This window comes from Roseateles sp. (genome assembly GCF_036486225.1).
Taxonomy (GTDB): Bacteria; Pseudomonadota; Gammaproteobacteria; order Burkholderiales; family Burkholderiaceae_C; genus Roseateles.
Genome location: NZ_DASVNZ010000162.1, coordinates 1 through 46,839, shown reverse-complemented (window position 1 = coordinate 46,839; position 46,839 = coordinate 1). Strand labels below are relative to the sequence as shown.

General features: G+C 68.5%; 43 protein-coding genes. 28 read left to right on the top strand and 15 right to left on the bottom strand.

Annotated features, from left to right (window positions below):
- Window positions 1-83: 83 nt before the first annotated feature.
- The 3 genes from minE to minC are packed head-to-tail and all read right to left on the bottom strand — an operon-like array spanning window position 84 to window position 2,169.
- Complete coding sequence (gene minE / locus VF536_RS11405) at window positions 84-347, bottom strand: cell division topological specificity factor MinE (protein WP_088403459.1); 264 nt, start codon at window positions 345-347, stop codon at window positions 84-86.
- A gap of 17 nt (window positions 348-364) precedes the next feature.
- Entirely contained in the window at window positions 365-1,177 is an 813-nt protein-coding gene (minD, locus tag VF536_RS11400) for a septum site-determining protein MinD (protein WP_297526444.1), read from the bottom strand.
- A 47-nt stretch (window positions 1,178-1,224) separates the two neighbouring features.
- Entirely contained in the window at window positions 1,225-2,169 is a 945-nt protein-coding gene (gene minC, locus VF536_RS11395) for a septum site-determining protein MinC (RefSeq protein ID WP_331614963.1), read from the bottom strand.
- A 987-nt stretch (window positions 2,170-3,156) separates the two neighbouring features.
- Between minC and VF536_RS11390 the strand changes: the two genes are divergently transcribed.
- The 4 genes from VF536_RS11390 to VF536_RS11375 all read left to right on the top strand — a co-directional run bounded on the left by VF536_RS11390 (window position 3,157) and on the right by VF536_RS11375 (window position 7,449).
- Window positions 3,157-4,149: a bile acid:sodium symporter family protein gene (locus tag VF536_RS11390; protein ID WP_331614962.1), complete on the top strand. Its 993-nt coding sequence runs from the start codon at window positions 3,157-3,159 to the stop codon at window positions 4,147-4,149.
- 54 nt (window positions 4,150-4,203) lie between these two features.
- Window positions 4,204-6,249 carry a methionine--tRNA ligase gene (metG, locus tag VF536_RS11385; RefSeq protein WP_331614961.1) on the top strand — a complete coding sequence of 682 codons (2,046 nt, stop codon included), beginning with the start codon at window positions 4,204-4,206 and terminating at the stop codon, window positions 6,247-6,249.
- Between the two features lie 70 nt (window positions 6,250-6,319).
- Window positions 6,320-6,523, top strand: a complete 204-nt coding sequence (locus tag VF536_RS11380; RefSeq protein WP_331614960.1) for a DUF3460 family protein — start codon at window positions 6,320-6,322, stop codon at window positions 6,521-6,523.
- An 83-nt stretch (window positions 6,524-6,606) separates the two neighbouring features.
- Window positions 6,607-7,449 (top strand): ScpA family protein, encoded by an 843-nt coding sequence (locus tag VF536_RS11375; protein WP_331614964.1) that lies wholly within the window; start codon window positions 6,607-6,609, stop codon window positions 7,447-7,449.
- 78 nt (window positions 7,450-7,527) lie between these two features.
- Here the strand turns inward: VF536_RS11375 and VF536_RS11370 are convergent, their stop codons facing one another.
- From VF536_RS11370 to VF536_RS11360, 3 genes are all read right to left on the bottom strand, one after another.
- The gene (locus tag VF536_RS11370; protein ID WP_331614959.1) at window positions 7,528-8,268 is read right to left on the bottom strand and encodes a response regulator transcription factor; all 741 of its coding nucleotides are present in this window, start codon (window positions 8,266-8,268) and stop codon (window positions 7,528-7,530) included.
- 331 nt (window positions 8,269-8,599) lie between these two features.
- Window positions 8,600-9,052, bottom strand: coding sequence for a MaoC family dehydratase (locus VF536_RS11365; protein WP_331614958.1), 453 nt, complete (start codon window positions 9,050-9,052; stop codon window positions 8,600-8,602).
- Between the two features lie 63 nt (window positions 9,053-9,115).
- On the bottom strand, window positions 9,116-9,766 hold the full coding sequence (locus VF536_RS11360; protein ID WP_331614957.1) for a ParA family protein: 651 nt from the start codon (window positions 9,764-9,766) through the stop codon (window positions 9,116-9,118).
- Between the two features lie 61 nt (window positions 9,767-9,827).
- Between VF536_RS11360 and VF536_RS11355 the strand changes: the two genes are divergently transcribed.
- The 3 genes from VF536_RS11355 to VF536_RS11345 are packed head-to-tail and all read left to right on the top strand — an operon-like array spanning window position 9,828 to window position 12,875.
- Entirely contained in the window at window positions 9,828-10,448 is a 621-nt protein-coding gene (locus VF536_RS11355; protein WP_331614956.1) for an NAD(P)H-dependent oxidoreductase, read from the top strand.
- Window positions 10,448-12,409: a glutathione-regulated potassium-efflux system protein KefC gene (kefC, locus tag VF536_RS11350; RefSeq protein WP_331614955.1), complete on the top strand. Its 1,962-nt coding sequence runs from the start codon at window positions 10,448-10,450 to the stop codon at window positions 12,407-12,409. The genes VF536_RS11355 and kefC overlap by 1 nt, the downstream gene beginning before the upstream one ends.
- 25 nt (window positions 12,410-12,434) lie before the next feature.
- A complete protein-coding gene (locus VF536_RS11345) occupies window positions 12,435-12,875 on the top strand; it encodes a DUF1841 family protein (RefSeq protein ID WP_331614954.1) in 441 nt (146 codons plus the stop codon).
- Window positions 12,876-12,929: 54 nt separating this feature from the next.
- On the opposite strand, the gene VF536_RS11340 is transcribed toward VF536_RS11345, so the two are convergent.
- From VF536_RS11340 to flgA, 3 genes are all read right to left on the bottom strand, one after another.
- On the bottom strand, window positions 12,930-13,319 hold the full coding sequence (locus tag VF536_RS11340; RefSeq protein WP_297526466.1) for a hypothetical protein: 390 nt from the start codon (window positions 13,317-13,319) through the stop codon (window positions 12,930-12,932).
- 37 nt (window positions 13,320-13,356) lie between these two features.
- Complete coding sequence (gene flgM / locus VF536_RS11335) at window positions 13,357-13,680, bottom strand: flagellar biosynthesis anti-sigma factor FlgM (protein WP_331614953.1); 324 nt, start codon at window positions 13,678-13,680, stop codon at window positions 13,357-13,359.
- Between the two features lie 120 nt (window positions 13,681-13,800).
- Window positions 13,801-14,625: a flagellar basal body P-ring formation chaperone FlgA gene (gene flgA / locus VF536_RS11330; RefSeq protein WP_331614952.1), complete on the bottom strand. Its 825-nt coding sequence runs from the start codon at window positions 14,623-14,625 to the stop codon at window positions 13,801-13,803.
- A 161-nt stretch (window positions 14,626-14,786) separates the two neighbouring features.
- Between flgA and flgB the strand changes: the two genes are divergently transcribed.
- The 14 genes from flgB (at window position 14,787) to lptD (ending at window position 30,461) form a co-directional block, all read left to right on the top strand.
- Complete coding sequence (gene flgB / locus VF536_RS11325) at window positions 14,787-15,176, top strand: flagellar basal body rod protein FlgB (protein WP_297526472.1); 390 nt, start codon at window positions 14,787-14,789, stop codon at window positions 15,174-15,176.
- Between the two features lie 26 nt (window positions 15,177-15,202).
- Window positions 15,203-15,619 carry a flagellar basal body rod protein FlgC gene (flgC, locus tag VF536_RS11320; protein WP_297526474.1) on the top strand — a complete coding sequence of 139 codons (417 nt, stop codon included), beginning with the start codon at window positions 15,203-15,205 and terminating at the stop codon, window positions 15,617-15,619.
- Between the two features lie 39 nt (window positions 15,620-15,658).
- Window positions 15,659-16,318, top strand: a complete 660-nt coding sequence (locus tag VF536_RS11315) for a flagellar hook assembly protein FlgD (protein ID WP_331614951.1) — start codon at window positions 15,659-15,661, stop codon at window positions 16,316-16,318.
- A gap of 74 nt (window positions 16,319-16,392) precedes the next feature.
- Entirely contained in the window at window positions 16,393-17,796 is a 1,404-nt protein-coding gene (gene flgE / locus VF536_RS11310) for a flagellar hook protein FlgE (RefSeq protein ID WP_331614950.1), read from the top strand.
- Window positions 17,797-17,848: 52 nt separating this feature from the next.
- Window positions 17,849-18,577, top strand: a complete 729-nt coding sequence (gene flgF / locus VF536_RS11305) for a flagellar basal-body rod protein FlgF (RefSeq protein WP_331614949.1) — start codon at window positions 17,849-17,851, stop codon at window positions 18,575-18,577.
- A 59-nt stretch (window positions 18,578-18,636) separates the two neighbouring features.
- Entirely contained in the window at window positions 18,637-19,419 is a 783-nt protein-coding gene (gene flgG / locus VF536_RS11300) for a flagellar basal-body rod protein FlgG (protein WP_331614948.1), read from the top strand.
- A 94-nt stretch (window positions 19,420-19,513) separates the two neighbouring features.
- Window positions 19,514-20,242, top strand: coding sequence for a flagellar basal body L-ring protein FlgH (locus tag VF536_RS11295; protein ID WP_331614947.1), 729 nt, complete (start codon window positions 19,514-19,516; stop codon window positions 20,240-20,242).
- Window positions 20,243-20,287: 45 nt separating this feature from the next.
- Window positions 20,288-21,433, top strand: coding sequence for a flagellar basal body P-ring protein FlgI (locus tag VF536_RS11290; protein WP_331614946.1), 1,146 nt, complete (start codon window positions 20,288-20,290; stop codon window positions 21,431-21,433).
- 1 nt (window position 21,434) lies between these two features.
- Window positions 21,435-22,334: a flagellar assembly peptidoglycan hydrolase FlgJ gene (gene flgJ / locus VF536_RS11285; RefSeq protein ID WP_331614945.1), complete on the top strand. Its 900-nt coding sequence runs from the start codon at window positions 21,435-21,437 to the stop codon at window positions 22,332-22,334.
- 53 nt (window positions 22,335-22,387) lie between these two features.
- Complete coding sequence (gene flgK / locus VF536_RS11280) at window positions 22,388-24,364, top strand: flagellar hook-associated protein FlgK (protein ID WP_331614944.1); 1,977 nt, start codon at window positions 22,388-22,390, stop codon at window positions 24,362-24,364.
- A 35-nt stretch (window positions 24,365-24,399) separates the two neighbouring features.
- Window positions 24,400-25,647, top strand: coding sequence for a flagellar hook-associated protein FlgL (flgL, locus tag VF536_RS11275; RefSeq protein WP_331614943.1), 1,248 nt, complete (start codon window positions 24,400-24,402; stop codon window positions 25,645-25,647).
- A gap of 13 nt (window positions 25,648-25,660) precedes the next feature.
- Complete coding sequence (locus VF536_RS11270) at window positions 25,661-26,806, top strand: EAL and HDOD domain-containing protein (protein WP_331614942.1); 1,146 nt, start codon at window positions 25,661-25,663, stop codon at window positions 26,804-26,806.
- A 216-nt stretch (window positions 26,807-27,022) separates the two neighbouring features.
- Window positions 27,023-29,548, top strand: coding sequence for a sensor histidine kinase (locus tag VF536_RS11265; RefSeq protein ID WP_331614941.1), 2,526 nt, complete (start codon window positions 27,023-27,025; stop codon window positions 29,546-29,548).
- A 139-nt stretch (window positions 29,549-29,687) separates the two neighbouring features.
- On the top strand, window positions 29,688-30,461 hold the full coding sequence (lptD, locus tag VF536_RS11260; RefSeq protein WP_331614940.1) for an LPS assembly protein LptD: 774 nt from the start codon (window positions 29,688-29,690) through the stop codon (window positions 30,459-30,461).
- A 10-nt stretch (window positions 30,462-30,471) separates the two neighbouring features.
- Here the strand turns inward: lptD and VF536_RS11255 are convergent, their stop codons facing one another.
- Together VF536_RS11255 and VF536_RS11250 are read right to left on the bottom strand one after the other, a co-directional pair.
- Window positions 30,472-31,833, bottom strand: a complete 1,362-nt coding sequence (locus VF536_RS11255; protein WP_331614939.1) for a HAMP domain-containing sensor histidine kinase — start codon at window positions 31,831-31,833, stop codon at window positions 30,472-30,474.
- A 10-nt stretch (window positions 31,834-31,843) separates the two neighbouring features.
- Entirely contained in the window at window positions 31,844-32,521 is a 678-nt protein-coding gene (locus VF536_RS11250; RefSeq protein WP_331614938.1) for a response regulator transcription factor, read from the bottom strand.
- Between the two features lie 382 nt (window positions 32,522-32,903).
- Here VF536_RS11250 and VF536_RS11245 point away from each other — a divergent pair, with 382 nt between their 5' ends.
- Complete coding sequence (locus VF536_RS11245; protein ID WP_331614937.1) at window positions 32,904-33,530, top strand: response regulator; 627 nt, start codon at window positions 32,904-32,906, stop codon at window positions 33,528-33,530.
- 87 nt (window positions 33,531-33,617) lie between these two features.
- Here the strand turns inward: VF536_RS11245 and VF536_RS11240 are convergent, their stop codons facing one another.
- Entirely contained in the window at window positions 33,618-35,390 is a 1,773-nt protein-coding gene (locus VF536_RS11240; RefSeq protein WP_331614936.1) for a sensor histidine kinase, read from the bottom strand.
- Between the two features lie 232 nt (window positions 35,391-35,622).
- Here VF536_RS11240 and VF536_RS11235 point away from each other — a divergent pair, with 232 nt between their 5' ends.
- Genes VF536_RS11235 through VF536_RS11220 form a run of 4 tightly spaced genes read left to right on the top strand, consistent with a single transcriptional unit; the run spans window position 35,623 to window position 40,818 of the window.
- Window positions 35,623-36,030, top strand: coding sequence for an Hpt domain-containing protein (locus tag VF536_RS11235; protein ID WP_331614935.1), 408 nt, complete (start codon window positions 35,623-35,625; stop codon window positions 36,028-36,030).
- A complete protein-coding gene (locus VF536_RS11230) occupies window positions 36,027-38,234 on the top strand; it encodes a putative bifunctional diguanylate cyclase/phosphodiesterase (RefSeq protein ID WP_331614934.1) in 2,208 nt (735 codons plus the stop codon). The genes VF536_RS11235 and VF536_RS11230 overlap by 4 nt, the downstream gene beginning before the upstream one ends.
- A 58-nt stretch (window positions 38,235-38,292) precedes the next feature.
- A complete protein-coding gene (locus VF536_RS11225) occupies window positions 38,293-40,170 on the top strand; it encodes a GGDEF domain-containing protein (RefSeq protein WP_331614933.1) in 1,878 nt (625 codons plus the stop codon).
- Between the two features lie 57 nt (window positions 40,171-40,227).
- Entirely contained in the window at window positions 40,228-40,818 is a 591-nt protein-coding gene (locus tag VF536_RS11220; RefSeq protein WP_331614932.1) for a hypothetical protein, read from the top strand.
- Window positions 40,819-40,830: 12 nt separating this feature from the next.
- Here the strand turns inward: VF536_RS11220 and VF536_RS11215 are convergent, their stop codons facing one another.
- Both VF536_RS11215 and VF536_RS11210 read right to left on the bottom strand, forming a co-directional pair.
- A complete protein-coding gene (locus VF536_RS11215) occupies window positions 40,831-41,346 on the bottom strand; it encodes a DUF1697 domain-containing protein (protein ID WP_331614931.1) in 516 nt (171 codons plus the stop codon).
- A gap of 76 nt (window positions 41,347-41,422) precedes the next feature.
- On the bottom strand, window positions 41,423-42,667 hold the full coding sequence (locus VF536_RS11210; RefSeq protein WP_331614930.1) for a DUF445 domain-containing protein: 1,245 nt from the start codon (window positions 42,665-42,667) through the stop codon (window positions 41,423-41,425).
- A 302-nt stretch (window positions 42,668-42,969) separates the two neighbouring features.
- Here VF536_RS11210 and VF536_RS11205 point away from each other — a divergent pair, with 302 nt between their 5' ends.
- Window positions 42,970-45,159, top strand: coding sequence for a TonB-dependent siderophore receptor (locus VF536_RS11205; RefSeq protein ID WP_331614929.1), 2,190 nt, complete (start codon window positions 42,970-42,972; stop codon window positions 45,157-45,159).
- A 70-nt stretch (window positions 45,160-45,229) separates the two neighbouring features.
- Here the strand turns inward: VF536_RS11205 and VF536_RS11200 are convergent, their stop codons facing one another.
- On the bottom strand, window positions 45,230-45,877 hold the full coding sequence (locus tag VF536_RS11200; protein WP_331614928.1) for a hypothetical protein: 648 nt from the start codon (window positions 45,875-45,877) through the stop codon (window positions 45,230-45,232).
- 122 nt (window positions 45,878-45,999) lie between these two features.
- Here VF536_RS11200 and VF536_RS11195 point away from each other — a divergent pair, with 122 nt between their 5' ends.
- On the top strand, window positions 46,000-46,626 hold the full coding sequence (locus VF536_RS11195) for a hypothetical protein (RefSeq protein WP_331614927.1): 627 nt from the start codon (window positions 46,000-46,002) through the stop codon (window positions 46,624-46,626).
- Window positions 46,627-46,839: the final 213 nt, after the last annotated feature.

The following is a 46,839-nucleotide window of genomic DNA, read 5'->3' as shown; positions in this document are numbered from 1 at the left end:
CCTCGCGGCCGGCCCCCCGGCGCCCGCAGCCTCCGGATCGAGGACTACTCAGAGGCGGAGTGCGGGGAGTGGGTGCGGTGGGGTCAGAGCTTGCGGCCTTCCGGCAACTCGATCTTGACCTCCAGGACTTCGAGGTCGTCCTGGCGTTCCATGTGGACCTTGATGTCGTCCGGGTTGATGGAGACGTACTTCGAGATGACCGCGAGCAGCTCGCGCTGCAGTTGCGGCAGGTAGTCGGGGCTCGCGCCACGACCGTTGCGTTCATGGGCGAGGATCAGCTGCAGGCGCTCCTTGGCGACGCTGGCGGTGCTTTTCTTCTCGCCCAGGAAGAAGGACATGAATCCCATGGTCTCTCCCTCGGGTGTCAGCGGCTGAACAGACGCTTGAAGAAGCCCGGCTTCACGGCCTCGACGAAACGCATCGGCTTGTCCTCGCCCAGGAAGCGGGCGATGACGTCGGCGTAGGCCTCGGCAACATCCGTTCCCTTCATGTGGATCGCCGGCAGACCCTGGTTGGACGCCTGCAGCACCACTTCGCTTTCCGGGATCACGCCGATCAGCGGCGTGCGCAGGATCTCGTGGATGTCCTCGAGCGACAGCATCTGTCCGCCCTCGACCCGGTTGGGGTTGTAGCGCGTGATCAGCAGGTGCTCCTTGACGGGCTCCTTGCCTTCGATCGCGCGTTTGGTCTTGCTGTTGAGCATGCCCAGGATGCGGTCGCTGTCGCGCACCGAGGAGACCTCGGGGTTGGTCACGACCAGCGCCTCGTCGGCGTAGTGCATGGCCATCAGCGCGCCCGTCTCGATGCCGGCCGGCGAGTCGCAGACGATGAAGTCGAACTCCATCGCCTTGAGTTCTTCCAGCACACGCTCGACGCCTTCCTGCTTCAGCGCGTCCTTGTCGCGCGTCTGCGAGGCGGCCAGGATGAACAGCTTGTCCAGCTGCTTGTCCTTGATCAGCGCCTGGCTGAGCTTGATCTCGTCGTTGATGACGTTGATCAGGTCGTACACGACGCGGCGCTCGCAGCCCATGATCAGGTCGAGGTTGCGCAGGCCGACGTCGAAGTCGATGACCGCGGTCTTGTAGCCGCGCATCGCGAGGCCGGTGGCAAAGCTGGCACTGGTGGTGGTCTTGCCGACGCCGCCCTTGCCGGAAGTCACCACAACGATCTTGGTCATGGGGCTAGGTCCTTTTTCAGAGTGTCTGGTTGGGAGGATCCGCGGGCTCAGACGCCCAGCGGCTCCATCAGCAGTTTTTCGCCGTCCAGGCGGACCTGCGCGGCCTTGCCGCGCACGTTGTCCGGCAGCGGGTTTTCGCTGGTGCGGTAGATGCCGGCGATGGCGATCAGCTCGGCCTCGAGCTGCTGCGCGAAGATGCGCGCGTCCGTGTTGCCGCGCGCGCCCGCGATCGCCTTGCCGCGCAGCGGCGCGTAGACATGGATGCTGCCGTCGGCGATGACTTCGGCGCCGTGGTTCACCGCCGCCAGCACCACGAGGTCGGCGCCCTTGGCGTAGACCTGCTGGCCGGAGCGCAGCGGCTTGTCGACGTAGACGGTCTTGGCCTCCGTCGGCACCGGCACTTCCACCGGACGCTCGACGATGACTTCCTTGATGACCTGCTGGACGACCTTTTCGACGCGCGGTTCGCGCGGTTCACGTGCATCGCGTTCGGCACGCACCGGCTGGTCGGGCGCCTCGGCCAGACCCAGTTCGGCCGCCTGCGCGAGTTCCGCCGCGTTCGCGCCGATCACGCCCACCGGCTGCAGCCGGTGACGACGCAGCAGCGGCAGCACGGCGGCGATGTCCACGCGGGCAACGGGTTCGAGGGTGTCGACGACGGCGGGCGCCTCGGCTTCCAGGCTCAATTGGCCCTGACCGTCGGCGGGCGGAATCGGTTCCCCGCCCTGCCCCGTCGACCCGGCCCCATCCGCGGCATCGTCCGCCGACACGGCCGCCGGCAGCTGACTCAGGTCCAGCAGCAGCGGATCGTGGTGGAACGCGTCGGGCGTCTCGCCCAGCTTGGCCTGGAGCTCCGCGTCGAGCGCGGCCGGATCGGCCGTCTTCAGGACGAAAGCGAGCAGGCTCAGCGAGGCGCTCTTCAGTTCAAAAAGTTCCGGCGTCTTGCCGGCGGACGATCGCCCGGATGAATTGCCCGCCACTGCCTGCGTCATGAAAGAAATGAGGAATGCGTTTGCAAAGTCGCGGATTTTAGCGGTGCGCGAAGGCCTCCCTTTAGGGGCCTGCCCAGCCCGCGCGCCCCCGAAAGCCATCAGGCCCCTGTCGCGGGCTTGTCATGTCGCGCCCGCGCATCGTCATGAACCGGTCGCGGATCGCTCGTGGATCGGTCGAGGATTGCCTCATTTTCGAGCAAACCACCGGAATACCGCTCGTGACAAGCACTTGCAAGCGTGATCGCCAGGTGACACACATGCTTGTCCACAGGAGCGGGGGATAGATCCTCCGTCCGGAGGGAAGACAGCGCTACCGTCCGGTCGCCTCTTCCGGTGTCATCGGAGGGTTGTCAACCCAAAATTCGAGGATGCGGGGCTTGACTTATCCCCATTCAGCCGCTCCACCGGTCTCCCGCACCCCGCTGCTGCATCGCAGCTGCTCGTTTTCCCGGGACGCCGCCAAGTCATTGATTCATATAGCGCGATTTCGCTTGCCCGGAAATGAGGCACGGAACCTCGGGGGTCCGTCGATCAAGGGTTTAGAGCAATCCCCGGCAGGTTTCCCACACAGTTATCCACAGTCTCGGTGGATAGCTTTCCGGGGTCTTTGAAATCAAGCATTTAGCGTCACTCCTTGAACCGCCGGACGAGGTCATCTACCTCTTCAGCGGGATGCCGGAGGGTGTCTGAGCCATGCCACGAACCCGTTGCAGACCCGTCGTCCGTTACAAATACGGTCAGATCTGCCGATCGCCGGTTCGCCCAAGCGTGCGTATGTCGTCATGAACGCACCAGCACGCGTCACGAATCCGACATCCGGGGCGACCAGCGTTTCCCCGGACGGAGAAATCAAGGCGCGGCAAGGCCAATGACAGGTGGGCAAGTCACGGGCCCGATAGAGTTCCGGCCTCGTCCCTGTTTCTCCTGTTTTTCCTGTTTCTCCCGATGGTTGTGACGTGCCGGCCCCGCGCCGGCGAAAGGTTGGCGATGGGTATCCGGTCCTGGTTCCGCAAGGAATGGTTTCTGCTGGCGCTGGTTGGCGCGGTGGCGCTGGCCAGTTTCTGGCCCGACCTCGGCCGCAGCGGCGGCCTGCTGCGGCTGGAGGTGGTCAGCAACTGGGGCGTGGCGCTGGTGTTCTTCCTGACCGGGCTGGGACTGTCCGCCGCCGCGCTGCGCGACGGCGCGCTCAAGTGGAAGGTCCACGTGCTGGTGCAGCTCAGCACCTACGCGCTCTTCCCGCTGCTGTGGTGGGGCTTCAGCGCCCTGTTCGGCCGCTGGCTGCCGCAAGACCTGGCCCTGGGCTTCGCCTACCTCTGCGCGCTGCCGTCGACGATCTCGTCGTCGGTCGCGATGACGGTGCTGGCCAAGGGCAACGTGCCGGCCGCGATCTTCAACGCCAGCGTCTCCAGTCTGCTGGGCATCGTGCTGACGCCGCTGCTGGTCGCGCTGATGGCCGGCACCAGCGGCGCCACCCTGCCCTTCGGCGAGGCGGTCTGGAAACTCACCCAGCTGCTGCTGCTTCCGCTCGTGGCCGGCCAGCTGCTGCGCCCGCTGCTGCTGGGCTTCTACACGCGCTACAAGTCGCGCATCACGCTGATCGACCGCTGGGTGATCATCCTGCTGGTGCTGTCGGCCTTCAGCGACTCGGTGGCCTCGGGCCTGTGGCGCGACCACGGCGCGGAGCTGCTGGTCAAGGCCGCCCTGGGCGCGGCGCTGTTCCTGGCCGCGGTGATCGTGCTGAGCCGCCTGGCGTCACGCGCGATGGGCCTGTCGGTCGAGGACGAGATCGCCGCGGTGTTCTGCGGCTCGAAGAAGACGCTGGCCTCCGGCGTGCCGATGGCCAAGCTGCTGTTCGGCGCGCATCCGGCGGTCGGCGTGATCGTCCTGCCGATCATGTTCTATCACCAGCTGCAGCTGATCCTGTGCTCGTGGCTGGCCCAGCGTTACGCGGCGCGCCCGGCGCCGGTTTCCGGCGCCTAAAATGGTCGGTTCCCCGGGAGTTCCCCGGGGCCCCCCGCAGCCCTGAAAAGCGCCATGACCCGCAAGCTCTTCGTCACCACCGCCCTCCCGTACGCCAATGCGAATTTCCACATTGGCCACATCATGGAGTACACCCAGGCCGACATCTGGGTGCGCTTCCAGCGGATGCAGGGCAGCGAAGTGCACTTCGTCTGTGCCGACGACGCCCACGGCGCGCCGATCATGATCGCGGCCGAGAAGGCCGGGAAGAGCCCGCAGCAGTTCGTCGCCGACATCGCGTCGGGCCGCCAGCAGTACCTGGACGGCTTCCACATCAGCTTCGACAACTGGCACTCCACCGACGGCGCGGAGAACCACGAGCTGTCCAAGGAGATCTACCGCTCGCTGCGCGCCAACGAGCTGATCTCGGTGAAGACCATCGAGCAGTTCTTCGATCCGCAGAAATCGATGTTCCTGCCCGACCGCTTCATCAAGGGCGAGTGCCCGAAGTGCGGCGCGAAGGACCAGTACGGCGACTCCTGCGAGGTCTGCGGCGCGGTCTACACGCCGACCGAGCTGAAGAACCCGTTCTCGGTGCTGACCGGCGCGACGCCGGTGATGAAGAGCTCGGAGCACTACTTCTTCAAGCTGTCCGACCCGCGCTGCGTCGAGTTCCTCGAGCAGTGGACGCAGGCGCCCGGCCGCCTGCAGCCGGAAGTGCTCAACAAGATCAAGGAGTGGTTCACCAAGGACGAGGACGGCAACGGCGGCCTGGGCGACTGGGACATCAGCCGCGACGCGCCCTACTTCGGGATCGAGATCCCCGACGCGCCGGGCAAGTACTTCTACGTCTGGCTGGACGCGCCGATCGGCTACCTCGCCTCGCTGAAGAACTACTTCGGCAAGACCGGCCGCGACTTCGACGCGTTCGTGAAGGACGAGTCCACCGAGCAGATCCATTTCATCGGCAAGGACATCACCTACTTCCACACCCTGTTCTGGCCGGCGATGCTGCACTTCAGCGGCCGCAAGACGCCCAACCACGTGTTCGTGCACGGCTTCCTGACCGTCAACGGCGGCGAGAAGATGTCCAAGAGCCGCGGCACCGGCCTGGATCCGCTGAAGTACCTGTCACTGGGCATGAACCCGGAGTGGCTGCGCTACTACCTCGCCGCCAAGCTCAACAGCAGGGTCGAGGACGTCGACTTCAACCCCGAGGACTTCGTCGCCCGCGTCAACTCGGACCTGGTCGGCAAGTACATCAACATCGCCAGCCGCGCGGCGGGTTTCCTGTCCAAGCGTTTCGGCGGCCAGCTGTCGGCCGACGTGGGCGTCGAGGGCCGCGCGCTGCTGGACGGCCTGCGCGCGCACAAGGGAACGATCGTCGAGCTGTACGAGACCCGGGAGTTCGGCAAGGCGCTGCGCGAGATCATGCTGCTGGCCGACCGCGTCAACGAGTACGTGGACCAGAACAAGCCCTGGGACCTGGCCAAGCTCGAAGGCAAGGACCAGGTGCTGCAGGACGTCTGCACCGTCTGCATCGAGGCCTTCCGCCTGCTGTCGATCTACCTGAAGCCGGTGCTGCCGGCGCTGGTCGCGAAGGTCGAGGCCTTCCTGCAGGTCGCGCCGATGACCTTCGTCGACGCCGACCGCGCGTTGGGCGCGCACAAGATCGGCGGCTACGAGCACCTGATGCAGCGCGTCGATCCGAAGCTGCTGGAAGCGCTGTTCGAACCGCCCGCGCCGCCCAAGGTCGTGCCTGGCGGCGAGGAGCTCGCGCCCGAGATCAAGATCGACGACTTCGCCAAGGTCGACCTGCGCATCGCCAAGATCGTGAAGGCCGAACTGGTCGACGGCTCGGACAAGCTGTTGCGCCTGACGCTGGACGTCGGCGAAGGCCGCCTGCGCAACGTGTTCAGCGGCATCCGCAGCGCCTATCGGCCGGAGCAGCTCGAGGGCAAGCTCACCGTGATGGTCGCCAACCTCGCGCCGCGCAAGATGAAATTCGGCATCTCCGAAGGCATGGTGCTGGCCGCCAGCCACGCGGACGAGAAGGCGAACCCGGGCATCTTCGTGCTCGAACCCTTCCCCGGCGCCCAACCCGGCATGCGTGTGCGCTGAGCCCAGGCTCCGCCGACACCGACCGCCTAGAATCCACCCCAGTTTTCGAACATTCGATCAAGAGACGACCATGCCGCTGTTCTGGAAGAAATACGAATCCGAAGCCACGCAGTTCATCAACGAGCTGAAGGCCAAGAAGCCGACGCTGGAAGCCGAACAGCGCGCCGGCCGCGCCCTGCTGTGGGACCGCGAGCAGGACCGCCAGGCGCAGGCCGGCTACAACGACGCGCGCGTGTCGCAGCAGGCCTACGTCTACCAGACCAAGTCCGAGTGATCTGACGCCGCCGGTCCTGCCGACCTCGCCGCCCGCCCGTCGTTCCCTGCGTGAGCAACGCTGACGACCATCGCGACACCGCCCTGACGCTGCCGGATCCTCCGGCGGATCAGGGCGGCGACGCTTCCACGCCTGAAGCGGTCGACCATGTCGCCGTGGCTCGGCTGTACGGCGAACCGCTGTTCGCCATGCCGCAGGACCTCTACATCCCGCCGGATGCGCTGGAGGTGTTCCTGGAGGCGTTCCAGGGGCCGCTGGACCTGCTGCTGTACCTGATCCGCAAGCAGAACTTCAACATCCTCGACATCCCGCTGGCCGAGGTGACGCGGCAGTACCTGAGCTACGTCGAGCAGCTGCGCAAGCACAACCTCGAGCTGGCCAGCGAGTACCTGCTGATGGCCGCGATGTTGATCGAGATCAAGTCGCGGATGCTGCTGCCGCCCAAGAAGACCGACGACGGCGGCGAGCCCGAAGATCCGCGCGCGGAACTGGTCCGCCGGCTGCTGGAGTATGAGCAGATGAAGCAGGCCGCGATGCGGCTGGACCAGATGCCGGTGCTGGGGCGCGACTTCCTGCGGGCGCAGATCCACATCGAGCAGTCGCTGGCGCCGCGGTTGCCGGATGTCCACGTCGACGACCTGCGCGCCGCCTGGTCGGACCTGATGCGCCGCGCCAAGCTCAACCAGCACCACAAGATCTCGCGCGAGCATCTGTCGGTGCGCGAGTACATGTCGCACCTGCTGCGCCGGCTGCAGGGGCAGCGTTTCGTGGAATTCGAAGACCTGTTCGAGCTGGACAAGGGCACGCAGGTGGTCGTCGTGTCCTTCATCGCGATGCTCGAGCTGGCGCGGGAGCGCCTGGTCGAGATCACGCAGGCGGAAGCCTTTGCGCCGATCTACGTGCGGCTGGCCTACTCGCCCACCTGAGCGTCGACCATGCGAAACGCCGGGGCGAGCCCGGCGTTGTTCCTTGAGCGCGGGCGCAAGCCCTGGCTTCAGCGATCGTCAGCGGAAGGTGGTGAACGCGGCGTTCGGTTGCCGCTGGACCATCTGACCGACGGCCAGCACAGCCTGTGTGCGCGAGCTGACGCCCAGCGCCTTCAGCACCGCGGCGACGTGGTCCTTGATCGTCTCGACCGACACGCCCAGTTCGCGGGCGATGATCTTGTTCGGTTTGCCTTGCAGCAGGAGCGCCAGCACGTCGGTCTGGCGCGGCGTCAGTTGCAGGCTTTCGAGCCCGGCCGTGGTCTGGTAGCCGGCCTGGCTGGCCAGCGCCTGGACCTGATGCAGCTTGGCGCCGTTCGGCGTGGTCTCGGCGATGGCGACCGGTTCCGGTTCCGGCGGCGCGTCCGAGCCCAGCGACATCGGCGGCACGTAGATCCCGCCCGACATCACCAGCTTCAGCGCCTGCGCCAGCACGTCGTTGCCGGTGCGCTTGGGGATGAAGCCCATCGCGCCCTGGTCGATCGCGCGGATCACGTCACTGGCGCGGTCGGAGGCGGAGATCACCACCACCGGCAGCGACGGGTACTGCGCGCGGAATTCTTCCAGCACGTCGAACCCGCTGGCGTCGCCCAGGTTCAGGTCCAGCAGCACCAGATCGAAGTCCTGGCGCGATTTCAGCGTATCGCGCGCCTGAGCCGCGCTGTCGGCGCCCAGCACCTGCACATCTTCTCCCAGACCTTGAATCACAGTCTGCAGCGCGGCCAGGATCAGCGGGTGGTCGTCGATCAGCAAAACCCTCACGGGCGTCTCTCCTTGGATGGTCGGACTGCGACGAGGGGAGCCTCCCCACCGGCCATACCGAATAACTTTCAAACGAAGTCAAGATCATAGGCGGCCACTTCGGGGCGGGCACTCCCCCTTACGGTGGCATCAGAAACAGTAGAAAGTTCTATTGGCAAACTGAGAATTTTGTATTCGCACATCGAGGTATCGGCGTGTGAGGGCCGTCCGTCGAGTGTGTCGACGGATAGATCGCGCGTCGAAAATGATCAAAACGACAGCGTCGGGCGATCGTCGCCCAGGCTCTTCGGCGTCGCCGGTGCGACAGCGGAAGTCGATCAGCGCAGGCCGGTCAGCGGTACTGTCGCGTCAGCGATTCGGCGATGCAGACCGGCTTCCCGCCGGCTTCGCGCTCGACGGTGACCTCGACCATCATCTGCACGCCGCCGTCGACCAGATCCAGGCGCTTGAGCACGAAGCGCCCGCGCAGCCGGCTGCCGACCGGCACCGGCGCCGGGAACCGCACACGGTCCAGGCCGTAGTTGATGCCCATGCGGACCTCCCTCACCCGGAAGGCGGTCTCGTAGAAACGCGGCAGCAGGCTGAGCGTCAGGAAACCGTGCGCGATGGTCGCGCCGAACGGACCTTCGGCGGCGCGCGCCGGGTCGGTGTGGATCCATTGCTGGTCCTCGGTCGCGTCGGCGAAGGCCTGGATCCGCGCCTGATCCACGGCGATCCAGTCGGACACGCCGATCTCCTCCCCCACGAGGGGCGTCAGGTCTTCCAGCTTCTCGAACATCCGCATCCCGGTCTCCTGTCGTTCTGAGGTCTTCAGCGCCGGCAGGCCCCGGGGTGAGTGGGCAAGGGGTCAGTCCTTGCCCGCCTTCACCGGCCGGTCCAGCCAGTCGCAGAGTCGTTGCCACTGTTCCAGATCGCGGGCCACGCGTCCCGGGGCGATGTCCCAGAGCGTCAGCCCGCGCGCGGCCAGCTGCACGTAGTTCTGGGTGTCGCGCAACTCGGCCAGCAGCGGCAGGCCGAGCTGCTCGATGAACTGGTGCAGCTGCTGCTGCGACAGCGTGCCCTCTCGCACCCGCATCGCCACCAGGACGATGTCGGGCCCGCCGGACTTGCCACGATCCTGGGATGCATCTTGCAGCTCCCGGACGAAGTCGTATGTCGCCTGGATGTCAAAGAGGCTGGGCTGCAGCGGGATGACCACGCGGTCCGCCACCTTGAGCGCCTGCGCCAGCTTCTTGCCGTGCAGGCCGGCGGGGGTGTCGAGCACCGCGTGCGACACACCCTTGGGCGTGCGCAGCTGCTCGACCGAGGCCAGTTCCCAGCCGCGGATCGCCGGCAGCGCCGCGGGCCGCTGCCCGAGCCAGCGCGCCGAGGACTGCTGCCGGTCGATGTCGCCCAGCATGACGGCGCGCCCGCGATGGGCCAGGAATCCCGCGATGTTGCTCGCGAGCGTGCTCTTGCCGACCCCGCCCTTGGGGTTGGCGACCAGGATCACCGGCATGGCCTCTCCTCTCCTCGATGAGGTGCGCAGCATGTTATGCGATGCCGCAAAATCGGCCGCCATGAGCGCCCCCTCCTCCATCCTCATCCTGGCCGCGCATCCGGACCTGGCCCATTCCCGCGTCACGCGGGCGATGCTGTCCGCCGCGCACGGCCTGCCCAACGTCCGCGTGCGCGACCTCTACGCGCTCTACCCGGACTACTCGATCGACACGCACGCCGAGCAGGAGGCGCTGCGCGACGCCGAGATGCTGGTCTGGCTGCATCCGATGCACTGGTACGGCATGCCCGCGCTGATGAAGCTGTGGGTGGACGAAGTGCTGAGCGTCGGTTTCGCCTACGGCCAGACCGGTCACGCGCTGCACGGCAAGGAGCTGTGGCTGGTGACCTCCGCCGGAGGGAGCGAACACTCGTACAGCGCGGAGGGCTACAACCGCCATCCGGTCGGCGACTTCCTGCTGCCCTACGCGCAGACGGCCGCGCTGTGCGGCATGCGCTTCCTGCCGCCGCTCATCCTGCACGGCGCGCAGAAGGCGTCGGCCGAGCAGGTCCAGGCCCATGTCCAGGCCTTCGTCGAGGGCCTGCGCATGCTGCCCGAATGGTGCGAGCACCAGCCCGAGCCGGACCAGGAAACGGTCCCCGACGACGAGCGCCCGGTGCGCGAGGAAGGAGCGCCGGTCTGATGGATGTCTCCACTCCGATGAACGCGGCGTCCGCCGCGATGGCCGCCGCCTCCGCCGCGGTGACGGCGACGGAAGCCGCGGCGCACGGCGCCCATGGCAACTGGCTGCTCACGCCACTGGTCCTGCTGGCGGCGGCGGTGCTCGCGGTGCCGCTGGCGCGCGGGCTGAAGCTGGGATCCATCCTGGGCTACCTCGTCGCGGGCGTGCTGCTCGGCCCGCAGGTGCTGGGGCTGATCAGCCAGCCGGCGACGGTGCTGGAGGTCGGCGAATTCGGCGTCGTGCTGATGATGTTCCTGGTCGGCCTGGAACTCGAGCCCAAGCGGCTGTGGGCGATGCGCCGGCCGATCTTCGGCTGGGGCTCGGCGCAGATGCTGGGCTGCGCGGCGCTGCTGCTCATCCCCTCGTTCTTCCTCGACGCCGACTGGCATGCCGCGGTCATCGCGGCGCTGGGGCTGGCGATGTCGTCGACGGCGGTGGCGCTGGCCACGCTCAGCGAGAAGAACCTCGGCAACACGCGCGCGGGCCAGAGCGTCATCAGCGTCGCGCTGCTGCAGGACATCGCCGCGATCCCGGTGCTGGCGCTGGTGCCCATCCTGGCCAGCCAGGGCCGGCCCGCGGCGGGGCACTCCGGCTACCGCATCTGGCTGGCGCTGGGAGCGCTGGTGCTGATCGTCCTCGGCGGCCGGCTGCTGCTGCGACCGCTGCTGCGCTGGATCGCGCGCAGCGGCACGCCGGAGATCTTCACCGCCGCCTCGCTGCTGCTGGTGCTGGCGGCGGCGATGCTGATGCAGAAGGTCGGGCTCTCGATGGCGCTGGGCGCCTTCGCGGCCGGCGTGCTGCTCGCCGAGAGCGAGTACCGCCGCGCGCTCGAGGCCGACCTGGAGCCGTTCAAGGGACTGCTGCTCGGCATGTTCTTCATCGCCGTGGGCATGGGTCTGGACCTGACGGTGCTGTGGCAGAAGCCGTTGGCTGTGCTCGGCCTGCTGGCCGCGCTGTGGCTGTGCAAGGGCCTGGTGCTGGCAGTGCTGGGCCGTGCGATGGGCCTGCCCAGGCCGGAGCGCGCGGTGTTCGTCATCCTGCTGGCGCAGGGCGGCGAGTTCGGCTTCGTCGTCTTCCAGCTCGCCGAGCAGGCGACGCTGCTGGACGCCTCGCAGCGCTCGGTGCTGGTGGCGGCGGTCGCGCTGTCGCTGGCGCTCACGCCGGCATTGCTGGCCTGGGCGCAGCGGCGTGCCGGCCAGATCGAACGCAAGTCTCCGCACGAGCTCACCGAGCAGCAGGAGTCCACCGTGATCATCGCGGGCTTCGGGCGCTACGGGCAGATCATCGGACGGATGCTCTTCGCCAACGGCATCCCGGCGACGGTGCTGGACCACGACGCCGACACCGTGGAATCGCTGCGGCGCTTCGGCTGGCGGGTGTTCTGGGGCGACGCGACGCGGCTGGAACTGCTGCGCACCGCCGGCGCGCAGCACGCGCAGGTACTGGTGCTGGCGGTCGACGACTTCAACCACAGCGTGAAGATCGCGGAGATCGCGCGCCAGCACTTCCCGCACCTGACCATCGTCGCGCGGGCCCGCAACGTCCAGCACTACTACGCGCTGCGCGAGCTGGGCGTCGAGCTGATCGAACGCGAGACGCTGGACTCCGCGCTGATGAGCGCCCGCAGCGTGCTCCAGCAACTGGGCTGGGAGCCGCACGCGGCGCGGCAGATGGCGTGGCGCTTCCGCCGTCACACCGTGGAGCAGACCGAAGAACTGCGTCCTCACCGCGGCGACCTGGACACGCTGATCGCGATGTCCAAGCGCGGTCGCGAGCAGCTGGAGGAGCGGCTGGCGGCGGAGCGCAAGGCGCTGGCCGAGGGCAAGGTCCGCAACCCCTGGCAGGAGCCGCATCTGGCGCCGGGCGCCTCCCCGGGCGCCGCGCCGGGGACGTCCGAGCATCCCCTGCCGGACAAGGCCTGACGAGGCCGGCGACAATCGGCCGCTTATGTTTGCCCCTTCCCAACTCGAGGTCCGGCGCTTCTTCTGCCAGACCTTCCGCAAGTACCGCGACAAGCTGCCGCTGACGCCGATGGAGGCGATCGCCTCGGACTGGATCGAGCAGCATCCGGAGTACCACGACGAACTCGCCGACGAGGACGCCGCGCTCGCGGCGGTCTACACGGTCGAGGACGGCCGCACGAATCCGTTCCTGCACCTGTCCATGCACCTGAGCCTGATGGAGCAGCACCAGATCGACCAGCCGACCGGCGTGCGCCAGGCGCTGGACCTGCTGGCGGCCCGCCGCCAGTCGCTGCACGAGGCTCACCATGAGGCGATGGAGTGCCTGGGCGAGATGATCTGGACCTCGCAGCGCAGCGGCCTGCCGCCGGACGGCCACGTGTACCTGGACTGCCTGCGTCGCAAGGCCACGCGGACGCCGACCTGAAAAGCAAAAGGCCACGCACTGCGTGGCCTTCATCATTGGAGAGGGGACCCGGGCTCAGGCCTGGATCGCTCCACCCAGACCCGACTTGCGCTCGCTCTTGCCGGAAGCGCCGTACAGGCCGCTCGGCTCGCCGGGCATCAGCACGTCGATGGCGCGGTCCAGCGCCGCGGTGGCGCGGGCCAGCGATTCGCGCTGGGCGGCGACACGGCCGCCGGCCTGCATCAGGCGGGTCCGCAGCCCCTGCGGCACGGTGCCGGTACGGGCGGCCGCGCTGAACTGCTCGATCGCCCGGGCCAAGGCCGCGTGCAGCGACGCCGCGTGCAGCTCGATCGCCTGCGAGTCGCGTCGATGCAGCGCGTCACCGAGCAGGTTCAGGCAGCTTTCGACGTCCTGGAGCGGCTGCTCCAGGTCGACGGGGGTCGTGGTCAGAGGCGTGGCGGTCATGGGCATCACCGGGAAAGCTGGGGTCGTGGGTCGCAACTCAGTGCGACTGCTGGGTGCGGCCCAGCATCTCGGACGCGTTGGCGATCAGCTTGTCGGCGATCGCGTCGGCGTTGATCTTGAACTCGCCCTTCTCGATCGCGCTGGCGATGCGGGCGACCTTCTCGGCGTCGAAGCTGCCGTCGTCCGAACCGGTGCCCGAGATCAAGCTGCTCGCGGTGCTCGACAGCTCGACCTTGGATCCCTCGTTCGAGGGGGCCGCGGCGCCGCCCTTGGCGGTCTTGGCGCCGCCCTCGGTCGCGCCGGCAGCAGTGCCGCCGACTTTCGAGTAGGCGTTGATGTCAGCGTTGTTACCGATCTTCATGGTGTTTCTCCATGGGCCCGAGAACTTCCGGAACCCTTCCATTAGCGGGTTTATCGACCCGCCTGGACAGAACTTGAGGGCCGCGCTTCACAAATTAGACAGGTCTCTCGGTGAAGGGCATCACAGTACCACCTCCACCCGTCGTTCACCGATCGTACGCCCGGTGGCCATGCGGCCATTGTCGAAGCGTACCCGGACATCCTGGCCTTCCAGCCCGACGCCCATCGCCTGGCCTTCGCCGGCGATCGCATAACCATCGCCGGTCGCCATCACCTGCACCCGGTCGCCCGGCTGCACCCATTGGCGCAGTTTCAGGTCGACGGAGCGCAGTGCCTGGCCGGCCGCAACCGGTTTGGCGAGGTGGCGTCCGAGCCAGCCATCCGCTTGTGTATAGATGGCGCCGGCCTCCCCGGCAATATCTACTTCGGCCAGCCGGAAGTGTTCTTGAGTCAGGACCGTGCCGGTCGGCAGGTCGGCGGCAGCGACGAAGGCCTGGCCGTAGACCTTGATCGTCAGCGGCAGCGTCACATTCCACTTGGTCACGCCGGCGACGCAGCGCAGTCCCAGGCGGCTGCGACCCCACATCCTGGTGCCGGGCGGCAGGTAAGGCTGGATCTGCGCGCAGGGCGCCAGGCGCAGACGCGGATCCAGCTTGCCGATCTCGATCTCCACACGCGCCTGGTTGGGCGCCACCTGGCGGGCCCCGGCCATCGCCAGCGTCTGCAGGCGATCTTCCAGCGTCGCGTCCAGCGCGGCGAGGCCTGAGCTGCCAGGTTCGCTAATAGAAATATTGGGCGCCACGGCGACCTGCACCGGCGCCGCGGTCTGTGCGTCGGCCTCGTCCACCAGCCCGAACATCAGCCACACGGACATCAGCGCCCCCGCCAGCAGGGCGGGCAGCGCCTGCGCGTGGCGGGCATGGGTGGAGGGGCAGCTTTGCGGCATGGGTCGGAACTGTACGGATCCGGGGCTCGCCGGTGGCTTCGAAATGCGCCGGGATCACCCGTCTTATCGCGCTCATGTTTTCGGACCTGCTGAACACAATGCTCGAACGTGACAGAACCGGGCCGTCCCGACGCGCCCCGACCGTCCGAAGGAGAAACGACATGCTGAACAAACTGACCGACGCGATGAACTTCCAGTCCCAGGCGCTGACCCTGCGGGCGGAGCGTCAGCGTCTGCTGGCCAGCAACATCGCCAACGCCGACACCCCGGGCTACCAGTCCAAGGACATGGACTTCGCCAAGGCGCTGCGCGCGGCGACCTCCCCGGCGGCCAACCCCTCGGACTCCAACCAGACCCTGACGCAGCGCACCCAGAACGCGCTGCAGAGCAGCCTGAGCTCGATGACCAGCATGGACAGCAACACGGTCGACATGGACCGCGAGCGCGCCAGCTTCGCCGACAACACGGTGAAGTACGAGGCCTCGCTGCGGTTCCTGAACGGCTCCATCCGCACGATGCTGGACGCGATGAAGTCGCCGAACGCCTCCTGATAGAGCGCTAGAGCAAGGAGCCCGTCATGTCGATGTTCAGCATCTTCCACATCAGCGGCAGCGCGGTCAGCGCGCAGAGCCAGCGCCTGAACGCGGTGGCCAGCAACATGGCCAACGCGGACACCGTCGCCGGCCCGGACGGCCAGGCGTACAAGGCACGCCAGGTCGTGTTCCAGAGCGTGCTGGCGCAGAACGGCATGGACCAGACCGACGTCGGCGTGCAGGTGGTGGGCGTCCAGGAGAACCAGACCCCCGGCCGCCGCATCCACGACCCGAGCCACCAGCTGGCCGACGCCGACGGCTACGTCACCTACAGCAACGTGAACAGCGTCGAGGAGATGGTCAACATGATCTCCGCCTCCCGCTCATACCAGAACAACCTCGAGGTCATGGGCACCGCCAAGTCGCTGCTGCTCAAGACCTTGCAGATGGGCCAGGGCTGACCGCCCGCTCCTCCCGACTAACCCAACGGAACGCCCATCATGGACTTCACCGCCCTGAACAACAACACGAAGACCGGCGCCGCCTCGAACACGGGCGCCGCGAGCGCGACCGGCACGAGCGCGCAGGAAACCTCCGACCGTTTCCTGAAGCTGCTGGTGGCGCAGCTGCAGAACCAGGACCCGATGAACCCGATGGACAACGCCGCGGTCACGACGCAGATGGCGCAGATCCAGACCGTCACCGGCGTGAGCACCCTGAACAGCAGCATCCAGGCCCTGGGCAGCCAGTTCGGCCAGATGCAGGCGCTGCAGAGCGTGAGCCTGGTCGGCCGCGACGTCACCGTCCCCGGCAACAAGATCAGCGTCGCCGACGGGAAATCCACGATGAGCTTCGACCTCGGCGGCGCCGCCGACGCGGTCAAGCTGGAGATCCTCAACGGCGCCGGCGAGGTGATCTCCACGCAGGACCTCGGCAAGATGAAGGCCGGCATGCAGTCCTATACCTGGGACGCGTCCAAGGCCACCGAGACCACCAACCTGAGCTTCCGCGTCACGGCGACCAACGCCAGCGCGCCGGTCACCGCCACCACTCTCACCCGCGACACGGTGCGCGCGGTGAACACGAGCGGCGCCACGCTGCAGCTCGAACTCAAGAATTCCGGCCTGGTCGATTACGACAAGGTCCGCTCGCTGGGCTGATCCCAGCAGTTCCGCCCCAGCCCCGCCCCGCTTTACCCCGCAGATTCGCGCCTGAATCGCCCAAGGACACGACCATGAGCTTCCAACAAGGCCTCTCCGGACTGAACGCTTCCAGCAAGAACCTGGAAGTCATCGGCAACAACATCGCCAACTCGCAGACCTACGGCGCGAAGTCGTCGCGGGCCGAGTTCGCCGACATGTACGCCGCCTCGCTCAACGGCGCCGGCACCAGCGACGTCGGCATCGGCGTGCAGGTCCAGACGGTGGCCCAGCAGTTCACGCAGGGCAACATCTCGATCACCGAGAACCCGATGGACCTGGCGATCAACGGCGCCGGCTTCTTCCAGGTGTCCGACGGCAAGAGCCCGACGGTGTACACCCGCAACGGGCAGTTCAAGGTCGACAAGGACGGCAACATCGTCAACAACGACCAGTTGAAGCTGATGGGCTACCCCGCCGACGCCAACGGCGTGATCCAGCCGGGTCTGGCCCAGGGCCTGAAGCTGCCCACCGGCGGCATCGACCCCAAGGTCACCAGCGACATCAAGATGGAGTTCAACCTGGACTCCCGCGCCGGCCCGACCGCCGCCTACGACCTGACCGATCCGGCCGATCCGAACTCGGCCAAGATCGACAAGACCGGCATCACGCTGAACGACCCGACGACGTACAACAACGCGACGTCGATGACGGTGTATGACGCCAAGGGCCAGCCGACCGCGCTGACCATGTACTTCCAGCGCGCCAACAACGACGACGCCAACGGCAACACCGTCTGGAACGTCTACCTGACGGCCAACGGCAGCGCCGTGCAGTTCGACTCGCAGGGCAACCCGATCGAGACCGACGACGGCACCGCCAAGGGCAACCCGCTGACGCCGTTCACGCAGATGACCTTCCTGCCCACCGGCGGCAAACCGGTCTCGCCCGGCCCGAGCGAGTTCCTGAACCTGAAGATCCCCGCCGGCACGAACTCGCAGGGCGCCCCGACGCTGCCGATCCCGGCGCCGCCGGCGGACCCGTCCGATCCGTCGGTGAAGGGCATCAGCTTCGACCTGCGTTCGGCCACCGAGAACGGCTCCAACTTCGCCGTGACCGACCTGAACCAGAATGGCTACGCGCCGGGCCAGCTGGTCGGCATCAAGCTGGAAGACAACGGCATCGTCACCGCCCGTTATTCGAACGGCGAATCCAAGCCGGCAGGCCAGGTCGAGCTCGCCAACTTCCGCAACCCGCAGGGCCTGCAGCCGCTGGGCGGCAACGTCTGGGCGCGCACCAACTCGTCGGGCGATCCGGTCGTCGGCGTCCCGGGCGACGGCAACCTGGGTTCGCTGACCCCCGGCGCGCTGGAGGAATCCAACGTCGACCTGACCTCCGAGCTGGTGAACATGATGACCGCGCAGCGCGTCTACCAGGCCAACTCGCAGACCATCAAGACGCAGGACCAGGTCCTGCAGACGCTGGTCAACCTGCGTTGATGCAGGCACCGACGTCCTGACCCATCCCGTTGCCGATCGCTGAGGAGTTCCGATGGACCGCATGATCTACCTGTCGATGAGCGGCGCCCAGGCGGCGATGTCGCGCCAGGACGTGCTTTCCAACAACCTCGCCAACGCCAACAGCAACGGCTTCCGGGCCGAACTGCAGGCGTTCCGTGCGGTGCCCATCCGCGGCGAGGGCGCGTCCACCCGCGCGTTCGCGCTGGAGACGACCACCGGCCACGACCTCACCGCCGGCCCGATCTCGACGACCGACCGCAACCTGGACGTCGCCATGAAGGGCAAGTCCTGGATGGCCGTGCAGGCGCTGGACGGCACCGAGGCCTACACCCGTGCCGGCTCCATGGACGTCGACCAGGAAGGCGTGCTGCGCATGCGCAACGGCCTGCAGGTGCTGGGCGACGGCGGCCCGATCACCGTGCCGCCCAACTCGACGATCTCGATCGGCGACGACGGCACCGTCGTGGCCAAGGCCGACGGCCAGCGTCCGGTGAACATCGGCCGCATCAAGCTGGTCACCGAGGACGGCCGCTTCACGCGCCGCGACGACGGCCTGTTCATCGCCGACGGCGGCGACCCGCTGCCCGCCGATCCCGCCGCCCGGCTGCAGTCGGGCGCCCTCGAGGGCTCCAACGTGAGCCCGGTCGAGACCATGGTCGGCATGATCGCCGCCGCCCGCCAGTTCGAGCAGCAGATGAAGCTGCTCTCGATCGCCCAGACCCACGGCCAGGCAGCCTCCAAGCTGCTGTCCGACAGCTGATCCGCCTGCCGACAGTTCGCAGTACGGAACCGCATTCGCCACAGGATTAGGAGACTTCGATGCTTCGCTCGCTCTGGACCGCCAAGACCGGCATGGAAACCCAGCAGACCCAGCTGGACGTGATTTCCCACAACCTGGCCAACGTCTCGACCAACGGCTTCAAGAAGTCGCACGCGGTCTTCGAAGACCTGATGTACCAGACGCTGCGCCAGCCCGGCGCCAACAACACCGAGCAGACCACGCTGCCCACCGGGATGCAGGTCGGCCTGGGTTCGCGCGCGGTCGCGACCTCGCGCAGCCACTCGCAGGGCAGCCTGACCCAGACGTCCAACTACCTGGACGTGGCCGTCAAGGGCAACGGCTTCTTCCAGGTCCAGATGCCCGACGGCACCACCGCCTACACCCGCGACGGCAGCTTCCAGCTGGACGCCAACGGCCAGGTCGTCACCAACAACGGCAACACCGTGCTGCCGGGGATCATCGTCCCGGCCGACGCCAAGACCCTGACCATCGGCGCCGACGGCACCGTGAGCGTCACGACCGCGGCCAGCGCCACGCCGACGACGCTGGGCCAGCTGCAGCTGGCGAACTTCATCAACCCGCCGGGGCTGGAATCGCTGGGCGGCAACCTGTACGCCGAGACCGTCGCCTCCGGCACGCCGCAGACCGGCGCCCCCGGCCAGAACAGCCTGGGCACGGTGCAGCAGGGCTTCGTCGAAACCTCGAACGTCAACGTCGTCGAGGAACTGGTCCAGATGATCCAGACGCAGCGCGCCTACGAAATGAACTCGAAGGCGATCCAGACCACCGACCAGATGCTCCAGAAGCTCTCGCAGATCTGACCGGCCTGAGCCCCGCTCTTCCACCGACCGGGCGCTGAGCGCCCGCGCGACGATGCGGGGGCCCTCGTTCCTGTCCGCGATCCTAGGAGTCGTCATGCCTTCGTTCCCGTCCCTGCCCCGCTCCCTGCCCCGTTCTCTGGCCCGTTCGCTCACGGCCCTGGCCCTCGTGCCGGCCGCCCTCGCGCTGACCGCGTGCTCGACCATGTACCCGCAGCCGCGCGTGGACATGCAGCCCGCTCCGGTGGTGAAGATGCCCGAGCCGATCCCGGCCTCGGCCAACAACGGCGCGATCTACCAGAATGCGAACTACCGGCCGCTGTTCGAGGATCACCGCGCCCGCCTGGTCGGCGACATCGTCACCGTGACCATCACCGAGAAGGTCAGCGCGACGCAGAAGTCGACCAGCGAGCTGGACAAGAGCGGCGCCCTGGCCGCCGCCGTGACCGCGATCCCGGGCATCGCCGCGAACTCCTTCGGCGCCGGCCGCGCCGACGTGGGCGGCTCCTCGTCGAGCAAGAGCACCGGCAAGGGCACGAACGAGAACACCAACGACTTCTCCGGCACCATTACCGCGGTCGTCACCGGCGTGCTGCCCAACGGCCATCTGCTGATCTCGGGCGAGAAGCAGGTCGGCGTCAACGCCAACGTGGACGTGCTGCGCTTCTACGGCCAGGTCGACCCGCAGTCGATCCGCCAGGGGAACATCGTCGCCTCCACGGCGATTGCCAACGTCCGGGTCGAACAGCGCGGACGCGGCGCCGTCGCCGACGCACACGGAATTGGCTGGCTATCCCGCTTCTTCTTGAACCTTTCGCCCATTTAAGTTTCCCCACAATCGGTCACACGAGTCTGCAACCGTGTGACCGAGATGTACCCCACCACCCTCCCCCGCTTCTTCTCCCGCTCCCCACGCCTGCTGGCCTCCGGCCTGCTCGCGCTGATGGCCCTGCTCGCGATCGCGACGCCGGCCGAGGCGACGCGCATCAAGGAAGTCGCCGCGGTGCAGGGCGTCCGCTCCAACCCCTTGACCGGCTACGGCCTGGTGGTGGGCCTGGACGGCACCGGCGACCAGACCACGCAGGCCCCGTTCACGGGCCAGAGCATGACGGCGATGCTGCAGCAGTTCGGCGTGCTGCTGCCGCCCGGCGTGACCATGCAGCCGCGCAACGTCGCGGCGGTCATGATCACCACCTCCCTCCCCCCGTTCGCGCAACCCGGCCAGCCGCTGGACGTGGTCGTCTCGTCCATGGGCAACGCCAAGAGCCTGCGCGGCGGCACGCTGATCGCCACGCCGCTGCGCGGCGCCGACGGCCAGGTCTACGCGATCGCCCAGGGCAACCTGATCGTCGGCGGCGCCGGCGCGTCCGCGGGCGGCTCCAAGGTCCAGATCAACCACCTCAGCGCCGGCCGCATCCCCGGCGGCGCGCTGGTCGAGCGCAGCGTGCCCACGCCGCTGCAGCAGAACGAGTGGCTGCAGCTGGACCTGAACGCCTCCGACTTCGGCACCGCGCGCGCCGTCGCCAAGGCCATCAACAAGTCCAAGGGCGAAGGCACGGCGATGGCGCTGGACGGCCGCGTCGTCAAGGTCCGCGCCCCGCTGGCGCCGGACGCGCGCGTCGCCTTCCTGGCCGACATGGAGAACCTGAGCTTCGACCAGGAGACCCCGGCCGCCCGCATCGTCATCAACGCCCGCACCGGCTCGGTCGTCATGAACCAGGCCGTCACGCTGCAGCCCTGCGCGGTCGCGCACGGCAACCTGGCGGTGACCATCTCCAGCACGCCGCAGGTCAGCCAGCCCAACGCGCTGTCCGGCGGCCAGACCACGGTCACGCAGAAGACCGACATCTCGATCAAGCAGGACCCCGGCTCGCTGATCCAGCTGCCGGCCGGCGCGCGCCTGAACGACGTCGTCAAGGCGCTCAACACGCTGGGCGCCACGCCGCAGGACCTGCTGGCGATCCTCCAGGCGATGAAGAGCGCCGGCGCCTTGAACGCCGAACTCGAGGTGATCTGACATGGCCCTCTCCACCCCCCTTGGCACCGCGCTCGGCATGGGCACGAATATCAATACCAGCGGCCTGTCGTCCGACACGCGTTCGGTCGAGCAGCTCAAGGGCACCGCGTCGCGCGACCCCAAGGCCGCCGTCAAGGAGACCGCGCGCCAGTTCGAGGCCCTCTTCATGCAGGAAGTGATGAAGAGCATGCGCCAGGCCACGATGAGCAGCGGGATGATGGAGAACTCGGCGACCCAGATGGGCGGCGAGATGCTGGACCAGCAGTACGCCGCGAAGATGACCGGTCTGCCCGGCGGCCTGTCCCAGGCCATCGAGCGCCACCTGCAGCGCCAGCTCGGCGTGAAGGACGGCGAGCTGCCGACCGCCAAGGACGCGACCAAGATCCAGCAGCTGCCGGCGCTGGCCGTCAAGAACGTGCAGCCGCACGTGCAGGACTTCATCCTCAAGCACGACGCCGCCGCCAAGTCGGCGCAGGCCGCCACTGGCATTCCCGCGAGCTTCATGATCGCGCAGGCCGCGCACGAGTCCGGCTGGGGCAAGCGCGAGATCCTGAACAAGGACGGCACCAGCAGCAACAACATCTTCGGCATCAAGGCCGGCGCCAACTGGACCGGCAAGGTCGCCGAGGTGCAGACCACCGAATACATCGACGGCAAGGCGGTCAAGGTGACGGCCAAGTTCCGCGCCTACGCCAGCCATGAAGAGGCCTTCAAGGACTACGCCAAGCTGATCGGCAGCAACGACCGCTACCGCGACGTCGTCGCCAAGGCCAACACCGGCAGCGCCGAGGGCTTCGCCAAGGGCCTGCAGAAGGCCGGCTACGCCACCGACCCCGAGTACGCGACCAAGCTGGCGCGCACGATCAACACCACGATGCGCGTGCAGCGCGCGCTGGCCTGATCGCGCGTCGCTGAGCTCGTCCAGGACGCCCAGGAAAGACCGAGGAACCCGACATGAGTACCTCTCCGCTGCTCTCGCTCGGCATGCGCGCCATGTTCGCCAACCAGGCGGCGCTGCAGACGATCGGCCAGAACATCGCCAACGCGAACACGCAGGGTTACTCGCGCCAGGAAGTGGTGCTGACCACGCCTGAAGGCCAGTTCACCGGCGCGGGCTACTTCGGCAAGGGCGTCAACGTGCAGACGGTGACCCGCTCGCACAACGAGTTCCTGACCCGCGAGGCCGCGGCCGCCAAGTCGCAGGCCTTCGCCGACACGACGATGCAGTCGCAGCTGGCGCAGCTGGAGAAACTCTTCCCCACCGGCGACGACGGCATCGGCCAGTCCGCCAACGACTTCCTGAACGCGCTGGTCGACGTGGCCAGCCGCCCGTCCGATCCGTCCGCGCGCCAGGTCGTGCTGGGCAAGGCGCAGGCGCTGGCCGCGCGTTTCCAGAGCGCGGGCCAGCAACTGGCCGACCTGCAGTCGGGCGTCGTCAGCGACATGAACGCCGACGTCAAGCAGGTCAATGAACTCGCCAAGCAGATCGCCGCGGCGAACGACCAGATCGCCCGCTCGGCCGGCACCAGCCACACCCCCAACGACCTGCTCGACAAGCGCGACCAGCTGATCTCGCAGCTCAGCCAGTACGTGCAGGTCAGCACCGTGCCCAACAGCCGCGACGGCACGACCGGCGTGTTCATCGGCGGCGGCCAGGTGCTGGTGCTGGGCGGCCAGGCGCAGCAGCTCTCGGTCACGCCCGATCCGTACGACGGCGGGCGCGCGCAGCTCTCGATCACCGACACCAGCGGCACGCGCGCGCTGGACGACAGCACGCTGACCGGCGGTTCACTGACGGCGATGCTGCGTTACCAGAACACCCACCTGCAGGACGCCCGCAACCTGCTCGGCCAGATGGCGACCGCGATCGCCACGCGCGTCAACGAGCAGCAGAGCCTGGGCATCGACCTGAAGGCGCAGGCCGGCGGTCCGCTGTTCACCATCGCCAATCCGACGGTGCTGCCGGCGACGACCAACCGCGGCGACGCCAAGCTCAGCGCCACCGTCACCGACGGCTCGCTGGTGCCGGCGCTGTCCTTCATGGTCACGCCGGATCCGACCGGCACGCCCGACAGCTACCAGATCGCGGTGCGCCCGGGCGGCCAGCCGACGATCATGAACAACGACCAGATCAAGGCGGCCTACGGCATCAGCCTGTCGACGACCGGCACCATGCAGCAGGGCGACAGCTTCCTGCTGGAGCCGGTGGCCAACGCGGCGGGCAGCTTCAAGCGCGCGCTGGACGATCCGTCCGGCCTGGCGGCGGCCTCGCCCATCATCGGCACGACCGACATCAACAACAAGGGCACGGCCACCGTCGACACGCTCTACGCGATCAACGACAAGTTCGACAAGAGCAAGCAGCCCGCGACCGTCGAGTTCGGCGCCGTCAACGCCGACAACAGCATCAACTACACGATCACCCTGTCGGACAACACGCAGGTCAGCGGCACCTGGAAGGCCGGCGGCAAGATCGGCAACGATCCGGCCAACGGCGTGGACCTGGGTTTCGAGCTGAGCATCAACGGCGTGCCGCGCGAAGGCGACAAGATCGCCATGCAGGTGTCGGACCAGGTGGTCTCGACCAACAACGGCAACGCCAAGGCCTTCCTCGCGATGCAGAAGGAGCCCTTCCTGGGCAAGCAGCTGCAGGTCGACGGCACCATGTCGCGCGGCCAGACCGTCAACGAGGCCTACGCCGCCGCGATGGCCGATATCGGCTCGCGCGTACAGGGCGCGGACTACCTGGCGCAGGTCTCCACGACGGTGGCCTCGGACACCGAGCAGACCCGCTCCAGCCAGGCCGGCGTCAACCTCGACGAGGAGGCCGCCAAGCTGATGCAGTTCCAGCAGGGCTACCAGGCCGCCGCCAAGATGCTGCAGGCCGCGCAGAGCCTGTTCGACCAATTGCTGAGCGTGGTCGGCCGCTGACGCGCCCGAGCCACTGAACCCTGAAGGACGCAGCCATGCGACTCTCGACCAACAACATGTTCGACACCAGCATCGCGACGCTGCAGCGCCGCCAGCAGGAGATGCAGGACGCGCAGCAGCGCCTGACCAGCGGCAAGCGTGTCGAGAAGGCCAGCGACGACCCGACCGGCGCGGCCCGCGCCGAGCGCGCGCGCACCTCGCTCGGACAGGTCGACGCCAGCCAGCGCGCACTGGACGCCAGCCGCAACAGCATGACCCTGGCCGAAAGCGGCCTGGGCGACGCCAACGAACTGCTGCAGCAGATCCGCGAGGCGCTGGTCGCCGCCGGCAACGCCAGCTACAGCGATCCGGAGCGGCAGGGCCTGGCGACCAAGGTCCAGGGCCTGCGCGACCAGTTGCTCTCGATCGCCAACCGCACCGACGGCGCGGGCGGCTACCTGTTCTCCGGCCAGGGCACCTCGGGCGTGCCCTTCCTCGACAACCCGGTGCAGCGCGACGCCTCGGGCAACCGCATCGGCGGCGGCGTGGGCTTCGAGGGCATCTCGGGCAGCGTCACGACCGGCAACCTCGAGAACTATCCGCTCAGCGTCGACGGCCGCCAGGCCTGGGAGCAGGCGCGCAGCGGCAACGGCACCTTCGAGACCGGTCCCGCGCCCAACGCGCTGACCGGCAAGGCCTCGACCGGCTACATCGACTCCGGCCGCGTCACCGATCCGGCGCTGGTCACCGGCGACAGCTACAGCATCGTCGTCAGCGGCACCGCGCCGGCGCAGACCTACACCGTCTTCAACGAATCGCAAGGCCACGTGCCGGTCGCCAGCGACAACTACGCCGCCGGCCAGAGCGTCAAGTTCGACGGCATGGCGATGACCATCGCCGGCGCGCCGTCCGACGGCGACACCTTCAGCGTCAAGCCCTCGACGGCCGACCTGAAGCTCTTCGAGGTGCTGGACCGCACCATCGAATCGCTCAAGACGACGGGCCGCACCGGCCCCGAGATCACGCAGTCCAACCTGATGAACCTGCGCGACCTGGACGCGGTCATGGGCAACCTCGCCAACGTGCGCAGCCAGGTGGGTGAACAGATGAACAACCTGGACGGTTCGGAGTCCCGTCTGCAGACGCTCAAGGTTTACAACAAGGCTGAGCAATCTGCCGCAGAGGATCTGGACATGACCCAGGGCATTTCCGACTTCCAGAATCAGCAGACGGGCTACGATGCGGCGCTGAAGACCTACTCGATGGTGCAGCGCATGTCGCTGTTCCAGTACATCAACTCCTGATGCGCCGATCTGCATGAACTCGACACACGCCGTGCTGGGCCAAGTGGCCCTGGGGTACGCGCCCCTGGTTTCCAAGTCCTTCGACATCGAGGCCACCCGCGTCACGGTGTTCGCGCTTCGCCCCGAGGGCACGCCCGACGCCGGCGAACTGCTCACGGCGCTGGCCGAGGCCTTCCCGACCAAACCCGTGCTGCTGAACGTGGCGCACGAAGGCCTGCTCAAGGGCCTGCTCGCCGCCGCGCTGCCGGGCAACTTCAAGATCGAGGTCCCCGCCTTCCTGCTGTCCGACGCGGACCTGGCGGCCCAGGCGCAGGCCCGCGGCGCGCTGCTGAAGGGCCGCTCCGACGCGGCCGGCTTCAAGCAGCTGGTGCTGGACCTGCAGGAGCTGAGCGGCGGTCCGCTGCCGGCCGGCAAGTCGGTGCTGGTCTCGGGCGCCCGCAACGGCGGTGATTTCAAGCAGGCGCTGGATGCCGGCGCGGCCGGCGTGCTGGGCTGGACCGTGCACGGCGAGTTCGAGGCGCCTGCCGCCCCGGCGGCCCGCAACGATGCGCAGGCCGACCTGCAGGTGATCGTCGAGCTGATGTCGCGCGTCGACCAGGGCGAGGACGTCGAGCGCCTGGAGCAGACGCTCAAGCGCGATCCGAGCCTGGCCTTCAAGCTGCTGCGTTACATGAATTCCGCAGCCTTCGGCCTGTCGGTCGAAGTGTCGTCCTTCCGTCACGCCATCATGCTGCTGGGCTACGCCCGCCTGCGCCGCTGGCTGGCCCTGCTGCTGGCGACGGCCAGCAAGGACCACGCGATGCGCCCGGTCATGTTCGGCGCGCTGCGTCGCGGCCTGGTGATGGAAGAGCTGGCCAAGAGCATGACGGATTCCGAAGTCCGCGACGAGATGTTCATCTGCGGCCTGTTCTCGCTGCTGGACCACATGCTGAAGCAGCCCTTCGAGAAGCTGCTGCAGTCCATCCCGGTGCCCGAGCGTGTGCGGCAGGCGCTGGTCGAGCAGACCGGCCCGTACAAGGGCTATCTGGACCTGGTGCAGGCGATCGAGAACGAATCGATCCTCGACGTCCGCGCCGCGCTCGACACGCTGATGCTGGGTCCGGACGAAGTGAACGGCGCGGTGCTGCGCGCGCTGCACAAGGCCTCGCAACTCGAGTGAACCCGGGCGTCAAGCCCAAAGCAACGAGAGGCCTCGCCGGCAATTCCGCGAGGCCTTTTCCATTGCAGTCCTCGGTCGCAAAACCGTGAAAGTAGGACGGCGATCGGGGACGGCAGGTCGCGGGGTTTTGGCCCTTGCGGCCAAGGCCCTGCGACCTGGCGGCCAACGCTCAAACCGTTGCAGATAGGCGGTCCCCACCCGGCATAAACTCGCCCCGTGTCGACCCAACTCCCTCTCGCCTCCCCTGATCTCGACGCCCTGCGAGCGCTGCTGACGGCGCGTGGCCTGGCGTTGGCTGATCTGCTGGCCGGCTTGTGGGAGGGTCCTTGGCCGGCTTTCGTGCTGGATGCCAAGGGCCAGGTCTTGCTGAGCAACGCGCGGCTGCAGGGTTTGATGGGTGCGATCTCGCTGAAGGGTGAGCGCCTGCTGCCCAGCCGCAAGGCGCAGGAGTTGCGTCTGGTCGATGACCAGGGTCGCGATCATCTGCTGCAGGCGTGGGTGCATCCGCTGGAGGGTGGACTGGGTCTGGCGCTGCTGCAGGACCACAGCACCGAGCTGGCGGCACGGGAGCGCGCGGATCGGATGCAGTCCGAGATCGACCAGTGGCTGGATCTCAGCCCGCTGCCCGCGCTGATGCACGACGACCAGGGCCTGCTGCTGCGCTTCAACGGCGCCTTCGCGGCGCTGTGCCGGCGCCTCAGCCCGCAGATGCCGATCAGCCTGCACGAGCTTCCGCCCGAGTGGCGCGACCTGCTGCATGCGAAGGCCCCTGAGTCGGGTCAAGAGACGCATCGCAACGCGCTGCTCGCCCCGCCCGGCGATCGTCGACGCTGGATCCGCGTGCGCGCGCGCCGGCTGAGCGGCCCGTGGACGCGGCCGCGCACGCTGGTGATGCTCGAGGACCGCAGCGCGGAGCAGGATCTGGAGCTCGCGCAGCAGCAGCTGCAGACGCTGATGGACACGGCCGGCGTGGGACTGGCGACCTTCCAGGCGGAAGGCGGCTGGTCGCGGCCCGGCACCGGGGCGCCGCCTCCGCCGCCCATTCCCGGCGACGAGGGCATGCGGCCTGCGCCGGCGCTGCAAGGCGTCAACCGCGACATGGTCGAGCCCGAGTCGCGCGCCGAATACGAGAAGCTCCAGCAGGCGCTGAAGCAGGCGATGCCCACGGTGGCGCGCTACGCGGTCCGACATCCCGAGCACGGCTTGCGCTGGCTGATGACGCGGGTCGAGATCGGCCAGCTGGCCTCGGGCCAGAAGACGACCTCCGTGCTGACCGTCGACATCACGGACCACCACCAGGCGCAGGAGCGCAACGAGCTGCTGCAGCATTCGCTGAACCTGCAGACGGAGCGAGAGCGCGCGGTGCTCGACTCGGTGCTGGTCGGCATCGTGACGGTGGGCCGCCAGGGCATCGAGTGGATGAACCGCTCGGCACGACGGATGTTCGGCGGCGACCTGCCGGAGTTCGCCGGTCAGCCGATCAGCAGCGTCGCGACCGAAGCACCGGACCACCCGTTCCGTCAGACGCAGTATCTGGACGAACTGCCCGAAGGTCAGGCCGAGACCTTTGAATGCCGCGTGGTCGCGCGCGACGGGCGCGAGTTCTGGGTGGTCGGCAACGCGGTCGCGACGGTCGGGCCGGACAGCTCGCGGCAGTTGACCTACGCGCTGCTCGACATCGAACGCCGCCGCCAGGCCGAGGCGCAGAGCCAGCAGGCGCAGGCCTCGCTGCACCGGATCATCGAGGCCGCGCCCATCGCCATCAGCCTGCACGACGCGCGCACGCTGCAGGTGCGGCAGATCAACCAGGCCGCGGCGGCGCTGGCGGGCCGGCCGGAGGAAGAGCTGCTCGGCGCGAGCCTGGAGGCGCTCTTCGGCAGCGGCGACGAGGCGGAGACCATCCGCTCGGACATGGAGTTCGCGCTGCAGAGCAGCGAGGTGCTGCAGCGCGAATACCGGCTGACGGTGCGCGGCCAGGCGCGGATCTGGGACGCGCGGCTGCTGCACCTGGCGGGCGTCAACGACGCCAGCGGCGAGCTGGAGCCGGAACAGCTGCTGCTGGTCGCCACCGACGTGACGCAGCAGCGCGCGCAGGAAGCCGCGCGGCTGGAAGCGGCGATCGCGCAGCGCGAGCTGCTGGTGCGCGAGGTCCACCACCGGATCAAGAACAACCTCCAGGGCGTGGCCGGGCTGCTGCAGCAGATCGCGGCGCGGCGGCCCGAGGTGAGGACGGTCATCAACGAGGCCGTCGGCCAGGTGCAGGCGATCGCGCAGGTCTACGGGCTGCAGGTCGGCATGTCGGGACCGCTGCGGCTGCGCAAGGTCGTCGAGGCGGTGATGGGCTCGGTGCAGCGGATGTTCGGGCGCGAGATCCTGGTCGACATCGACGGCGCGATGGCCGAGCAGTCGCACCGCTGGGGCCTGCCCGAAGCCGAGGCGATCCCGATCGCGTTGACGCTCAACGAGCTGTTCACCAACGCGGTGAAGCATGGCGGCGAGACGCCGGTGCGCTGCGAGCTGCGCTTCGATCCCGAGCAGGTGGTGCTGCGCATCATCAACAAGGGACAGTTGCCGGCGGGCTTCGACCTCGCGCAGGTGCGCGGCGGCGTGTCCGGCCTGGGCCTGGTGCGCGCGCTGCTGCCGCGGCGCAGCGCGCTGCTCGGGCTCACGCAGGAAGGCGGTCAGGTCGTCTGCGAACTCAGCCTGTGGCCGCCCGGGGTGCAGTTGCTGGAGGCGCTCTAGGCGCGAGGCAAGGTAGAGGCAACGTTGAGACAACGTTGGGGCTAGGTTGAGGCAATGTCGCGGCGATAGCCTGCATTGCTTCTCCACTGTCTCGAAGCCCACGATGAAGCGCACCGATCGATTCCCACGATCCGTAGGGATGCTCGCAATCGCCGCCACATTGGCCCCCGCAGTCATTCCCGCACTGACGACCCCCGCTCACGCCCAGGAGCGCGCCGAGGAGTTCAGCGCCGTCGACCGCGTGAGCGTGGCGGCCGGCGTCTATCACCTGCGCCCCACGCTCAGCGCCCGTGGTGCCTCTCCGGACGGCGGGGCGAGCGTTTCCTCCTTCTCCGGCGGCAGCGCCAACCTGCCACGTCTCCAGCTGGACCTGCGCCTGTTCGATCGGCAGGGTCTGTCGTTCGACTACTACCGCTATGACCGCTCGGACCGGTTCACCGGTTTCGACGCCAATGGCGCGCTGAACTCGAAGCTGGAATTCGGCAAGGCGTCCTACCGCTGGTGGTTCGGATCGGGCAAGACGGCCTTCAGCCTCGGCGCCGGCGCCAGCTACTACAAGGCGAGCACGCGATCGCACGCGACCTTCAACGCGCAGGACGGCAGCGGCACCTCGCTGGACGTCAAGGGCAGCGGCGGAAAACTCGCCCCGTTCGGCGAGTTGGGCCTGCGTCATGCGCTCAGCCCGGACGTCCGCCTCTTCGCCGACGCCTCGGGTGCCTGGAGAAACTCGGGCGGCCGTCGGGACAGCATCCTGAATGCGACCGTCGGTGCCGAGTGGTTCCCCGTCCACAACGTGGGCCTGACCGCAGCGTACAACTTCAGCGACTTCAAGATGAAACACCGCGACGAGATCGGCACCTTCCTGAACCTGCGGCTCCAGGGACCGTCGATCGCGATGAAGCTGAGGTTCTAGGCGTCCCTGCTCATGCGGCCCCGGCGTGCAGATCCAGCTGGATCACGAACGACGCGCCGCCTGCCGGGCTCCGGCCGACCGTGATGCGCCCCCCATGCAACTGGACGATCTCCTCGACCAGGTGCAAGCCCAGGCCGTGGCCCGGGGAGGCGGCGTCACCGCGGACAAAGGGACGGAAGATCTCCCGGCGTTCCGCGGCGGCCACGCCGTCGCCCTCGTCGGACACCTCCAGGAAGCCGCGGCGGTCGTCGCTCCGCACGGTCACGACGACCGTGCCCGGACTGCCGCCGTGCACCAGCGCGTTCTGGATCAGGTTGGTCAGCGCCCTCAACAGCGACACGGCCTGGCCTTTCACGGGGATGGCGCGCCCAGGCGCTTCCAGCACCAGTTCATTGCCCCCCTTCAGTGCCAGCGGCGCCATGTCGGACACCACTTCGCGACCGATCTCGCACAGGTCCACCGTGGCCATGTCCTGCGTCAGTCCGCGCAGCCGCTGCAAGTCGAGCAACTGCTCGGCCAGCGTCGTCAGACGGCTCAGGTCGGTCAGCAGCGTCGTCTGGATCGGATGCGGCGGCATGCCTTCCACCCGGGCCATCAGGACGGCGATCGGGATGCGGATCTCGTGGGCGGCGTCGCGCAGGAAGCGCCCGCGCGCCTGATGCTCGACCTTGATCCGGTCCAGGGCTTCGTTGAACGCGCGGATCAGCGGCCGGATCTCGCGGGGCACGGTGTCCTCCGGCAGATGCGCGGTCGGGTCGTCCAACTCCAGCGACGCCGCCTGACGCGCCACCTCGTGCAGCCCCCGCGTGGCGCGCCAGATCGACCAGGGGATCGCGACGGCGGACAGCGCGATCAAGGGCAGCGCGAACCACGAGGTGAAGAACAGCGCGAGCAGGCCCGTCGTGCGCTGGAACGTGGCCGGCGCACCGCCGCCCGTCATCAGCAGCACGCGTCTGCCGCCGATGATGAGCGTCTCGACACGCATGGACAGCTCCGGTCGCGCGGGGCTGGTGGTCAGCTCCGCGGGATCGAAGGTCTGCATCGCCGTCACCAGGCTGTTCAGTTCGCGCGGAGGCTCGCCATGTGTCAGGCTCCGTCCCGCCTCGTCCCTGACGATCCACCACAGCTTGGGGTTCTCGGCGACGAGCGCCGCGAGCTTGTCGCGGTCGGTGACCATCGGGCCGTCGGCACCGACGGTGATCGCCGCGGCCAGGTCATCGGCAATCATCTTGTTGACGAAACCGGCGGTCTTGTCGGTGATCAGGAAGACCAGCCCGGTCGCGCCCAGGACCATCGCCAGACACTGCGTGACGGCCAGAGAGCCCAGCAGCCGGAGGGTCAGGGACGGGCCCTTGCGGAACAGTGTCCTCATGCCGGCCCCCTCATCGCAGCTCCCGGAGCAGGTAGCCCACGCCGCGCACCACGGCGATCTCCACGTCGGCCCGGGCCTCCTCCAGCACCTTGCGGATCTTGGAGATGTGCGCGTCCAAGGCGTTGGACTGGATGTCATCGTCGATGCCGTAGACGGCTTCGCGCAGCGCTTCGCGGCGCACGGTGCGGCCCTGGCGGTAGATGAGCGCCTCCAGGATCAGCAGTTGGCGGCGCTGCAACCGGAGCGGCTCGCCGTCGGCCACGCGCACTTCCTGCGTGCTGAAGTCGAAGGTGAGGCGCCCGATCGTGGCCCGGGTCAGCGCCGGCGTCGACGGACGTCGTGCGACGGCGCGCAGCCGGGCCAGCAGTTCGTCGACGGCCACCGGCTTGACGACATAGTCGTCCGCGCCGACGTTCAGGCCCTCGACCCGGTCCAGCACTTCCCCGCGCGCGGTCAGCAGGATGATGGGCAGCGCCGGCGCGATGACCCGCGCGGCGGCGATGAAGTCGACACCGTCTCCGTCGGGCAGGCCCCGGTCCAGCAGCAAGGCGTCATGCACGCCCAGGCGCAGGGCGCTGTCCGCCGTCGCGAGGTCATGGACGGCGTCGATGACGAGCCCATGGCGCTCGAGCGCGGTGCGCAGGGCGTGAGACAGGGGAAGGTCGTCCTCGACCAGCAAGACTCGCATGAACGCTCACACGGGGTGGAAGGGCCGCCATGCTAGGCCCCCGCCCGCGCTTCGAGGGAGCGGCCCAACGGGATGCAGGGCGTTAATGTTCGGGCAATGTGTTCGGGCAATGTGTCTGGACCATGTGTCTGGACCATGTGTCTGGACCATGCGTCCGGGCCATGTGTCCGGGCCATGTGTCCGGGCCATGCGCCACGGGGAGGATGGCGGACGAACGGCGGTGCCGCGAGCGCCTCGCGGGGTCACTTGTGACCACCCGAAACCGGGGCCCGGCGGCGGCTGACCCGTCCGCGGCATTTCGGTGACAATCTTGGGTCCCCCATCGATTGGGGTTGGCCTTGGTGGTCGTGATGACCTTGATGGTCTTCGAGTCGGGAGCAGCGTGAGCAGCTTGGATGGCGTGAGCAAGGACGTGGGCGCGAGCGGCAAGGGCCGCATCCTGGTCGTGGACGACGACCGGCTGGTGCTCGCCACCCTGACGCACGGCCTCGCCCAGGCCGGCTATGAGGTGCTCGACGCCGACAACGGCGACGACGCCATCCTCATCGCCCGCCAGCACCGGCCCGACCTGGCGCTGCTGGACATCCGCATGGAAGGCATGACCGGCTTCGACGTCGCCGGCTACCTGCGCGACTACCTGCAGCTGCCCTTCATGTTCCTCTCGGCCTTCGCCGACGAGGCCACCATCGCCAAGGTGAAGGAACTCGGCGCCCTCGCCTACCTCGTCAAGCCGCTGGACATCCACCAGATCGTCCCGGCCGTCGAGGCCGCCTTCGCCAACCGTCCCGCCCGTACCGTCGCGGCGCCGCCCGCGCCGGCCGTCGAGCCGAGCGCCTCGCTCGAGGTCGTCGAAGCCATGGCCCTGGGCGTGCTGATGCACCGCTACTCGCTGACCCGCGCGCAGGCGCTGTCCCGGCTGGAACGCATGGCCGCGGAGCAGTCGATCGAGACCGGGGAACAGGCCCGCCGCATCGTCGAGGCCGTCGAGCAGCTGTCGCTCGGGAGCTGACCAGGCAGGTCAGTTCTGCGGGTCGGTTCGGCCAGTCAGTTCTGCCGGTGGGTTCTGCCGGCGGGTTCTGCCGGCGGGTTCTGCCGCTCAGTTCGGCAAGGTGAAGTAGAACCGGGCGCCCTGCCCGATCTCCGACTCGGCCCAGATGTCGCCGCCGTGCCGGCGCACGATGCGTCGCGCCGAGGCCAGGCCCACGCCGGTGCCCTGGAAGTCGCTCGCGCTGTGCAGGCGCTGGAACACGCCGAAGAGGCGGTCCGCGAAGCGCATGTCGAATCCCGCGCCGTTGTCGGTGACGACGAACACCCGCTCGCCCTGGCGCTGCTCGGACTCGAAGCGGATCTCGGCGTGCTCGCGCTTGCCGCTGTACTTCCAGGCGTTGCCGAGCAGGTTCTCCAGCACCATCCGCAGCAGCGTCGGATCGCCCTGCACCCGCAGGCCCGATTGCACCTGGGCATCGACCGCGCGGGTCGGTGCGCCGCGGCGGAGTTCGTCCACCACCTGCGACGCCAGCAGCGACAGGTCCACCGTCTCGTGACGCAGCGACTGCGACGACAGGTGCGACAGCGCCAGCAACGAGTCGATCATGCTGTGCATCCGCGTCGAGGCGCCGAGCACGCGGTCCAGGTGGTCGTTGCCGGCGCGGTCCAGCAGCCGGCCGTAGTCTTCCTTGAGGATGCGGGTGAAGCCCTCGACCACGCGCAGCGGCGCGCGCAGGTCGTGCGAGACGGTGTAGCTGAACGAGGCCTGGTCCGCCCGCGCCTGCTCCGCCGCCTGCATCGCCAGCGCGGCCGGCACGGTCTCGACCGCGCCTTGCGGCCACAGGCTCAGCAGCGTGCCGCCGCCGTGGGGCAGCGCCGTCAGGCACAGCCACCAGGCGCCGCAGGCGCTGCCGGATTGCAGGTCGGGTTGCGCCAGCGCCTGTCGGAGCTCCTCCGGCAGGCGTTCCTCGCAGGCGCGCCAGAGCTGACCCCGAGCCTCCGAGCCGCCCATCATCTGCGCGGCGGCTTCGTTGAAATCGATCAGGCGCGTCGATGCGCCTGCGCCGCCCGCGCCACCTGTTCCGTTCGCGGCTGCGGCGCCCCCCCCTGCACCGGCAGCGTCGCTGAGCAGCCAGGCCGGACCGGGCAGCGCCTGCAGCCAGTCGGTCGAGGACGCAGCGGCCATGGCGCTCGCGGTGGCGGTGGTGGAACCCGACAGCGCCTGGCCCTCCGGGCTCGTCGTCGGCGCCTCGTCGAGCACGCGGGCCGCGCCCAGATAACCGGCGAAGCGCCCCGCCGCATCCGCCGTCGCCTGCCCGCGCAGTTCCCAGCGGCGGCCCTGGGCGTCGACGACGCGCAGGCGGTCGAAACTCTGCCCCGGCTCGACCTGGCCGCGCACGTCCGGCGCCAGGTCCACCGGTGCGCCGTCCACCGGCACCTCCCCCGATCCAGGGGACACGGCCGGCAAGGGCTGGAAGCGTTCCCACAGCCGCTGCGTGACCGAGCCGTTCATCGCGGTGCCGGCCCAGCTCGACGCGGGCGCGCCCTGCGGCGCCTGCCAGCGCACGAGGTGGTGCTGGACGTCGGTCTGCCAGAGCCAGTCCGTCTGCAGTTGCGTCAGCGAGAGCGCCTGCTGTCTGCTCTCGCGCAGCAGCTCGCCGAATTGCGCCCGCGCCAGCCGCACCGCCAGGTGCCAGGTCAGCGCGGCCACGAAGACCATCAGCGCGGCGCCCGCCATCACGGCGGTCAGCACCAGGCCGGGGCCGGTGGGCTCGAGGTTGAGCGCGAGCAGCAGGAGCAGGACCACGACCGCCAGCCCCAAGGCCAGCGCGGCTCCCTTCCATGGCCGACGGCGCGCGGCGGCTTCCCCCAACCTGTTCATGCGGACCATTGTAGGCAGGCAACTGCTGGCCCCCGGGCCTCGAACGCGGGTGACGGGTCCCCGGTGCTTCGCATGAGGCGGCATGGATGCGACACCCACCCCAGGACTTACCCCGAGCGGCGTCTCCAAGAACACCAGAATTGACTGCTTTTTCGCACGCTCGCATCCTTGCGGTGAACGACAATGGTCTGCAACTCCGCGTGGAACCTCCGCGCGGCGCCATGATCAGAAGATGTCACCAGACTACGCCACGACCATGCCCTCCCGGACGCAGCCCGAACCCGCCGTGCTGGACGACCAGGCCCTCGCCCGTCTGCGCGAGTTGGATCCGTCGGGCGTGAACCATCTGCTGGATCGGGTCGTGGCGGCCTTCCTCAAGTCGCTGGACCAGCAGGAGCAGGTGCTCGCCCAAGGGCGCGACGCGCCGCGCGACCTGAACGCGCTGCGCCACGTGGCGCACACGCTGAAGTCGGCCGCGGCCAGCCTGGGCGCGACGGTGCTGTCGCAGCGCTGCGCCGAGATCGAGGCCCTTGCCCGCGCCGGTCGCGAGGACGGCCTGGGCGACCTGATCGGGATCGTGCTCGACGACATCGCCGCCGCCCGCCTGGCCATGCAGCAACTGGTGCAGCCCTCACGATGAGCCGCGTCGTGAAGGAAGGTGAACTGATCGAAAGACCGCGCGTCCTGCTGGTGGACGACGACGCGGTCAACCTGATGCTGATCGAGGCCGCGCTGCAGGAGCACGGCTTCGAGGTCACCGCGCTCACCGGCGGGCTGCAGGCGCTGCAGCTGGTCACGCAGTGGACGCCCGAGCTGATCGTGCTGGACGCGCTGATGCCCGACCTCGACGGCTTCGAGACCTGCGAGCGGCTGCGCAACCTGCCCGGCTTCGAGAACGCGCCCATCCTGATGCTGACCGGCCTCGACGACGAGGCCTCGATCAACCGCGCCTACCAGGCCGGCGCGACCGACTTCTTCGTCAAGTCCACCCAATGGCGGCTGCTGGCCGGCCGGCTGCGCTACATGCTGCGCAGCTCGCGCACGCGCCAGGAGCTGGAGCGCAGCAAGTCCAAGCTGGCCCGCGCGCAAGACCTGGCCCGCATGGGCAGCTTCGAGTGGCAGACCGGCCACGGCTTCAAGCTGGCCAACGAGGCGCTGCGCGTCTTCGGCCGCGGGCCGATCGATCCGCTGGACTTCATCGGCGTCATGCGCATGGTGCCGCGCGAGGAGCGCCTGCTCTTCATGCGCCTGCTGCGCGACGTCGTCGCCCACAACTCGGTACTGGTGACCGACCTGCCGTTCACGCTGCTGGACGGCCGCAAGCGCGTCATCCACATCGAGGCCGAGCCCGAATTCAACGAACACGGCAACGCCTGCGGCTACACCGGCGTCATCCAGGACGTGACCGACCGCCGCATGGCGGAGGACCGCATCCGCGAGCTGGCCAACTTCGACGCGTTGACCGGCCTGCCCAACCGCCGCCAGCTGATGTGGCGCGCCGAGCGCGCCATCGAGGCCGGCCGTCGCATGGGCCACGAGGTCGGCCTGCTGCTGATCGACCTGGACCGCTTCAAGGTCATCAACGACACCCTGGGCCACGCCGCCGGCGACGACCTGCTGATGGAAGTCGGCCGCCGCCTGCGCTCCTGCGTGCGCCACAGCGACCAGGTCATGGAAGGCATGCTGGAATCGGTCGGCACGCGCTCGCACCGCACGCTGGAGGCGGTGGGCCGCCTGGGCGGCGACGAGTTCGTCGCGCTGCTGCCCGAGGTCGGCGACGAGAGCGACGCCGAACGCGTCGCCCAACGCGTGCTGGACGCCCTGCGCGAACCGATCTTCATCGCCGGCCAGGAGTGTTTCGTGACCGCGTCGGTGGGCATCTCGCTCTACCCGCGCGACGGCCTGACGATGGCCGACCTGCTGCGCAACGCCGACGTGGCGATGTACGCGGTCAAGAACCAGGGCCGCAACGCGTCGGCGCTGTACTCGCCGATGCTGGCGGGCCGCGGGCGCGAGAAGCTCGAGCTCGAATCGGCGCTGCACAAGGCGATCGAGCGCGACGAGCTGGTGCTGCATTACCAACCCAAGATCGACGTCCGCACCGCCCGCATGGTCGGCGCCGAGGCGCTGATGCGCTGGCGCCGCGGCAACACGCTGGTGCCGCCGGGCGACTTCATCCCGCTGGCCGAGGAAACCGGCCTGATCGTGCCGCTGTCCGAATGGGCGCTGCGCGAGGCCGCCCGCCAGGCCAAGGTCTGGCAGCTGAATTTCGGCTTCAGCGAATCGATCGCGGTGAACCTGCCCAACCGGTTGTTCGAGCGCTCGGACCTGGTCGAGCACATCCACCAGTTCGTCAGCCAGTGGGGCGTGCCGCACCGCGCGATCCAGCTCGAGATCACCGAGACCGGCCTGATGAAGGACCTGCAGAGCGTGATCCCGTCGCTGCACCGGCTCAACGAGGTCGGCGTCGAGATCTCGATCGACGACTTCGGCACCGGCTACTCGTCGCTGGCGTATCTCACGACGCTGCCGATCTCCGAGGTGAAGATCGACCGCAGCTTCGTCCGCGACCTGGGCATCACGCCGCAGAGCTCGGCGGTGGTCACCGCGATCATCGCGTTGGCGCGCTCGCTGGGCCTGCAGGTCATCGCCGAGGGCGTGGAGACGCTGCGGCAGATGGAAGTGCTGCGCCGGCTGGACTGCAGCCTGATGCAGGGCTTCCTGTTCAGCAAGCCGCTGCCGCCGGACGACCTGGAACGCTGGCTCGCGCAGACCGTGCTGCCGCGCAAGGCCCCCTGGATCCTGCCGACGTCCGACGCCGGCGACGACATTCCGACACGCTGAGCCCGGTTCCGGCCGCGAGCGTCAGCGCCTTCCCCCCGATTTCACCGAGTCTCGACCGATGCCGCAGCAGCCCCCCGCTCTCCTGGCAAAAGCGGCCCTGCGCCGGCTGGCGCTGGACAAGCTGGAACCCACGCCTGAAAACTACGCCCGCGCCTACGCGCAGGAATCCGGTGAACCCGCCCGCGGCGGCGCGAACACGCAGTTGCCCGAGCGCGCGCAGGCGTCGGTGGCGCGGCTGCTCGGTCTGGCGGTGCCCGATCCTCAGCAGCGCCAGGGTTTCGCGAACCAGGTGCGCGAGGGCAAGTGGGACGAGCTCCAGCGCGCGCTGGAAGGGCTGCAGCAGACGCACGGCCCCGGCGCGCAGGCCGAGCAGCTCGCCCAGCTGATCGAGCGGATGATGCGCGGCCTGGAACGCGGCGGCCGGCAATGGACGCTGGCGCGCAAGAAGGACGGCGTGCTGCGCGTGCTGCAGAGCAACCGCAGCGACCCGCAACGCCTGACCCTGCGCCTGAAGCAGCTGGTCGCGAGCTGGGATTCCGACGTCAGCGACTCGCGCGTGGAAACGCAGCCGGCCCCCTTGGACGGCGTCGAGGAAGACGACGACGAACGCGCCGGAACGCCGAGCCAGTTCTTCAGCGAAGAGGAAGCCGCGCAGGCGCCCGCCGACGCCGCCAGCGCAGGCGCGGCTGCTGCCGCGCGCTACGGCTCGCTCGACACGCTGATGGGCGAGACCGGCCCCGGCCTGCAATCCTGGCCCGAAGTCGGCACACACCTGAACGGCACCGTGCGCCACGCGCTGCGCTCGGACGACGCGCGGGCGCAGGAACTGATCGACGAACTGGGGGTGGCGCATGCGGAACTCGTCCGCGACGGCGCGACGCCCGAGCGCGCGGCGCAGATGGATGCGCTGTGCATCCGCGCGCGGCGTTGGCTGGACCACCGCAATCACGCGTTCACCGAACTCGGCAAGCTCTGCGGCGAGCTGACCGGCAGCCTGACCGACCTGGCCGAGGACGACTCCTGGGCGCAAGGCCAGTGCGAGGCGATGAGCCAGACGCTGGCGCAGGGCCTGACGGCGCGCAGCGTGCGCTCGGTCAGCGAGCTGCTGCACAGCACGCGCGCGCGCCAGCACAGCCTGCGCGAGGAGCGCGGCCGCGCCCGCGACGCGCTCAAGGGCCTGATCAACCGGATGCTGCAGGAGCTAGGCGAACTCGGCCAGCACACCGACCGTTTCAGCGACAGCGTCGGCAAGTACGCCACCGTGATCGAGCAGGCGGACTCGCTGGAGAGCCTGGCGGGCGTGGTGCGCGAGATGGTCGAGGAAAGCCGCAGCGTGCAGTCGCTGGTGCAGAACACGCAAGGCCGGCTGCGCGACGAGCACGACCGCGCGACGCAGCTCGCCGGACGCGTCGAGGAGCTGGAAGGCGAGTTGCGCCGGCTGTCCAGCGAGGTCCAGACCGACCAGCTGACGCAGGTGGCCAACCGGCGCGGCCTGATCGCGACCTTCGAGACCGAACGCGCCAAGCTCGACCGCGATCCCAAGCCGCTGGCGCTGGCGCTGCTGGACATCGACAACTTCAAGAAGCTCAACGACAACCTCGGCCACGCGGCCGGCGACGAGGCGCTGAAGGCGCTGGCGTCGCGGGTGTCGGGGCTGCTGCGGCCCGGCGACAAGGTCGGCCGCTGGGGCGGCGAGGAGTTCGTGCTGATCCTGCCCGAGGCGCCGCTCGAGGAGGCGCAGGCGGTGCTGCTGCGGCTGCAGCGTTCGCTGTCGGCCAGCCTATTCATGCACGAGGGGCGCGATGTGTTCGTCACCTTCTCGGCGGGCGTGACGCTGTTCCGCTCGGGCGAGACGATGGAGCAGGCGCTGGACCGCGCCGACGAGGCGCTCTACGAGGCCAAGCGCACCGGCAAGAACCGGGCGTGCGTCGCCTGAGGCGCATCATGCGTCCGATGCGGCGGGACTGACGCCGCCGCGCCAGGAGCCCGACCGATGGACCACGCCGCGATCGATCCCACCCAGTTCATCCACATCCGGATGGTGCTGAGCATGGTGGTCAGCCTGTCGATCGCGCGGCTGCTGTCGGGGCTGGCGAAGTTCGTGCAGCACCCGGGACGCCTGAAGGTCGACGGCGTGCACCTGCTGTGGGTGCTCTACATGCTGGTGACGTTGATCCACTTCTGGTGGTGGGAGTTCGCGCTCAGCCGCGTGGGCCCGTGGCACTTCCTGCAGTTCGTGTTCGTGGTGGGCTACAGCGCGGTGCTGTACCTGCTGTGCGCGATCCTCTTCCCCGACGACATCGCCGAGTACGCCGGCTACCGCGACTACTTCCAGTCGCGGCGGCGCTGGTTCTTCGGGATCCTGGCGTTCACGCTGCTGCTGGACGTGGCGGACAGCGGGCTCAAGGGGACGACGCACCTGCAGGAGCTCGGCACGGCCTACGGCGTGAAGACGGCCGCGGCCATCGTGCTGTGCGGTGTCGCCGCGCTGGTCACCAGCCGGCGCTTCCAGTGGGCGCTGGTGCTGGTCGCGCTGGCGGTGCAGCAGTGGTGGATCCTGCGGCTCTACAACGTGCTGTCGTGAGGCGGTCGATCTTCAGGCCTTGATGCACTTGCGCACCGTGTCGACGGTGCGCGTCGTGATCTGCTTGCCGAAGGTCTTCTCCAGCATGGTCATGAACAGCGGGCCCTTGTCGTTGGGCAGGTAGTGGCTGTAGACCTCGACGCCGTCGAGCTTGCAGATCGCGGCGCCCTCGCCTTCGAGCGGCAGCGAGACCTGACCCTCGTGCGGCTTCTTCAGGAAGGTGATCAGTTGCTTGGCCGCAGCCGGAGGACTGAAGACGGCATGGTGGTCGGCGTCGACGATCTGTCTGAGGTGATCGACCGGCCGCACGGTGGTGCCGAAGGTCTTGCCCAGCGTGTCGGTCATCGCCTGCTCGGCGATGCGTTCAAGCTCGTCGACCGGCGCGCCGTCGTGGTCGAACACCACGTTGCCGCTGGAGATCACCGTCTTCACCCGCGTGAAGCCGGCGGCCTCGAACGCGCGGATCAGGTCCGGCATGCGGGCGTTCATCGGGCTGACACCGCGGAGGAAAGCGACGTAACGGGGCATGGTGGGTTCTCTCGGATGGCGTGTCGGCGGAGTCTACGTGCCACGCGGTCGCGACCGAAGGTGCCGAGGGTCACGTTCAACGCTGCGCCAGGATCGTCACCGCATAGAGCAGCAAGCCGATGACGCCGCCCACCAGCGTGCCGTTCAGCCGGATGAACTGCAGGTCGCGGCCGACGCTGAGCTCGATCTGCTGCACGAGGCTGCGATCGTCCCAGGCCTTGACGGTCGACGCGATGTGCTGCGTGACGCCCTCGCGCATGCTGCCGACCATGCGCTCCGCGGCGGACAGCACATGCTCGTTGATCGCCTGCACCAGCGCCGGATCGCGGCTCAGCCGGTCGCCGAGCGCCGCCAGCGACTGGTCGAGATGCCGCATCAGCACGGAGTCGTCGCGGCGCAGGTCCTGCTCAATGGTGGCGCGGACCTCGGTCCAGACGCCGTCGAGGTAGGCCCGCACGTCGTCGCTCTGCACGACGCGGTCCTTCATCGCGTTGACCTCGCTCGCGAACTCGGGGTCTTCGCGCAGGCGCGCGATGAATTCGTGGATCCAGTCGTCGAACTGGCGACGCACCGAGTGGTCGGGCTGCGCGAGCGCGGTCTGCACTTCCTCGACCAGTTGCAGCGCGAGCTTGTCGGACAGGCTGTCGGCCATCTTGTCGACGTTGGCGATGGTGTCGACGAGCTTGATCGCCTTCGGCCATTGGGTGCTCGCGAACTTCACCAGCCGCGCGGCGACCAGCGCCCGCACCTCGGGCGTCGACAGGTAGTCGCGGAGCTTGGACAGCGCGCCGTCGAGCACGTCCTGATGCCGGCCGGACTTGGTCAGCACGTCCAGGACCGACGCGGCGGTGCCGGTGGCGTTCCAGGACAGCGCGCGGGCGACGAGGAACTCGCCGATGGCGCGGCGCACGGCCTGCTCGTTGAGCAGCGACAGCGCCTCGACGGCCATCGTGCGGACGGAACCGGTCACCTGCGCGAGGTTGACGGGCTCGCGCAGCCATTGGCCGAGGCGCTCGGCGGGGTTCAGCACCTCGAGCTTCTGGAGCAGCACCTCGGGATGGAGGAAGTTGTCGCGGACGAACCCGGCGAGGCTGTCGGCGATGCGGTGCTTGCCCTGCGGGATGAGCGCGGTGTGCGGGATCGGAATGCCCAGCGGATGGCGGAACAGCGCGACGACGGCGAACCAGTCGGCCAGCCCGCCGATGGCTGCCGCCTCGCAGAAGGCCTTGAGCCAGCCCCAGGGCCCCTGCGCGCCCATGAGCAGGCTCACGATCAACCCGGCGAGCGACGCGAGCAGGCAGCTCAGCGCCACCAGCTTCATGCGGCGCAGATCAGCGGCGCGGGGGTCGACAGGACTCGGTGAGGGAATCAATGGCATCGGCGACGGGGCGGCAGTTTCGGTGCCAGGGGCGCTGGCCGGGCGGGACGATGGACGTGCTTGTATCACCGGGAGTCGGCAACGGGGCCATCGACCCGGCTGCCCCCCGGTTCATGAAAGCGTTGCCAAAGCGCATCAGCGTCGGCGGAAACGGGGTCCCGCAGCCCGCTCCACCAGCGGGTTCGCCCTATGATTCAGATGCGAATCATTGTCATTCACACGCTTTTCGGCTCCGACCCTCTTCCATGACCTACCTCCCGCGTCCTCTCGTCCTCGTCCACGCCCTGGCGCTCGCCGGCCTGTCGCTGTCCTCGCTGGCGCAGGCCCAGACGGCGCCTGCAGCTCCGGCGGCACCCGCGGCAGCGGCGTCCGCCGCCAGGTCCTCGTCCGATCCCACCACCCTGCCCGAGGTGAACGTGCGCGGCACCGGCCCCCGAGAGACCGCCACCAGCGCCGTCTACGGCATGGTCGCGCGCCGCAGCGCCACCGGCATGAAGACGGACACCTCCATCCTGGAAGCGCCGCAATCGGTCTCGGTCGTCACCCGCGAGCAGATCGAGCTGCAAGGCGCCACCGGCGTCGACGAGGCGGTGCGCTACACCTCCGGCACCGTGGGCGGCGCCTTCGGGTCGGACTCGCGCAGCGACTGGATCCTGGTGCGCGGCTTCCGTCCGGCGCTGTTCCTCGACGGCCTGGGCCTGCCCGACGGCACCTGGGCCGGCCAGACGCGCCTGGAGCCCTACCTGCTCGAGCGCATCGAGATCCTGAAGGGCCCCGCCTCGGTCATGTACGGCGCGCTGCCGCCCAGCGGCTTCATCAACGGCGTGAGCAAGCGTCCGTCCGCCGTGCCGGTCAACGAGATCGGCCTGGAGCTGGGCAGCTTCAGCAAACGGCAGCTGACCGCCGACATCGGCGGCAAGCTGAGCGAGGACGGCTCGGTGCTGTTCCGCGTCGCGGGCCTGGCGCGCAAGAGCGACACCTATGTCGACTTCGCCAAGGACGACCGCTACGCCATCGCGCCGTCGCTGCTGGTGAACTTCAGCCCGGCGACCTCGCTGCTGGTGATGGGCCAGTTCCAGAAGGCCGACACGGCCGCCGCCGGCGGCTTCCTGCCTGCGGACGGCACCTTGTTCCCCAACCCCAACGGCAAGATCCCGCCCACCCGCTTCACCGGCGAGCCCGACTACGACTGGTACAAGAAGCACAGCGCCTCGGTCGGCTACGAGCTCTCGCACAAGCTCAACGACACCGTCACGCTGCGCCAGAACCTGCGCTACATGGACTTCGACATCGACCACCGCACGGTGGGCGCGTTCGGACTCGCGGCGGACCAGCGCACCCTCTCGCGCTACGTGTGGACGCCGCGTGAGGACTCGAAGTCGGTTGCCGTCGACAACCAGGCGGAATTCGCCTTCGCCACCGGCGCGGCGCGCCACACGCTGCTCACCGGCCTGGACTACCGCCGCGTCAAGACCGACTCGCGCTCCGCCTTCGACTTCTCCGCCGCGCCGCCGCTGGACATCTTCAACCCGGTCTATGGCGCCCCGATCACCTCGCCCGCCGACACCACGCACACGGAGCAGACGCAGAAGCAGCTGGGCCTGTACCTGCAGGACCAGATCCGACTGGACCGCTGGATCGCGACGCTGTCCGCGCGCCATGACCGCGTGACCACGGACACCGACGACAAGCTCGGCGGCACCACGGCCTCGCAGAAGGACAGCAAGACCTCGGCGCGCGTCGGCCTGAACTACGTCTTCGACAGCGGCCTGGCGCCGTACGTGTCGTACTCGACCTCGTTCCAGCCGACCATCGGCACCGACTTCTTCAAGCGCACGTTCGTCCCGACCACCGGCCGCCAGGTCGAGGCCGGCGTGAAGTACCGCCCGGCCAACAACCGCGCGCTGTTCACGGCGGCGCTCTTCGACCTGCGCCAGAAGAACGTGCTGACGCCGGATCCGGATCCGACGCACGGCTTCTCGTCGGTGCAGCAGGGCGAGGTGCGCTCGCGCGGCCTGGAGCTGGAAGCGCGCTTCCGCGCGGTGAGCACGCTGGACGTGATCACCTCCTACACGTACACGGACTCCAAGGTCGTCGAGACCGACCGTCCGGTGTTCCGCCAACCGAAGAACCAGGCGCAGGTCTGGGTCGATTACCGTGTCCCCGAGGACCTCGTCGCGGGTCTGGGCGTCGGTGGCGGCGTGCGTTACGTCGGCGGCTCCTACGCCTACGCCGCGGCGGACAACAGCCGCGTGAACACGAAGGGCTACACCGTGCTGGACCTGCAGGCCCATTACGACCTGGAGAACTGGCGCTTCCTGGCCACGGTGAGCAACGTCACCGGCAAGGAATACATCGCCACCTGCCAGTCGGCGGCCTGGTGCTTCTACGGCTATCCGCGCACGTTCAGCGTGTCGGCGCGCTACAGCTGGTGATCGACGCGCCTCCGGGAGCGTTTCCTCGCCGCAGCCTGTCGGCGCGGAGCGCTTCCCGGACGGGGCGCCTTCAGAGCTTCATGGACGGCCACTTCCGGGCCGCATATTTCTTCAGCTCGATCGTGGTCTCCGGCGAGAAGACGAAGTCCATGCGGCCCGACGAGATCTGGTCGCGGAACCGGTCGCAGGACTTGACGCCGGGAACCTGCCCGTTGGTCGCGGTCGTGCCGTCCAGGTACTGCCGCGTGGCGCTCTCGCCGGCCTCCATGGCGGTCCCGAGGATCCGCTGACGATAGTTCTCCTTGCCGGCCGCGCCGGCCAGCTTCTCGATCTGCGCCGAGAACTCGTCGAAGGCGACGTTGGCGACGGTCAGGTAGTCGCGGTTGTGATCGAGCCAGGCCTCCTTGAGCTCGTTGACGCTCTTGCTCATCGCGGCATCCACGCGCGTGCAGACGGCCGCCGCGCCCGTCACGACCTGCCGCCGCGCATACATCGTGAGCATGTCGCGGTGCAGATCCTCGGACGACTTGTCCTTGAACAGTTCCTGCAAGGCCTTGCGATCGTCCATGACGGGCGACGACGGCGCCGAAGCGGGATTCGCGAAGGCGTCCTCGGCCTTCTGTGCGCGGACTGGCGCGCAGACGACCAGCAGCGACGCCGTCGCGCACAACAGCAGACGAGCGCGCGGATCCGACGGCGACAACAGGGAGCGGGGCATGACAGATTCCTTTCGAATCGCAGGATCGTAGAGGGCCGCTTCACCGGCGGCCTGCGGGCTTGCCCGCAATCGCGACGACACTGTCACGGTCACTCTCTTCCTTTCCTCTTCTCGCACCGACCATGCGCCTCCCTCACGCCCTTCTTCTCGCGGCCCTGTTGACGATCGGCGTCGATATCGGTCTCGGCAACGCCATGGCGGCGACGCCGTCCGAAGCCATGCAGGCGGAAGCCGAAGGCAAGTTCGACACGGCCTTCCGGATCTGGAATGAACTCGCCGACGCCGGCGACGACCGCGCGGCGATCTCCGGCGGACTGCTGGCGTATCAAGGGCGCGGCCGCGCGCCGAACTACGAGGACGCCTACACGATGTTCCTCAAGGCCTTCCCCAAGTCGGGGGACGCCTGGAACAACATCGGCGTGATGTTCCGCGAGGGTCAGGGCGTGCCGAAGAACCGGAAGGTGGCCTACCTGATGTTCCTGGCCGTGCACATGAACGGCATCGGCGGCGAGGCCACGGTCATGCGCGCCAACCGCAACCTGCGGCGTGAACAGGCGGAGCTGTCGGTCGAAGAGAAGCAGCTGGCGCTCTGCTACACCGGCGCCTACCTCACGGCCTACATCCGCAGCCGCGGCAAGCTCGAGGGCATCCCCGAGGCGCTGAGCCCGTCCCCCGAGCGCAAGCGGATCCGGGACCTCGGCTGGTTCATGAAGGGCGAGCTGGAGCCGTTCGACTGCCCGGCGCCGTGAGCGGGCCAGCGTCGCCGATACAAGTGACACTATTTGTCGGTTCCTCCGTACCGGTCTGACAAAACCTGACCCTGGCGTTGAGCGGCGATCGCCCAGATACCTCTTTGGGATTAGGGTCGAAGGTCGGAAGCCCGCATTTCGCATCGCTGACCGCACTTTGCAACCAGCCGCAACCGGCACGTTCTCTGCTTGAACTACGCGAAAGTCCACCCG

Excerpts from the sequence above, each read along its gene's own strand:
- VF536_RS11205 (WP_331614929.1), top strand. The coding sequence starts at position 42,970 with ATGACCTACCTCCCGCGTCCTCTCGTCCTCGTCCACGCCCTGGCGCTC.
- flgG (WP_331614948.1), top strand. The coding sequence starts at position 18,637 with ATGCTTCGCTCGCTCTGGACCGCCAAGACCGGCATGGAAACCCAGCAG.
- VF536_RS11315 (WP_331614951.1), top strand. The coding sequence starts at position 15,659 with ATGGACTTCACCGCCCTGAACAACAACACGAAGACCGGCGCCGCCTCG.
- VF536_RS11235 (WP_331614935.1), top strand. The coding sequence starts at position 35,623 with ATGTCACCAGACTACGCCACGACCATGCCCTCCCGGACGCAGCCCGAA.
- metG (WP_331614961.1), top strand. The coding sequence starts at position 4,204 with ATGACCCGCAAGCTCTTCGTCACCACCGCCCTCCCGTACGCCAATGCG.
- VF536_RS11340 (WP_297526466.1), bottom strand. The coding sequence starts at position 13,319 with ATGACCGCCACGCCTCTGACCACGACCCCCGTCGACCTGGAGCAGCCG.
- flgL (WP_331614943.1), top strand. The coding sequence starts at position 24,400 with ATGCGACTCTCGACCAACAACATGTTCGACACCAGCATCGCGACGCTG.
- VF536_RS11230 (WP_331614934.1), top strand. The coding sequence starts at position 36,027 with ATGAGCCGCGTCGTGAAGGAAGGTGAACTGATCGAAAGACCGCGCGTC.
- minE (WP_088403459.1), bottom strand. The coding sequence starts at position 347 with ATGGGATTCATGTCCTTCTTCCTGGGCGAGAAGAAAAGCACCGCCAGC.
- VF536_RS11295 (WP_331614947.1), top strand. The coding sequence starts at position 19,514 with ATGCCTTCGTTCCCGTCCCTGCCCCGCTCCCTGCCCCGTTCTCTGGCC.
- lptD (WP_331614940.1), top strand. The coding sequence starts at position 29,688 with ATGCTCGCAATCGCCGCCACATTGGCCCCCGCAGTCATTCCCGCACTG.
- flgE (WP_331614950.1), top strand. The coding sequence starts at position 16,393 with ATGAGCTTCCAACAAGGCCTCTCCGGACTGAACGCTTCCAGCAAGAAC.
- VF536_RS11290 (WP_331614946.1), top strand. The coding sequence starts at position 20,288 with ATGTACCCCACCACCCTCCCCCGCTTCTTCTCCCGCTCCCCACGCCTG.
- VF536_RS11255 (WP_331614939.1), bottom strand. The coding sequence starts at position 31,833 with ATGAGGACACTGTTCCGCAAGGGCCCGTCCCTGACCCTCCGGCTGCTG.
- VF536_RS11360 (WP_331614957.1), bottom strand. The coding sequence starts at position 9,766 with ATGCCGGTGATCCTGGTCGCCAACCCCAAGGGCGGGGTCGGCAAGAGC.
- VF536_RS11380 (WP_331614960.1), top strand. The coding sequence starts at position 6,320 with ATGCCGCTGTTCTGGAAGAAATACGAATCCGAAGCCACGCAGTTCATC.
- flgF (WP_331614949.1), top strand. The coding sequence starts at position 17,849 with ATGGACCGCATGATCTACCTGTCGATGAGCGGCGCCCAGGCGGCGATG.
- VF536_RS11195 (WP_331614927.1), top strand. The coding sequence starts at position 46,000 with ATGCGCCTCCCTCACGCCCTTCTTCTCGCGGCCCTGTTGACGATCGGC.
- VF536_RS11215 (WP_331614931.1), bottom strand. The coding sequence starts at position 41,346 with ATGCCCCGTTACGTCGCTTTCCTCCGCGGTGTCAGCCCGATGAACGCC.
- VF536_RS11240 (WP_331614936.1), bottom strand. The coding sequence starts at position 35,390 with ATGAACAGGTTGGGGGAAGCCGCCGCGCGCCGTCGGCCATGGAAGGGA.
- VF536_RS11250 (WP_331614938.1), bottom strand. The coding sequence starts at position 32,521 with ATGCGAGTCTTGCTGGTCGAGGACGACCTTCCCCTGTCTCACGCCCTG.
- VF536_RS11220 (WP_331614932.1), top strand. The coding sequence starts at position 40,228 with ATGGACCACGCCGCGATCGATCCCACCCAGTTCATCCACATCCGGATG.
- VF536_RS11270 (WP_331614942.1), top strand. The coding sequence starts at position 25,661 with ATGAACTCGACACACGCCGTGCTGGGCCAAGTGGCCCTGGGGTACGCG.
- flgA (WP_331614952.1), bottom strand. The coding sequence starts at position 14,625 with ATGCCGCAAAGCTGCCCCTCCACCCATGCCCGCCACGCGCAGGCGCTG.
- VF536_RS11355 (WP_331614956.1), top strand. The coding sequence starts at position 9,828 with ATGAGCGCCCCCTCCTCCATCCTCATCCTGGCCGCGCATCCGGACCTG.
- VF536_RS11210 (WP_331614930.1), bottom strand. The coding sequence starts at position 42,667 with ATGAAGCTGGTGGCGCTGAGCTGCCTGCTCGCGTCGCTCGCCGGGTTG.
- flgB (WP_297526472.1), top strand. The coding sequence starts at position 14,787 with ATGCTGAACAAACTGACCGACGCGATGAACTTCCAGTCCCAGGCGCTG.
- minD (WP_297526444.1), bottom strand. The coding sequence starts at position 1,177 with ATGACCAAGATCGTTGTGGTGACTTCCGGCAAGGGCGGCGTCGGCAAG.
- flgK (WP_331614944.1), top strand. The coding sequence starts at position 22,388 with ATGAGTACCTCTCCGCTGCTCTCGCTCGGCATGCGCGCCATGTTCGCC.
- VF536_RS11200 (WP_331614928.1), bottom strand. The coding sequence starts at position 45,877 with ATGCCCCGCTCCCTGTTGTCGCCGTCGGATCCGCGCGCTCGTCTGCTG.
- flgM (WP_331614953.1), bottom strand. The coding sequence starts at position 13,680 with ATGAAGATCGGTAACAACGCTGACATCAACGCCTACTCGAAAGTCGGC.
- kefC (WP_331614955.1), top strand. The coding sequence starts at position 10,448 with ATGGATGTCTCCACTCCGATGAACGCGGCGTCCGCCGCGATGGCCGCC.
- flgJ (WP_331614945.1), top strand. The coding sequence starts at position 21,435 with ATGGCCCTCTCCACCCCCCTTGGCACCGCGCTCGGCATGGGCACGAAT.
- VF536_RS11225 (WP_331614933.1), top strand. The coding sequence starts at position 38,293 with ATGCCGCAGCAGCCCCCCGCTCTCCTGGCAAAAGCGGCCCTGCGCCGG.
- VF536_RS11390 (WP_331614962.1), top strand. The coding sequence starts at position 3,157 with ATGGGTATCCGGTCCTGGTTCCGCAAGGAATGGTTTCTGCTGGCGCTG.
- VF536_RS11345 (WP_331614954.1), top strand. The coding sequence starts at position 12,435 with ATGTTTGCCCCTTCCCAACTCGAGGTCCGGCGCTTCTTCTGCCAGACC.
- flgC (WP_297526474.1), top strand. The coding sequence starts at position 15,203 with ATGTCGATGTTCAGCATCTTCCACATCAGCGGCAGCGCGGTCAGCGCG.
- minC (WP_331614963.1), bottom strand. The coding sequence starts at position 2,169 with ATGACGCAGGCAGTGGCGGGCAATTCATCCGGGCGATCGTCCGCCGGC.
- VF536_RS11365 (WP_331614958.1), bottom strand. The coding sequence starts at position 9,052 with ATGCGGATGTTCGAGAAGCTGGAAGACCTGACGCCCCTCGTGGGGGAG.